Origin of the sequence: Aeribacillus sp. FSL k6-2211 (assembly GCF_037966125.1) — a bacterium.
Classification (GTDB): Bacteria; Bacillota; Bacilli; order Bacillales; family Aeribacillaceae; genus Aeribacillus; species Aeribacillus composti.
The window spans coordinates 3,475,686-3,533,356 of the sequence record NZ_CP150190.1; the positions used below are offsets into that span (position 1 = coordinate 3,475,686).

The window sequence follows — 57,671 nt, forward strand, 5'->3', positions numbered from 1 at the left end:
GGTCCTGCGAAAAATACGAAAATCATTAATAATATGGCTAAAGCTAAGTTCGCATTACTTAACCATTTGATTCCCTTGTTTAAACCAGATGTTGAGGACAAGAGAAAGAGAAGCGTCATTATAGCGATAATCGCCAATTGAACCCAAAAATGAATTGGTGTATTAAAAACAGCATTTAAACCACCGTTTGTTTGTAGTACACCCATACCAACTGATGTTGCTACACCCATAACAGTAGCAACAATAGCTAATATATTAATTGTATTTTTAATACTTCGACTACTGCGATTTTTTGGCATCAGTGGCTGTAACGACGTTGAAATAAGTCCATTTTTCTTTTTTCGAAATTGAAAATAAGCAATAGCTAAACCAACAACTGCAAAGATCGCCCACATACTTAATCCGTAATGGAAAAACGCTTGTCCCATGGCAATTCGAGCAGCTTCAGCCGATTGGGATGTTATATCTTCCGACGGCGGATTAAAGAAATGGGTCATTGGTTCACCTACACCATAAAAGACGAGCGCAATTCCAAGACCACAAGAAAACAACATAGCAATCCATGTAAATCGACTAAATTGCAGCTTTTCCTGATCTCCGCCTAAGCGGATCTTTCCAAATTTACTAAAGGCCATATATAGACTGAAAATAACCATAGCTAAAACGGATAATAAGTAAAACCAGCCAAAATTTTCAGTCGTAAATTGGAATGCCGCTTCCGCTCCATTTGCAAATCCTTTTGGGAACATAATACCAAGCAGAACGAAAAACAATACCGTCACTGCCGATACCCAAAACACAATATTTACTTGTTTACTTCGAGACTTCATCAACTCTTCCTTTCGATTCGATTGGTTTTCCGCAATTTTGAAAAAAATTTCTATTGCTCACAAGCCCTTTTGGAATTCTTGTAAAACAATAGCTAGGCAAGATGAAGGGGAAGTAGTAAAGGGATCATATCTATTACGAATTGAGGAACGTACGTAATGAGATATGAGTGGAATTTCACGAATTATTTTTCTTATCGTCGCAATGATTTCAGCCTCTCTACTTTGGAACGGACAAGTTTGCGAAGGACTTCTCACGCACCAATTGCTTCAAGTTGGAAACTAGTTATTCGTAAGCCAAAACGGTTGACTCGTAGAAAGTGTGCTTACGAACACCCCTTCTTTTAGCAAAGAGACATTGTGACAATAGGAAAAACAATTCGATAAACGTTTGAGATGATTTAACTATTCAAACGTTTTTATTAGAACAACACATTAGGTAGGTGAGCTTCAAAACACTCACTTTCTAATATTATATTGTAGCAGATTAACGGCAGTAGTTAAAATTGGATCATGGTGGATTTGTGGGGGAGATCGGTGTTCATATTACTTATGGGTATCTTTTTACCCAATTTCCCTTTAATTCTCCAAAAATGCTCGCAAATTCTAACTTATTGTATAAAGGACACTTTCTATAAAGTTAATGAACGCACACCTTTTGCAGAAGATAGGAGCGGAAACCTTACGAATGCAGTTTTTCTCGAATTTGATGAAAAAAACTGGTTTCATAGACTTGATGAACATACTTTTCTTTTGATTTGTCGGGAAAAACCGGTTATAGTTAGACCATGAACTCACTTTTTCTTTAAAAAACGAAACAAAACTGGTTTCAGTTGGCCCATGAACACATTTTTTTACAAAACACTCAACAAAACTGCTTTCAACTAACCTATGAACACACTTTTTCCTCAAAACACACAAAAAAACTGCTTTCAACTAACCTATGAACTCACTTTTTCCTCAAAACACACAAAAAAACTGCTTTCAACTAGTCCATGAACTCACTTTTAACTCAAAACACACAAAAAAACTGCTTTCAACTAACCTATGAATTCACTTTTTCTCAAAAAACACAATAAAACTCCTTTCAACTGCCTTTTGAACTCACTTTTTACTCAAAAAACACAAAAAAACTGCTTTCAACTAACCTATGAACTCACTTTTTACTCAAAAAACACAAAAAAACTGCTTTCAACTAACCTATGAATTCACTTTTTCTCAAAAAACACAATAAAACTGCTTTCAACTAACCTATGAACTCACTTTTTACTCAAAAAACACAAAAAAACTGCTTTCAACTAACCTATGAATTCACTTTTTCTCAAAAAACACAAAAAAACTGCTTTCAACTAACCTGTGAACACACTTTTTACTCAAAAAACACACAAAACTGCTTTCAACTAACCTATGAACTCACTTTTTACTCAAAAAACACAAAAAAACGTAAGCGTCAAATAAAACCCACATTCCGATCATAGGTCATCCGTGTGATAATCTTCTTAGAATGATTCGGGAGGTTTTGCCATGACCCTAAAAGAAAAAAGAATAGAATGGAAAGCACGATATGATGCCTGGAAAGAGAGTGGACAGAGTATAGCGGAGTGGTGCCGGGATCAAGGAATCAAAACTCACCAAATGTACTATTGGGTGAGGCAGTTCTCCCGCGGTGGCAGTTGCACTGAAACGCCTGTCCAGACGCAGTGGCTGGCTGTTCAGGTAGAAGAATCCTTGCCCTCTTCAGGTCAAGGTCCGATCTTTTTACACGTTGATGCGATCTCCGTTGAAGTACGGCCCGGTGCCAATCTGGATCTATTAACCGATGTGATTCGGGTGCTGCAACACCAATGTTGATGAATTCCTCGTTTGAACGTGTCTATTTGGCGCGTGGCAGTACGGATCTTCGCAAATCGATTGACGGACTGGCCGCTATTGTACAGGAATGCTTTGAACTCGATCCCTTCTCTCCGTGCTTATTCGTGTTTTGTAACCGGAAACGGGACAAGTTAAAGATTCTTCAATGGGAACATAACGGCTTCTGGCTTCATTATCGCCGTCTGGAAAAAGGGACGTTCCACTGGCCGTCGGAGAATGATACAGCGCCCATGTCTATCAGTTCACGCCAGCTGCGCTGGCTGCTGGACGGCTTGCCAATCGAACAAAAACAAGCGCATCAGGAAGTGAAGGCACGCATCCTTCTATAAAACAAATAAATAAAAAAAGAATTCGATACTAGGCAAGTTGGATTCTTTTCCGTATACTGGACATATGGAAAAATCAGCGCAGACTTCAAAAGGCACAATTGAATATTACAAAGCGCTCAACGAAAAGCTCCAAATGGAAAAGGAAGAGTTGGAAGCGAAATTAAAATGGTATGAGGAACAATTCCGCCTCAGCCAGCAACGCCTATTCGGAGCTTCCAGCGAGAAGACCCATCCGGACCAGCTCTCCCTTTTCAACGAAGCCGAGTCCACGGCTGATCCAGCTATGGAAGAGCCCACCGTTGAGACGATGACATATAGACGCAAGAAACAACACGGCCAACGCAAACGCATGCTTGAAAACCTGCCTACAGAGACGATCGAATACCGTTTGTCTGATGAGGAACAGGTCTGTTCGTGCTGTGGCGGTGCCATGCATGAAATGAGCACAGAAGTACGCAAGGAATTGAAAGTCATTCCTGCCCAAGTGAAAGTAGTCGAACATGTGCGTCATGTATATAGCTGCCGTCACTGTGAGCGTCATGAACTGAACACACCTATTGTGACAGCGAAGATGCCGGAACCTGTTTTCCCTGGAAGCCTAGCGTCTCCGTCGTCAATGGCTTATACCATGACACAAAAATACATAGAAGGTATGCCCCTGTATCGCCAGGAGAAACAACTGGAACGCTTTGGCGTGTCCATACCTCGGCAAACGCTGGCCAATTGGACAATTTATGGGGCTCAAACTTGGCTTAGCCTCATTTACGATGAGATGCATGAGCACCTCCTACAGAAGGATCGTCTGCATGCGGATGAGACAACCTTGCAGGTCCTGTCTGAACCGGACCGGCCAGCGACATCGACTTCCTACATATGGCTTTATCGTACCGGTCGCGGGGATACACCAATCGTCTTATACGATTACCAGCAAACCCGTGCAGGCAAGCACCCACGCCGTTTTTTGGACGGCTTCCGGGGATATTTGCATGTGGACGGGTATGCGGGTTATAACGTCCTCCCCGATGTGAAATTGGTCGGGTGCTGGGCCCATGCCCGCCGCAAATTCACAGAAGCCCTGCAGGCACTGCCTGAATCGGCGAGCACTTCCACCGTCAAAGCAAAGGAAGGTCTGGCCTATTGCAATAAACTTTTTGAAATTGAGCGCAAGCTTAAAGATGCAAGTCCAGAGGAGCGCTATCAAGCACGGCTGGAGCACAGCAAACCCGTGCTTGAGGCTTTTTTGTCATGGCTTAAAGAGCAAATGCCGCGCGTACTGCCAAAAAGCGCACTTGGCAAAGCGATCAAGTATTGTCGTAACCAATGGGAGCGGTTGGAGGCATTTTTAGAGGACGGCCGTTTGGAGATCGATAATAATCGCGGGGAACGGTCAATTAAACCTTTTGTGATCGGTCGCAAAAACTGGCTCTTCAGTAATACATCAAAAGGAGCAAGGTCTAGTGCGATCATCTATAGTGTTGTGGAGACAGCCAAGGAAAACGAGTTGGATCCATTCAACTACCTTAGCTATCTGTTTCAAGAGCTTCCCAATATAGATACGACAGATAAAACAAAATTAGCTGAATTCCTGCCATGGTCACCGACGCTTCCGCAGGAATGCCGTGTTCCTAAAAAATCTAAATAAAGCATACATGAAATCCCATCTGAATACAGGTGGGGATTACTTTACGCTTACTAAAAAAGAGCGAATTGAGAAACTCAAAGTTTCCCAGTTCGCTCTTTTGACATATGCATGTTACATTGTTATCACGCCAACTTCTTTCTTCAAATAAGGACAGTTTTTTATCCGTAAAAATAGCAAAAGGGCCAAACCGAAGGTCAAATTCAATTGACATTTCGGACAGCCCAACTTAATTTTAATAATCAATCAATTCTTTTATTTAATATTTACTAACTCAACTCCAACCATGTTAGCAAAATCCTCGATTTGTTCTGGTGTGACTTTAAGAGAGAAAACTGTGTGGTGACCTCCACCATATTCAATCCAGCGACGAACACCTTCATAAAAGCCAACTTTCGGTGTCCAAATTTGACGAGCTACTGGAAGATTTGGCGCTTCTTCAACCGGTGTCTTACCTTCGACTTCATACATGATCATTTTAAATTGATCACCAAAGTCAGATACCGTTACGTTAATGCCTTCACCTTCAGAACCATCAAATACAAGGCGTGCCGGTGCCTCTCGATCACCAATGCCCAAAGGATGAACTTCTACTTTAATCTTTGTGCTGGCTAATGTTGGATCGACTTCAAGCATATGTGCACCTAGAATTTCTTCATTTCCTTTCACTAAGTTGTACGTATAATCTTCCATAAATCCCGTTTTCTCATTATGAGCCATAATTTTTAATAAACGATCAAGAGCTGCTGTTTTCCAATCTCCTTCACCAGCGAAACCATACCCTTCCGCGTTTAATCTTTGTACGGCCATACCTGGTAGCTGTTTCATTCCCCATAAATCTTCAAAGTTCGTAGTAAAGGCTGTATATCCGCCTCTTTCAAGAAATTTCCGTAAAGCAATCTCGATACGGATTTGTTCTTTAACATGTTCTTCAAAATATTTAGGATCATTGTCTCCAATCACAAATTCATATTTTTCTTGGCATTCATCATAAATTTCATTAATCTCTTGTTCTGTCACATCTTTCATTTCAGCTACAAGATCGCCGATACCATAATAATCAACTGTCCACCCAAACTTAATCTGAGCTTCAATTTTATCACCTTCTGTAACGGCTACATTTCTCATGTTATCTCCGAATCTTGCAACTTTAATATTGAAACTCTCATTATACGCTACGGCAACATTCATCCAATCTGCAATTTGTTTTTGTACATTTTTATCTTTCCAATACCCTACGACAACCTTATTTCTTTTGTCTAATCTTACATTAATATAGCCATATTCACGATCTCCATGGGCACTTTGATGTAGATTCATGTAGTCCATATCAATTGTTTTCCAAGGGATATGGTCAAGAAACTGTGTAGCTAAATGAAGCAATGGTTTTTGCAGTAGTTTTGTACCTCTAATCCAGTTTTTAGCAGGAGAAAAAGTATGCATCCACGTAATGACACCTGCTACATGGTCGTTATAGTTAACATCTTTCATGACTTGAGTAATACTATCAGCTGTTGTTGCAACTGTTTTAAAAACAACTTTATATGGTAGCTTACCACTTTTATTCAATTCATCAATAATCTTAATAGTGTTTTTTTCAACTTCTTCTAATGCCTCGGGTCCATACAAATGTTGACTCCCAACAACAAACCAAAATTCATAATTTCTTGTTTTTAACATACGCAAAACCTCCAATGGAAAATAATCTATTTTGTTTGACCGTAATAGGCGTTTTTCCCATGTTTTCTTAAAAAGTGTTTGTCTAAAAGGTATTGATCCATGTCAATACGGTGTGGATTTAGTTGTATCGTATGATATGTCATCTTTGCGACTTCTTCTAAAACGACTGCATGATGTACGGCATCAAGAGGCGATTTGCCCCATGTAAATGGACCGTGGTCATTAACTAATACTGCTGGAATTTGATCTGGATCTAGACTTCTTTCTGTAAAAGTTTCAACGATGACATCACCGGTTTGTTTTTCATAATCCGTGACAACTTCCTCTTCCTTCATCGCTCTTGTTACTGGAACAGGACCATAAAATGTATCAGCATGTGTTGTACCTGCTGCAGGAATTTCAAGTCCAGCTTGAGCAAACACTACAGCCCAAGGAGAATGTGTATGAACAATCCCGTTAATGTTAGAAAAATGTTTATATAGCACACAATGGGTTGCTGTATCACTTGATGGTTTTAAATCACCTTCTACGACGTTTCCATCTAAATCAACGACGACCATTTTTTCTGGTGACAACTCTTCATACTCGACACCACTTGGCTTAATCACAACTAGGTTTTTTTCACGATCTATCCCGCTTACATTCCCCCAAGTAAAGGTGACCAAATTATATTTAGGTAACAACATGTTTGCTTCATAGACTTCTTTTTTTAACTCTTCTAACATCATGAATCACCCCTTTTGAAATTTTATAATCTACTTGTCTACGTGAATTTAATTTTTCTAGTGTACTAAAGTAATATAAAAAAATTCATCTCCTTTCTATTAGAATGGACTTTAATTCTTGAAACCTAACTCGATGTTGCTTATAACGACAGACAAGTACATTCGTTTTATTCAAAAACTATTTTTAAAACGCTTACAATAAAATCGTATATTAATTATACGTATAAGTCAAGATTTGTAATTTTAATACGTACAAAATTAACAAAAAACAACCAAAAAAGTGAAATTTGTATACAAAAAATAGGCTGAATCACAAAAACCTCTCGACCCCACAAAACAAAAATAACAAAATAAATAAAGGATTATAGGTCCGGTTGAAAAATTTGTACTGATAATATTTTTATTTATTGATTTATACTGATGACTATGCTAGCATATGATTAAGAAATTGAAAGCGCTTTTCTAAAATCTATTGATGTCGACATCATAATCAAACAAACGAAAGTTCAATACACACATGATCAGAAAGACAATTAAGGAGGGATTTTAATGGTAAATGAAAAGAAAATATCTAGTAGATTTATATATTTCTTTGGGGCCTTTGGTGGTATTCTTTTTGGCTATGATATTGGCGTTATGACTGGTGCATTACCATTTCTAAAAGAAGATTGGAATCTTCAAGATGCTAGTACTATCGGTTGGATCACTTCCTCCGTTATGTTTGGTGCCATTTTTGGTGGTGCAATGGCCGGACAACTGTCAGACCGATTAGGTCGGCGGAAGATGATTTTAATTTCAGCTATCATTTTTGTCGTTGGATCTATTTTATCCGGTATTGTACCTTTTAATGGAAGCGTTTCCCTCATCCTAGCTAGAATTTTATTAGGATTTGCTGTTGGGGCAGCCTCTGCACTAGTTCCAGCTTACATGTCAGAAATGGCTCCAGCACATCTGCGTGGACGTTTATCAGGAATTAATCAAACGATGATTGTTTCTGGTATGCTGCTTTCATATGTAGTTGATTTTTTACTAAGTGGTTTACCAACAACATGGGCTTGGCGTTCCATGCTTACGATCGCAGCTCTACCAGCCGTCATTTTATTTATTGGTGTGTTGAAATTACCTGAATCACCTCGTTTCTTAGTGAAAAACAATAAATTAGATGAAGCACGTAAAGTCTTAAGCTATATTCGTCCTAAACATGAAATTGATGCGGAAATGAAACAAATACAAGATACGATAAGAGAAGAACAAAATAAAAAGGCATCATGGGGAACACTACTTAATAGTAAATACCGTTATTTAGTTATTGCAGGTGTTGGTGTAGCCGCTTTCCAACAATTCCAAGGCGCTAACGCCATATTTTATTACATTCCATTAATTGTAGAAACAGCAACAGGAAAAGCAGCAAGTTCAGCTCTTTTATGGCCGATTATTCAAGGGATTATTCTTGTTTTAGGATCATTAGTATTCTTAGTAGTAGCTGATAAATTCAATCGTCGTACTTTATTAACTTTAGGTGGAACGATTATGGGACTTTCCTTTATCTTCCCGGCAATATTAAATGTAATCATTCCAAACGCACATCCCATGATCATCGTCGTATTTTTAAGTATTTATGTCGCATTTTATTCCTTCACATGGGCACCTTTAACATGGGTGATTGTAGGAGAAATATTCCCATTAATGATTCGTGGTCGTGCATCAGGATTAGCTTCATCCCTTAACTGGATCGGCTCTTTCTTAGTTGGGCTCCTTTTCCCAATCATGACTGCTACTATGGCTCAAGAAGCTGTATTTGCCATTTTCGGTGCGATTTGTTTACTTGGAGTGTTATTTGTACGGACATGCGTCCCTGAAACTCGTGGACGTACATTGGAGGAAATCGAAAAAATCGGAGAGATGAAAAACGTAGAAAACCATACACTAAAAATATAAATATAATCGATAAGGTTAGGTGTGTAGAGTATGAATCTAGTAGAAACTTCTAAGGCAATCCAACAGGGAAATATCTCTCTAGGAATCGAATTAGGATCAACACGAATAAAGGCGGTTTTAATCACTGACGACTTTAAAACAATAGCTTCTGGTAGCTATGTTTGGGAGAATAAATTTGAAAACGGAATTTGGACCTATTCACTCGATGAAGTTTGGAAGGGCATACAACATTGTTATACTCAAATTGCCGCCGATGTAAAAGCGAAATTTCACTGTACGATTTCAAAAATTAGTTCGATCGGTGTAAGTGCGATGATGCACGGATATTTAGCTTTTTCAGAGAATGGAAGTTTACTAACGCCTTTCCGAACTTGGCGAAATAATATAACAGAACAAGCTGCAAATAAGTTAACAAAACTTTTTAATTTTAATATTCCTGAACGTTGGAGTATTGCCCACTTGTATCAGGCTATTTTAAATAATGAGCCACATGTAAACGATATCCGTTATATCACTACATTAGCGGGCTATGTTCATTGGAAGTTATCTGGAGAAAAGGTATTAGGAATCGGAGATGCTTCTGGTGTATTTCCAATTGATGAAACTACAGGTGATTATCGAAATGATTTTTTAGAAAAATTTGAAACTCTTGAAAATGTAACCCAATACCAATGGAAAATAAAAGATATTTTACCAAAAGTTTTAAAAGCAGGTGAACATGCAGGTACTTTGACAGAGGATGGAGCTAGATTACTAGATAAAAATGGGCATCTACAAAGTGGTAGTTTAATGGCTCCTCCTGAAGGCGATGCAGGCACTGGTATGGTTTGTACCAATAGCATTCGGGAACGAAAAGGGAATGTTTCGGTCGGTACATCTGCATTTTCAATGATCGTTCTTGATAAACCACTGAATAAAGTTTATCGTGACATCGATATCGTCACAACACCTACGGGGAGTCCGGTCGCAATGGTACACATCAACAATTGCTCATCTGATATTAATGCTTGGGCTCAAATTTTTAAAGAATTTGCTGAACGTCTCGGTATTGATTTAAAAGCTGATCGCTTGTTTGAAACATTATTATTCGCTTCTACGAAAGCTGATCCTGATGCAGGAGGACTAGTTAATTATAGCTACTTATCAGGCGAAAATATTACCAAGATGCCTGCTGGTCGTCCACTTTTTGTTAGGGAGCCAAATAGCAGGTTTACATTAGCAAATTTTGTGCTAACCCAGTTATACGCTGCTTTTGCACCACTGAAAATCGGAATGGATATTTTAAAACATGAAGAAAAAATCAATATGGATGTCTTAATCGCACAAGGTGGATTATTTAAAACACCTGTTATCGGTCAACAAGTACTTGCTAATGCATTAAATATACCGATCACCGTCATGAGTACCGCAGGTGAAGGTGGAGCCTGGGGAATGGCTGTATTAGCGGTATATGCGAAATACGCCAAAAAATATCCATGTCTGGAAGACTTTTTGGATACAGAAGTATTCACTAATCTTGAAAGTATCACACTAAGTCCAGAACCTGAAGGTGTTGTTGGATACGAACAGTTTATAGAAAAGTATCAAGATGGTCTACCAATCGAAGAAACCGCTATTAAGTGCCTTTGATAAAAAATAAATCTGTTAAACATAATCATTGTTAAGAATCCGTTGCTGTCACTACACTCTTCTTATAGTGACAGCATTTTTTCCTTCTTCGTACCATTCCAAATAGATGTACTCTCTTATTTTTTTGTTTAATAGATTCCCGTATGATATAATCTATCCGTATAAATAGCACTTTTAATTGATCAAAATACAATACAAATATTTTTGCAAAAATTATAATACAGAAGGAATGAACTATGACAAAAAAATACGAACGAATAACACGCGATATTCGTGAAAAAATCTTATCAGAAGAGTATAAAATAAAAGAAAAATTACCGACAGAATCTGAACTGATGGAGATTTATCAAGTAAGTAGGTTCACCGTTAGACGAGCAATCGACGAACTTGAAAAAGATAATCTTGTTTACCGTATTCAAGGTGGGGGTATATTTGTAAATGACTGGAAAAGGCAACCAAAATCCTCTGACAAAAATAAAACAATTGGTGTAATTACAACTCATATATCTGATTACATTTTTCCTAATATTATCTCAGGTATTGATGAATATATATCAAAAAGTGGTCATTCTATACTTATCGCCAATACGAAAAACAACCCTGAAAAAGAACGGAAAAGCTTAACAAATCTATTATCTAACAACTTATCCGGTTTAATTATTGAGCCCACAAAAAGCGCATTGAACAATACAAACAAAAGTATATATGAGAATATTAAATCAATGGGCATACCCATGTTATTTATTAATGCAGTATACGATGACTTTGATACCCCTTATTTAATCATGGATGATGTCAAAGTTGGTGAGATGGTTACAAACTACTTATTCTCACAGGGGCATGAACATATTGTGGGAATATTTAAGGTCGATGATAAACAAGGTATTCAAAGGATGAATGGATTTATTAAGGCTTATCAAGAACACCCTAGTATTTCAAATATGGGTGATATTTTAATGTATCAAACAGAAGAAAATAAAACCGACCTGTTTAAAAAACTACAAACAATTCTTTCAAGAACGAAGTTAGCGCCAACAGCTATTGTTTGTTATAACGATCAATTAGCAATTCAGCTTATTAACTTTTTAAATGAGATTGGTTTAAAGGTTCCGGATGATATTTCGATTACCGGTGTTGATGATTATGCCTTTTCAAGATTTATCCAACCAAGTTTAACTACCGTTCGTCATCCCCAAGAGCAAATGGGGCTTGACGCCGGTAAAATGATTATTGATATGGTAAATAAGCAGAAGGTCCAATCAAAGATATATGAACCTGAATTCATTATTAGAAACTCCGTTAAGAAAATCAATTAATGTAAAAACCTTGGTTTACTATAACAAAAAAGGATTCATCACCACATTTTGTGATTTAACCCAAAAAATAAGGAAAACACTCACGAATTCCTGGCAATAATGTTAGCGTGACTTAACATAACAGGAGGTTCTAAAGTGTTTTCCGTATCACTAGATTTGCCAGAATTTGAAGTTGTTAAACAAGTGTTTCTTGAAGATTGCAATTTGTTACATGTCGAGAAAATACTACAGAAGAACGCTGTTCTTACTGCGGTTTTTTTTCTAGTCATGTCCATGACTGGCGGACAAGAAAGGTTCGTGACTTGTCCGTATTAGGTAAGCCCCTTTTCTTATTTGTCAGAGTGTATAGATACCGTTGTCACAACTGTAATGAGGGATTTTCACAAACATTTGAATGTATCCGTCCTAATAAGCATCAGACCAATCGGTACAGAGAATATCTGTACGAAATGTGCATTGGCTCTACTATCCAAGAAGTGAGTCGAAAGGAAAAAATACCTTATACAACCGTTGAAAGAATATTTTATTCCGTTGCTAAAGAAAAAGAGAAGGAGCATGTAGAAACTCTTGAAAGTGTTTTAGAAAACAATGAATTAATCCTTAGCCTTGATGAGATCGCTGTCCGAAAGGGTCACCGATATGAAACAGTTCTTATGGATACCCAATCCGGGAGTGTGCTTGGTATGGAACATCAACGGAGTTATCGTTCAACTCAGATCTTACTTGCCAAGAAGATTCTGTCTGATAAATGCGTTCATACCGTTGTTATGGATATGTGGGATCCCTTCCATAAAGCTGTTAAATCTATATTCCCAGAGGCCTGTATCGTCATTGATAAATATCATGTGGTGCAAAAGGTGACACATGCACTTGACCAAGTTAGAAAGAAAACTCCTGGACTAAAAAAGGGACGGTTTAAACTCTTGAAAGGTTCTGAAAAGTTAACGGCTAATGAAAAACAACAATTAGACGAGATGCTCAAAGAGCATTCAGAATTGTCATATGCCTATTTTCTAAAAGAACTCTTTAGAGAAATATACCAAGTGAATGACTATGATACAGCTGATTCACTCTTAGAAGAATGGATTCAACTCGCATGGAGCAGCCCATTTCCTTCATTTCATCAAGTTGCCAAGACGATAGAAAATTGGAAGGCACAAATTTTACAATATTTTCTTACCCCTTTTACGAATGGCCGGATTGAAGGTACAAACCATAAGAGTAAGAACATCAAAAGACGTGCTTTTGGCTTCAGAAACCTTGAAAGATTTCGGCTACGTGTATTTTTGGAATGTACAGGTAAAACTTATAAAAATCAGGTTGCTTAACCATGCCCTTCATCAGCTTTCCGCATTGTAGTGGCTAGAATGGAAGCCGTCAAGGAAAGCGCTTGACCTCTTCCATTCTACCCACTTAGTGGTCTGCAAGCTGACGAAGGAGCTACTCTAGATTGAGTATCAATCTCGCTAACTTATTGCCGGAATTGTGTGAACATCACAGAATATGGTGATGAGACTCAAATGTTAAAACAAAACGGATTAAAGTACGATGATGTAAAGGCTGTCGAGATGCCTCCAGCAGAAATGCCGGCAGCTTTATCTGAGGGCAGAATTGCTGGATATGTCGTTGCAGAACCTTTTGGTGCAGCTTCCGTATCGATCGGAAAGGGCAAGGTACTATTTCAAGATAATGAAATTGGGCAGAATTCCATTGACTGTGCACTAGTACTGCGCGGTGAATTTATCGAAAAGGAAAAAGAGATTGCTCAGGATTTTGTTAATTATTACTTAAAAGCTGGTGAGGTAGCAGAGCACAAGGATGAGCAAACAATTGAAATGTCCTCCAAATACATGAAAGCGGACAAAGAAGTAATGGATTTATCTTTTAAATGGATTGCCTATGACGATTTAATCATTCATGAAAAAGACTATAAAGAATTAACGAAAAACTTGATTGAGATGGGCTTACAAAAAAATCCGCCATCTTATGAAGAATTTGTAGATAATTCGCTAATAGACAATGCAAAGCTTCCATAAGGGGAATTCCTATTTCTCTCACTCATTTTGAGCAAACCGAAAGATGGACGCGAATTTAAAGATGTTCTATGGTTAAGCAGGTACTAGGCATGTTGAACAACAGAAGCCCTAATGATGGAAGTATACTAAAATGACAGTTCCGCATGGTTGATGATGCATAAATTCACCAATTAATTTGAGAAAAAAGAGAAGTGATAGGATGATTAAATATAAGAATTTCATAAATGTCATCATTGGTTTTGCTATCTTGATTACCTTGTGGCAATTAATTATTTTCATTGGAAAATATGATTCAGCACTTTTCCCTTCACCCATCCAAGTATGGGATGGAATACTTTCTTTGATTATAGATGGCACACTGTTCGAACATTTTCAAGTGAGTATCATGCGATTTTTGGCTGGATACCTTTCTGCCGTTGTATTAGCGATCATTTTAGGACTTATTTTTGGCAGAATACCACTATTATGGGGAGTGATTGACCCAATTATCCAGGTATTGCGGCCTGTTTCGCCAATCGCATGGTCGCCGTTTATTGTACTTTGGTTTGGGATTGGCAATATGCCGGCAATCGTAATTATTTTTATTGCTGCCTTCTTTCCTGTTTTGCTATCGACAGTATCTGCTGTAAAGAACGTTGATAAAACTTATTTGAAAGTGGCACAAAATTTCGAGATTAAAAAATTCGAGCTATTGCGCAAAATCATTTTTCCTGCCACATTCCCTTATATTGCGAACGGGCTTCATATAGCTGTAGGTACAGCTTGGATTTTTCTTGTAGCAGGAGAGATGGTTGGAACGCAGTCAGGACTTGGTTATTTAGTTGTCGACGCCAGAAATTCCATGAGGCTAGATTTAGTCATGGCTGCCATACTATTTATCGGCGTATCCGGGCTGCTTCTCGATAAAGCGGTCGGACTTATTGAAAACTGGATTAATCGTATTTGGGGAAGAGCATAATCGCTGTGCACGGCAAACTTTCCTGTTTCAAGGGATATCTCAGCCCTACAAGTTGAAAGTGCTTTTCCAACTAATCATCTAATTACCTATATTAATTTTTCAGAGGATAGTATGTTCATGATTAGAGCATACATCCTCTTTTTTTCTGTGAAAATCAATTAACCATGGCTGAAGCGGTATACCCCACAATCAAATTGGATACCCTATTAACGACCAAAAAAAGGCAATAGGAAAGCAGAGCTACCTTATTTTTAGGTATCTCGTATATTTCTGAACCTTTTTGGTTATACTAATTTATTTACTGCTCTCGAAACGGTTCTTTTCGAGAAATGATGCAGTAAATGATGGTAAGCATTCGGTGCGCGATCGCAACGAGTGCTTTTTTCTTTCCCCTGCGTGCCGCCAATGACCAATATTTCGCTGCCAAACGTTGATTCCTACATCGAGACAAAGCCCAAGCCGCCTCACATAACGCCGATTTGATATGCGGATTCCCCTTCGTCGTTCGGGTACTTTTTCGTTTTCCAGCACTTTCATGATTTCCCGGCGCGACTCCCGCCCATGAAGCGAGGTGTTGAGACGTTGGAAATTGTCCCATATCGACTCCGATTTCAGCGATAATCACGGCAGCGGTTTCCTTCTTGACCCCCGGTATGGTCACAAGAAGCTCCATCTCTTGTTTGTATACTTGTAAGAGTTGGTCGATTCGTTCTTCGATGTCTCGAAGTAAACTTTCCAACGATTCGATGTGCTTCCACGATTGGCGAATCATGAACAGTTGATGGTTGGTCAATGTACCAAAGAGAGAATCCTGAATTTGTTGTTTTTTCCTCTTCATACTCCTGTGAATGCAAGCATCGACTTCGGTTTCTTCGATGTATCCCTGTTTCATTAAACGTTCCAGTAGCTTTCGCCCAGATACACCAAATACATCCGAAATCACGGAACTTAACTTGATATTGGAACATTCCAACACTTTTTGAATGCGGTTTTTCTCCGCGGTTAACTGCCCGATCCATTTTTTGCGCAAGCGAGTTAAATCCCGTCATTCTCGAATGTTCTCAGGAGGTACGAAACTCTTCTCGATCAATCCGTAACGCAACAATTTGGCGATCCATTCTGCATCGGAAACATCGGTTTTTCTCCCCGGTACATTTTTGATTCGCTGAGCGTTGGCAAGTGTAATGTCAAAGTAATCTTCCAAAATATTGAACACAGGTTTCCAGTAAACGCCCGTACTCTCCATCGCAATATGAGTGACACCACGATCTTCTAACCATTTCAGAAGACGAAACAAGTCTTTCGTGAAAGTAGGAAATGTTTCAACTTCCTTTTGAACGTGTTCTTCCTCTCCAAGAAGAGCACAAACGACAATTGTTTCGGCATGGATATCTAATCCTGCACAACGATGATAAAGAACATCCATGATTCTTACTCCTTCCATCGATAAATTCGCAAACAGGGAGTCCATTTGCACGTTAGGCATTTTTCTGTTCGTAGTCACCTTTTCACACGAAAAGGGCTGACAATGGGTGGAACACCAAATGGACTCAAACAGTTTTTATTACAGGGTCGAACCACCATTAAAGAGAACGTCTTTCAAAACTGTTTGCGTTCATATCCATTATGGGAAGGAATGATGGATTTTCATGCATGAGTGGGGAGTAAAATTACTCATGGATGTTTTTATACACATCTTTCTTATTTGGAACTAGTCTCTCCAGCGATTTTAGAAAACGGCAAAAATAATTCGGCTATTAAAAATAATCTTTCGGGCAAAATCATGCTAGATGTAAATCTTTTGTAAAGCAAAATTTACAATGAATTAGCTTGGGCACAATATTTGCTTAATATTTGTTTTTTATATTTCTTTTAAAAGCTTTTGATCCTCTGCCCCCATCCAAAGAGCAAGCATATTCTGCCCAACAAGATGTTTCGCGCAATCCAAAGTATAACAAACGTTTGCCAATCGAATTGCTTTTATAACAAAATACTTTGTTAAATCTTGAGAGCAGATTCCGAATTTTAAAAGAAAGGAAATTTAGCTGTGGCAAAAAGCAATGCAGGAACAATTTTGTTGGAAAGATTAAAAAAACATAGAATGGTAGCAGCTATTAAAGAACCGAAATATATTGAGAAAGCGATCAAGAATAAAGAACATTTAAGTGCTGTCTTACTAATGACAGGGACCATTTTAACGGTAAAAAGATATGTTGATTTCATCCAGTCTGAAGGGCTCCCCGTCATATTGCATGTTGAAAAAATAGGCGGTCTAGAAATGGATGGCGATGGAATTGACTTTGTAAAAAAGAATGTCCAGCCAACGGCGATCGTTACAACGAGGAACGGCATTATAAAAAAGGCAAAATCAAGCGGTTTATTTGTTATTCAGCGAATCTTTTTAATTGACACGGAAGTTTATCATAATTTAGTGAAGGATGCGGACCAAATCCGCTCAGATATAATAGAAATTATGCCGTGCCGTGCGCCGGATTTTTTAAAGAAATTCACAAAGGTTTCGCAAGTTCCCGTTATAACAGGAGGGCTGTTGACTTTGCCTGAACATGCGAAGGAAGCGATAAATAATGGCGCACTCGCTGTAACGACGTCCAACTCAAAATTGTGGGAAATGGATATAAATAAATTTTAAAAGAGAATTTACATATGATTTATACTAGATTAACAATTATCATCTATATTAAAAGTAACAAGTGAATAATTACTGGTGCAAATAGAGAGACCTCAAATTTAATGTATATGAAATAGATATATACATTATATTTGGAGTCTCTTTTTTTGTTATGCAAGCAATTGGAGGTGATTTCGACATCATTTAATAGATTTGTCAGGTCGGGAGATGAAAAGCATTTACACCTAAAATATTAATGGCAAACGATCTGCCAACCTGTCATCGGCATAGCGATGAAAAATAGCTTTATCTGAAATTGAAGACAGCTTGTAAAAGCCGCTTGCTCGAACACGGACGGTGATAGCCAGTCAAAGGCAACACGATTTGTTAACTGATTCATGTAAAGAATTTTCTAAATAGCCGAAATGTCACGACATTTTGAAGATCCTTTCATTAATTACGGTCAAACAATTTGGTGAGGAGGAATATAATGAAATCATTTGTAAAATTGATTTGCGCATTTACATTAGTATTTATGTTAGCAGCTTGTAACAACACGAGCAAGCAGGCAGCCAATGACTCTCCTTCTAAATCAGAGGACGGCAACAAAAAAACGGTTATCGAATACTGGCACGTAAATGCTGAAACTCAAGGCGGAAAAACAGTAGAAGAGTTAGTGAAGGAATTTAATGCACAAAGTGATACTGTAGAAGTCGTAGCCAAATACAACCCGGACATGTATAAAGGGTTGATGCAAAATTTACAGGCTGAAGTAGCTGCGGGCAATTCACCAGCAGTTGTACAAGTAGGATGGGCATTTTTAGACTACTTCTCAAATAATTTTCATTATGTGCCGCCGCAAGAAATAATAGATAAATATTTTCCAGAAGATAAAACATTTTTAAAAGATCATTTCTTAAAAAATGTTTTGGATTTAGCGAAAAATTCGGATGGTGAACAAGTCGGGATTCCATATTCGTTAAGCAATCCAGTCCTCTATATTAATCGAGACCTTTTACGAAAAGCTGGTTTAGATGAAAATGGGCCAAAAACGTGGGAAGAGGTAAGAGAATTTTCCAAAATAATAAAAGAGAAAACAGGAAAATATGGGTTTTATTTGCAGGAGCCGGCAGATAACTGGGCTACACAAGCTTTATTAGAAAGCAACGGAGCCAAAATGATTACGGACGGAAAAGCAACATTTGCTTCAAAAGAAGGAATTGAAGCGTATCAACTATGGGCTGATATGGTGTTAAAAGATAAAACAGCCTTGCATTTGCCTTGGGATCAAGGTGTACAAAGCTTTATCGATGGCAATGTCGCCATGGTCTATACAACGATTGCCCAACGTTCGCATATCCAAGCGAATGCCAAATTTGACGTAGCGGCAATCAAATCGCCAGCATGGGAAGGAAAAGAAGTAAGACTGCCGGCAGGTGGCGCAATGCTGGCTATTACAGCAAAAGATGAAGATCAGCAAAAAGCAGCATGGGAATTCATGAAATTTCTTTATAGCGTTGAATCAATGGCCAAATGGACAGAAGGAACAGGTTATGTGCCTCCACGTAAAGATGTTGCAGAAGCAGAAAATGGACTTAAATCATTTTTAGAAGAAAATGAAATGATGAAGCCTGCCATAGAACAAATGGACAAGATTGTTCCTTGGGCATCATTCCCTGGAGACGCCGGTTTACAGGCAGAGCAATTATTAATAGATGTACGCGACGAAATTCTTACAGGAAAAGTGTCAGTAGAAGAAGGTTTAAAATCAACGGAAAAATCCATCAACGAATTGTTAAAGTAAAAGGAAATGTCTACAAAGGGTGACTAACATTTATAACAATTTTTCAAAAAAACTTCCTTTAGTCACCCTCCTTTTAACTTTTATTTTCGGTATCAGTGCGGAGGGTAATAAAAATATGAGTGATGGGACGGTTTTTAAAAATAAAGAGAGTTGGAAAGCGTATTGCTTATTGATTCCAACGTTAATTATATTTTCGATATTCATGTTCTGGCCATTTTTATACACGATTTATTTAAGCTTTTTTGACTGGAACATGATTACTCCGACAAAAGAATTTGTCGGATTGAAAAACTACATTGATGTTTTATCAGATCGAAATACATATAAAATATTGGGAAATACATTTATATATATTGCTTTCTTATTAGTTATAAACTGTATCATACCGTATCTTTTTGCTTTCGTTTTAGATTTAATTTTAAAACGATTTAATGGTTTTTATAAAAGCGCCTTGTTTCTGCCGGCATTCATCTCATTGGTCGTCGGTTCGATATTGTTTACGTGGATTTTAAATCCAGTTTCCGGACCTGTTGCCATTATTTTAGGATGGTTCGGCATTGAAATGCCGATTTGGAGTAAATTAGACGGCTGGGTCATATTGGTTTTAAGTTTGATTACATCTTGGAAAGTATTTGGCTATAACTTTATCGTCCTTTATGCTTCTATCAACGGTATTTCACGCGAAATAATAGAAGCAGCCCGTTTGGATAATGTTCCTTTATGGAAAATATTCTTTCATATCGTCTTGCCTATGAGCAGCGCTACTGGCATTTATGTGTTTATTATTACAATCGTCCAAGGACTGCAGTATGTATTCACGCCTATAAAAGTGATAACACAAGGCGGTCCAAATTACGCCAGCTCCAATGCGATCTATCACGCCTATCACGAAGCCTTCGTACTTTACAGAACAGGACATTCTGCAGCTTTATCAATTATGACGATGTTAATCTTTTTCATATTATTAGTTCTTGAATTTAAGTTTGTTGAAAGAGGTATCTATTATGAAAATTAAACGATCTGTTGCGATACCTTGGCACATTATTTTTATCATTACAATCATTATTCTTTTATATCCTATCGTTTTTGCATTAGGTTCATCGTTTAAAACGTTGGAAGATGCCTACAACAATGTTTTGAACATAGTTCCGTTAAATCCGACATTCGAAAACTATATCACATTCTTTAATAGTTTACCCGCTTTCAAAATTACGATGAATACGTTCATTATTGCCTCTGTTGCGACAATTTTCAAACTGATTACTTCATTTTTAGCAGCGTATGCTTTCGTATTTTTGCAGTTTAAAGGGAAAAACATTTTATATTTTATGTTAATTAGTACAATTTTTATCCCTTTTACCGTAACAATGATTCCAAACTATTTGATCATATCGGGTATCGGTTTAGTCAACAGCGTTTGGGGTGTTATTTTGCCGCAGCTCGCCAATGCGCTTGGTATCTTTTTAATGAGGCAGTCGATGAAAACAATCCCCATCTCGTTAATTGAAGCAGCCAAATTAGATCATATTGGACACGCCCGGATTATGAAAGATATCGTTCTCCCATTAGTGAGGCCGGCTGTCACATCAACAGGTATCTGGTTTTTCATTACTACCTGGAACGAATACGTATGGCCGGTGCTCATTTTAAAAAGCAAGGAAAATTATACATTGCCTCTTGCTTTACAGATGTACATCAGCTCAGAAGGCGGCACGAATTTTACTGTCGCCATGGCCGTATCAGTCATCACAATGATAATACCTTTAACTTTATATTTAATTTTCCAGAAGTATATTATAGGAACATTTACTTCTTCTGGAATTAAATAACGGAGGATGGCACAATGAAGGAAATAAGATTTGAAAACGTTTGGAAATCCTATGGAAAAACACATGTTGTAAAAGGGCTCAATCTTACCATTCATCCTGGAGAACGTTTAGTTCTTCTAGGTCCGTCCGGATGCGGCAAATCGACAACTTTACGCATGATTGCAGGCCTTGAAGAAATTACTTCGGGCGACTTATATTTGAATGGCGTAAAGGCGAATGACATTCCAAGCGGAAAAAGAAATGTAGCGATGGTATTTCAAAATTATGCATTATATCCTCATATGAATGTCGTTGAAAATATTACGTACGGTTTAAAAGTTCAGAAGGTTCATAAAGACGAAATTCAAAAAAGATTAAATGCTGTGTTAGAAATGCTCCAGTTGAAAGGATATGAAAACAGATTGCCGAAAGATTTATCCGGCGGGCAAAGGCAGCGTGTCGCTTTAGCAAGAGCCGTTGTAAAAAAATCTGATTTCTTTCTGCTTGATGAACCATTATCAAATTTAGATGCGCAGCTAAGAGTATCTGCGCGCAAGGAACTAGTGAAAATCCATGAAATGTATAAGCAAACAATCGTTTATGTTACACATGATCAAATTGAAGCAATGACTATAGGGGATCGTATTGCGTTAATGAATCAAGGGCAATTGCAAATGGTAGATACGCCGGAAAATGTATATAACCGCCCTGCAAACATCTTTACGGCAAAATTTATCGGCTCGCCTCCAACGAATATTGTCGATATGGATTATTATGATGGCAAGGTTATGATCGGGAAACAATCATTTTTATTGCATCCGATGTGGATCCGACAAATAAATGAATGCAATGCCAAAACGTTTGTTTTTGGAATTCGTCCTGAACATCTAGAAATTTATAAAACTCCCCAAGAAAACACATTAAAAGGCACAGTGAAATACGTGGAAAACCAAGGAAGCAGCTACAGTATTTATATAAATTTAGAAGGTCATGAAGTGATTGCGATGAGTGAAAAAAAGAATTGGCATCCGGGGGAAATGGTCTATTTAAAACCAAAAATGGATCGTATTCATATTTTTGATCAAGAATCCACACAATCAATAGGCTATCCGCAAGAGCTGGATCTGAATGAAAGCAGTCCGATGAATCACAAAATCAATGTGGAAACATATCTTTCATGAGGTGGTTGTTTATGAAAAGAAAAATCTGTTATTCTGATTTGCCGCTTGTATCAAAAGATCCTTTAAAAAATGTCCATGACTTAATTGAATATGGAGCTGATAAAGTTGAACTATTAATGGATGGCGAAAAATGGGATGACATGGAAAAATCATTCAAAAAATTGTCTTCCAAACTAAAAGAATTGCCCATCGGCTACACCATTCATCCGCCAGCATGGGATATTAACTTAACAAGTGAAAATAAAGCGATTCGGGAAGCTTCATTTTTTGAATACAAAAAAGCGATTGAGTTTGCCGGCATGATTCAGGCTTCGCATGTTGTGATCCATCCTGGGTTCTGTTTTTCTCCGGTTTTTGACAAACGTTTAGCAAAGCAGCGAGCTGAAGATTATATCCATCAATTATGTGAATTTGCTAAACCTTTGAACGTCAAGCTGGCAATCGAAAACGTCGGATACAACGGCAGTTCGATTTTTACGCAAGATGAGTTTATAAGCTTTTTAGAAAATATTCATGACACGGCAGGATATTTACTTGATATTGGCCACGCAAATTTAAACGGTTGGGATATTCCGCAAATAATGAAACAGACAAAGGATCGACTGATTGCCCTCCATGTTCATGATAATAACGGAACAGGAGACGATCACTTGCCAATCGGTGAAGGAACCGTCCCATGGCAAGAAATCTTTAAAACGATTCATGAACAATCAATCGATTGTCAGCTCATCCTAGAATATGCCCCCGGAACACCGTTAGAAAAGTTACGCGAAGGCAAAGAAATTCTTCTAAAAGAACTTTCAACAGAATAAAGGTGGAGTATTGTATTGTTACACATTGACGATTTTGATGCATATTGTTTTGATTTAGATGGAACTATATATATTGGCAATAAACTTTTGCCCGGTGTAAAAGAAACGATCGACCGATTAAGGCGCCATAACAAAAAAATTCTTTTTATCACAAATACATCGACACAAACAAGAGAAGAATGCAGAGAGCGGCTTCATCATTTAGGAATTCAAGCGAAACTGGACGAAATCATGACAGCTTCTTATTTGTCAGCTGTATATTTTTTAGAGAAATCTCCGGACTCTTTAGTCTATATTGTAGGTGAAAAAGCGATTTCGGAAGAATTCCACAAATTTTCACTAAAAATGACCGACAATCCTATGGAAGCTACCCACGTACTTGTCGGACTTGATCGCAGCTTTACTTATGAAAAACTCAATTTGGCAATGAACGCGGTTCGTAATGGAGCCAAATTAATTGCAGCCAATCCGGATTCTCTTTGTCCAGTTCCTGAAGGGTATATTTCAGATACACTGGCAATAGCGAAAGCAATAGAAGCTGCATCGGGACGGCCGATCGATCAGGTGATCGGGAAGCCTTCCTCTTTTTACGGCAAAAAAGTCCTTGAAAAATTAAACATAAACAGCAACAGGTGCTTAATCATTGGCGATCGTTTAGAAACCGATATTTTGCTTGGAAAAACAAATAATTGCCGCACATGCCTTGTATTAACCGGAGCCTCCAGAAAAGAGGATATTGAAAAAAACAAAATTTACCCGAATTATATTGCACAAAATTTACAGTATTTGTTTTTCATAAAATAAATCGATGCTTTCATACATACTGATTTTTAGGTAAAAAGTTCAAACCCAGGTGGACGTGATTCATCCTCGAAGCTGTCACGCTCCACCTGTTTTTTATACACACAATCAGCCATTAAATTTTTTGACGACAACATCATTGAAAATACTCATCCAAAGCGACAATCATCGCCCCCATCCGCTCCAGCTCTGGAGCCACGATGCGCTGCACCCCATATTCCTTCAATTCTCCAGCAGTTACTTTGCCGACGGCTGCTGCCAAAACATTTTGTTGAAATGCCTCTATAAGGTCGGATGTTGCTCCTTTTTTTTCAGCCAATTTAAAAAGCACTCTTACTTGCGGGGCAGCTGTAAACGCAACAGCATTCAGCTTATTCTCGATTATTTCATCCAGCAGCTGCTCAACGGTCTCAGGATTAGGTACAATGGAGCGGTATGGCAAAATTTCATGCAAAATCGCTCCGTGCTTTTCAAACCATTCTGAAAGCTTTGGCACCGGTTCTCCATGCAATTGTAAAAAAACATGCTTGTCTTTAAAAGAAAATCCTTCAATAGCCCGAAGCAGCCCGTCATTCGTTCCGTCATCATCACAAGCATCCGGCTGAATGCCGATTTGTTTAAGAGCCGCTTTCGTTTTATAGCCGCGGGCAGCTATTTTTGCTTCTTTTAAAACGTTTATTAATGAATCCAAAATGCCGATCTTTTCTGCCGCTTCCAACAGAGCGTTCGTCCCTATTCCTGTCGTAAACACAGCCCAGTCAGTCCCTTTTTCAACAATGCTTCGAAGATCAGCCTCCAAATCCGAAGGAGAGCATTTTATTGTTTCTTGAATAGCTCGAATAACAGGCTCCCCTCCTTTTTTACGAATTAACGTGGAAATTTCCTCGCTCTTTCGAGAGCCTGTGATAGCGATCCGTTTCCCATGTAAATTCCCCATGCCTTTCTTCCCCCTTTTTCTCTATCATACTATAAATACTCCGTTCATCCCTTATTTTCAAATGAAAAAGTTTGAGTCAAGTATTTGTGGGCAACTTTTTTATGGAAGTAGCGTTAGAGCCGTTATGGAATTTCAATGCTTTTGTATGTTAGCGGTAGACGGGATTATAGGAAAAGCACACCTGGCTTTCTGCATTAATAAGTGCCGTTGTTGTTTTTGGCTAACTTTATCTGCAAAAAGGATCTCCATTTTCTATGTTCATCTATTATTCTATTTACTAGAAATATTTTACTAAATTACCAAATTTAAGTTGAAAAAGGTTGAATTTAAAATATAATGAAAATGAAAAGGAATTTTTTTCTAATACTTTATTAACAGAGGAGGAGAATTCGTAATAAAGGGAAAATTGGAAAAGTATTGAGTACAGTCTTGTCTTTATGTATGTTATCGGTAATTTTACCCGCTGTATCTCATGCAAATTCTACTTCTTCTGAGGACATAGTCCAACAACAGTTAGAAACTTTTGAAAGGGTGGAGAAAGAGATCGAATCTGACCCAGAACTAGTTCAACCTGATAAAAATTCATCAGCTTATAATTTTAAAGCTAATAATTTTCAAGCGTTAGCAGCAGCATCATATCCAAAAAGAAAAGGAGTTATATTAGTAACTAAAGATGGAAAATTTGGTTCTCTAGTAGGGCATGCAGGAATCATATACTCAGAAACATCAACAGTTGAATCTTTCCCAAAAGAAGGAGTGAAAACATTCAAAAATAATTGGAATACAAAATATAAAACTGTTTATGCGGTAACGACAAAGGGAACAACTGTCGCTCAAGATGCAAAAGCTGCAGACAGAGCGTATTCACACAAAGGAAAACCTTATAATTGGGAATTTACGAATATAACACTACAAAAAAATTTTATTGTTCGCAATTAGTATATGAAGCATATAAGTATACTACAGGTTTAAACTTAAATCATGGCGGAGGAATCGTATTTCCAATTGATTTAGTTAACTCTTCTCACACGTATATCATTTATATTAAAGGAGTTTAACAAATGAACCTTTTTAAAACGATAACAAACAGATACAAAATGATCTTTATCTGTTTGTTATCCTCCATGATCTTTTTACAAGGATGCTTCTCAACGGAAACAAAAAACATCGAAGATTACAAATATGCAGTGATTTATACAAATATGTTTGAGAAAGCAGTTATACACCTGTACAATGAAAAAGGAAAGTTTCTTTCAAAACATAAAACGAAATACAGAGGAATGCCTCTTGGAGCTTTTATGAAAAAACCTATTCATATGAATAATAAAGTATATTACGCTAATCCACTATCTAAACACAACACCAATGAATTTATATTAGAGTTAAATAAAAGTAATTTGCAGATTAAAGAAATTCCTAACGAAGAAAAAATTGCTCCCACAGTTTGGACTGTTGATAAGGAGTTTGCTTATATGTCTGAAGGAGATCTTACTTCCTCTAAGCTTGCCAAAACAAATATAGCAACAGGAAAACAGGTCGCATCCACTAAGCTCAAGGGGGAGGCGAACTATATGATTGAACATTCAGACAAATTATATGTATTAACCTTTATACACTCCAATCCAGATGATATTTACGGTATTATCAATGTAATCAATAAAAAAGATTTATCTTTAATTGAAACAATAAAAATAGACGATATGATGTATTCATCAGATATGGAGCTCGTTGACAACGATCTTTTCCTAGTAAAAACATCAGATGGAAAAGACAATCAGTCAAATGAATTAATAAAAATAAACTTGATGAACAAGAAAATTGAAAAGATTATCCTTCCATTCAAAGGCTTGCGTTATATTTATGTACACAAAGATCATATGTTTATCACACAAGGAAATTCGTTTCTAGAACCCACGGAAAAGAAAATTGCGAAACTTCATTTAAATTCTTCTAAAATGGATGTATTTACTACAGAAATTGAAAACTATGTATCATATATTCATGAAGATCAATTTATTACATCAGACGGCACAAAGATACAAATTTATAATCTTGATAACTTCAAAAAAGAAAAAGAATTTAAATTAGAAGGAGATGAGAGTCTATTCACTTCATTTTTCATCAATGATTAAAAGCCAATACTATGTAGCAAGGTATTGGCTTTTTGCAATGCCTCCTCACGGTGTCTAACTAGCGAGTCTCATAATCAAATGTTGACCTTGTCTATGACTTTCGGCATCGGTAATTTTACCATCTGTATCTCATGCAAATTCTACTTCTTCTGAGGACCAGTCCAACAACAGTTAGAAGCTTTTGAAAGAAAGGAAGACATTATAACTGGACATTTACGAATATAACACTACAAAAAAATTTTATTGTTCGCAATTAGTATATGAAGCATATAAGTATACTACAAGTTTAAACTTAAATCATGGCGGAGGAATCGTATTTCCAATTGATTTAGTTAACTCTTCTCACACGTATATCATTTATACTAAAGGAGTTTAACAAATGAACCTTTTTAATACGATAACAAACAGATACAAAATGATCTTTATCTGTTTGTTATTCTCCATGATCTTTTTACAAGGATGCTTCTCAACGGAAACAAAAAACATCGAAGATTACAAATATGCAGTGATTTATACAAATATGTTTGAGAAAGCAGTTATACACCTGTACAATGAAAAAGGAAAGTTTCTTTCAAAACATAAAACGAAATACAGAGGAATGCCTCTTGGAGCTTTTATGGAAAGACCTATTCATATGAATAATAAAATATATTACGCTAATCCACAATCTAAATACAACACAAATGAATTTATATTAGAGTTAAATAAAAGTAATTTGCAGATTAAAGAAATTCCTAACGAAGAAAAAATTGCTCCCACAGTTTGGACTGTTGATAAGGAGTTTGCTTACATGTCTGGGGGAGATCTCACTTCCTCTGATCTTGCCAAAACAAATATAGCAACAGGAAAACAGGTCGCATCCACTGAGCTCAAGGGGCAAGCCATTCATATGATTGAACATTCAGACAAATTATATGTATTAACCTTTATACACTCCAATCCAGATGATATTTACGGTATTATCAATGTAATCAATAAAAAAGATCTATCTTTAATTGAAACAATAAAAATAGACGATATGATGTATTCATCAGATATGGAGCTCGTTGACAACGATCTTTTCCTAGTAAAAACATCAGATGGAAAAGACAATCAGTCAAATGAATTAATAAAAATAAACTTGATGAACAAGAAAATTGAAAAGATTACCCTTCCGTTCAAATCCTTGAGTGATATGCATGTACACAAAGATCATATCTTTATCACACAAGGAGATATACAACGAGAACCCACGGAAAAGAAAATTGCGAAACTTCATTTAAATTCTTCTAAAATTGATGTATTTACTACAGAAATTGAAAACTATGTATCATATATTCATGAAGATCAATTTATTACATCAGACGGTACAAAGATACAAATTTATAATCTTGATAACTTCAAAAAAGAAAAAGAATTTAAATTAGAAGGAGATGAGAGTCTGTTCACTTCATTTTTCATCAATGATTAAAAGCCAATACTATGGTAGCAAGGTATTGGCTTTTTGTAATGCCTTCTTACGGTGTCTAACTTGCGAGTTTCATAATCAAATGTTGACCTCGTCTATGACTTTCAGCATATGTATGTGTTTCTTGCGTCTGTTTCTTTTATGGAAAAGGTTGAGACGTTCAAGCACATACTAATCAATTCGACATGTCGGTCATACCTCCCTGGGTAAGGGTGCAGTCTTTCCTTCCACCTGTCTGCTTCATTTACTCTGTACCATCTTCGACAGAAAGGACTTTGTTTCATCCAATGGCAACTAGCCTCATATGAAGTTCGTGTTTCGAGAGACACCCTAAGTTTGCTGCCCGCTTCCTTCAGATTCCACATCACCACGGACACCCTTGCGTTAAGCTAACTGCTACTTTTGTCTTTACAGCTCGGGACTTTCACCCTAGAGATTACACCCATGCCCGGGCGCATATGAAAAAAGAGAGCTGTTTTCAGCTCCCTTTTGAAAAATTATTGGATCACATTATCCACTTCTTTCACCATTTCAGCAACCGAAATCAATCCGCCGCCGGATAAATACCAGTAGTTAGGATCTAAGTACACAATATTGCCGTTTTTGTAGGCATTTGTCTTTTTCACTAATTCATTTTCTACTGTTTGTTTTGCAGATGATTGGCCGCCTACTGCAGCACCGCGGTCTACCACAAATAAGTAATCAGGATTTTTTTCAACGATATATTCAAATGAAATGCTTTGTCCGTGTGTAGAAACTTCAATGTTTTCATCTACAGCTTTAATTCCAAATTCATCATGGATGAGCCCAAATCTAGATTTCGGCCCATATGCGCTGACTTTCCCTTCATTGGCTAAAATAACTAATGCATTTTTTCCAGACGCTTCTGCTTTTTCTTTTAGCTTTTTAATCGATTCATCGATTGCTGCCAGTTCTTTTTCAGCTTCCTCTTCTTTACCGAAAATTTTTCCAAGTGTTTTCACATTTTCATGGAATGACTCTAAATATTTCGTTGTATCAACACCCATAAAGATGGTTGGTGCAATTTTCTCAAACTCTTCATAAACCTCTGATTGTCTTCCGGAAATAATGATCAAATCAGGCTCAATCGAACTGATTTTTTCAAAGTCCGGTTCTTTTAAACCGCCGACATTTTCATATTTATCGCCACTGTATTTGTCTTTTAAATAGGATGGAAGGTTATCCTTCGGTACACCTGCCACTTCAACGCCAAGCTTATCCAATGTGTCAAGAGCACCAAAATCAAAAACGACGACTTTTTCTGGATTTTTCTTCACTTTTGTTTCGCCAAGCTGATGCTTAATCGTCAGTTCTTCTGACTCCTGTTTCGTGTCATTTTTTTCACCTTCGCCGCTAGTTGCTCCGTTCGAGCCGCAAGCTGCAACAACAAAAACCATCAAAGAAGCAATGAGAAAAACTAAAAACTTTTTCATAAAAATTACCCCCTGTATATTTTTTAAATGATGTCGGCAATTCTTTAAACATCTCGCAATTGAATAAGAAAATCATTATCATTTCGAATTCTTTGTAAGGAAGAGCTGACAGCTCTTCCTTCTGCTGAGATGTTTATCAAAATGCCTCCATCCATACTACCCTTTAAGAAAAGTACACACATATTTTGCAATTGTTTATTTGCTGGATGTTTATATCCATATCATATACGTCTTTTAAGACAGAAGGATCTATGACTTGATCAGTTGGCCCGACGTGTACGAGTTCTCCATCTTTCATTGCAACTACATAATCGGCATACACCGATGCAAAATTAATATCGTGCAGTACAATGACAATTGTTTTTCCAAGCTCATCGACAAGTTTTCTTAGCATTTTCATAATTTGCACAGAGTGCTTCATATCTAAATTGTTCAATGGCTCATCAAGCAAAATATATTCGGTATCCTGCGCGATCACCATAGCGATAAAAGCCCGCTGCTTTTGGCCTCCGCTCAACTGATCAAGAAATTTATGTTCAATCTCTTCAAGCCCCATGTAACGGATCGCTTCATCCACATGCCTTTGATCTTCTTTTGTTAATCTTCCGCTTGAATACGGAAATCTGCCGAAAGAGACAAGTTCCCTGACTGTTAAGCGAAGATTAATGTGGTTTGATTGCTTTAAGATCGAAATTTTTTTCGCCAAATCGTTGCTTTTGCATGCGCCAAGTTCTTTTCCGTCAATCAATATTTCTCCTTCATCTTTTTTTATTAATCGGCTGATCATTGATAGCAGTGTGCTTTTTCCAGCTCCGTTTGGGCCGATGAAGGCTGTGATTTTTTGTTTCGGAATTTTCAGCGAGACGCCTTTTACTACAAATTTGTTTCCGTACTGTTTTGAAACATTTTTTACTTCTACCATGATCGATTCTCCTTTAATAGAAGATAAATAAAATAAACCCCGCCAACAAAATTAATGACAACACTTAACGTAGTTGAAAATGTAAACACTCTTTCGACCAATAGCTGACCGCCAACCAACGCAATGATGGAAAAAAGAACGGTTCCGATCGTTAAAACACTATGTTTATATGTGTTTAAAAATTCCCTTGCCACGTTAATCACGAGAAGACCCAAAAACGTCATCGGACCGGTTAAAGCTGTCGAAATCGAAACGAAAACAGCCACAATGATCAAAAGCCTTTTGACAACATGATCGTAATCAATGCCGAGATTAATCGCATGCTCCCTTCCAAGTGCCAGCACATCTAAATATTTGGCATATTTCAGTGAATAAAGACCCACCAGCAGCATAACGGCAATCGACAAGTACAGCAAATCCGTATTCACGTTATTGATGCTGGCAAACATTCTGTCCTGTACAATTAGAAATTCGTTAGGATCTATCAGCACTTGCATAAAAGAAGTCAAGCTGTTAAATAATGTTCCGAATATCAGTCCAATTAGAAGAAGAAAATAAATGTCTTGACCTTCGCCTCGAAGAAGGAATTTGTAAAAGATCAGTGCAAACAGCATCATAAAGAACAAGGAAAGCGCAAAGTTAATATTTTTATCGATCATCGCAACATGTGTTGAACCAAATAAAAAGACAAGCATGGTTTGCAAAAGCATATATAAAGAATCTAAACCTAAAATGCTCGGAGTTAAAATTCTGTTGTTTGTAATCGTTTGAAATACTAACGTTGAAAAACCGATTGCTACACTTGTAATAATAACCGCCAGCATCTTCACCGAACGGCGCGGCAATGCATAATCCCAATTTTTGCCGAGGTCGATGAACAAAAAGGTGATCATTAAAAGGACTGCGACCACTAGAAGAGATGTTATTTTCGCTCTATAACCCATATGCTTTTCTCCTCATAAGTAAGTAAACAAAAATGGCACTGCCGATGACACCGACGGTTAAGCTGATCGAGATTTCGTACGGATATATAATGATTCGCCCTAAAATATCGCAAAACATAACGAAAACAGCACCGAGCAAAGCGGTATGAATCAAATTCTTTTTCAAATGGTCTCCATTGTATATGGCGACAATATTCGGAACGACAAGACCTAGAAACGGAATGGTTCCAACCGTCAATACAACAGATGAAGTGATCAAAGCTACGATAACAAGTCCGATATTGACAACTTGTTTATAATTCAAGCCTAAATTTTTCGAAAATTCCTCTCCCATTCCAGCGACAGTGAATTGATTCGCATACAAGTATGCAATTAATACAAAAGGAATGCTGACATACAATAATTCATATTGACCTTTTAAAATTAACGAAAAATCTCCTTCCAGCCATGAGGAAACATTTTGAATCAAATTATTTTTGTATGCAAAAAAAGTAGTGATAGATCCAATGATGTTGCCGAACATCAGCCCGACTAGAGGAACAAAAATAGTATCTTTATATTTGATTTTCTCCAATATTTTCATAAAGATAAATGTTCCTAAAAGTGCAAAAGCAAATGCAACAATCATTTTTTGAATCGGACTAGCGTCTGCAAAAACCATGATCGCAACTAAAATCCCCAATCTGGCGGAATCCATCGTTCCTGCCGTAGTTGGGGAAACGAACTTGTTTCTGCTCAGCTGCTGCATAATAAGACCGGCAATGCTTATGCTCGTTCCTGCAATAATAATGCTAATGACACGCGGAATTCTGCTGATGATCAAAATTTGTATTTGTTCATCTGTCAAATTGAATAAATCAGTTGGTTTAATATCTTTTACCCCGATAAAAATCGATGCAATTGAAAGAATAATGAGAGCAATGATCAAATATCGTTTTTTCATTTTTTAACTCTTTCCGTAATAAATTAATAATGATATTCGTTATCAATTATAATAAGAATAAGACTCATTTTCAACACATTTAGAAAAAATGTCTGAATTTGTCCACAATTTGATGGATGAAGAAGATTAAACCTCTCTTATAAACATCATTTTTTACCATAAATTTCATTGAATGCTAGCTTCCATGTAGTAAAATCCTCTTATCAAATATTTTCTCCTGCCAAAATTTTACTTACAGAAAATGTTTAAAGATTTGATGAACTTGCATAATTATAAATTGTTTGGTTTTTTTATTGACAAAATAATGTTCATACCGATATTATATATGAATAAATATTTTATTTTACTTATAATTATTCATTCGATTAAATGAGGGAGTATACATGCACATTCGAAGAGCGACTATGAGCGATACAGATGCCATCTATCAATTAATTAAACATTATGCATTGGAAGGAAAGCTGCTCAGCAGAACGTACGCATCTATTTATGAAAATTTACAAAATTTTTATGTTGCAGATGAAGGCGGAGCAGTGGCTGGCGTTGCCAGCTTGCATATTTTAGACAAAGATTTGGCTGAAATCCGCTCGCTGGCCGTTGACCCTGCCCATACCGGCAAAGGCATCGGAAAAGAGCTCGTAAAACAAATCATTTATGAAACAAACAGGTTGGAAATTGAAAATTTGATTGCCTTAACGTATCAAATCGGGTTTTTTACCAAATTAGGATTCGATATCGTTGACAAGCAATCTCTCCCGCAAAAAATGTGGAAGGATTGCATCAATTGTCCGAAACTTCCATCGTGTGACGAAACAGCTATGTTAAAAAAAGTATGGCAGACAGAACTAGCGAAACAATAACAATAATTCATCACACTTTTTTATTGCCCGCCTCAAAGAAGCCGCACCGTCGCAGTTTTCAATAGTAAATAAAATGAAAGGAGCTATCCAGAAAGTCAAATCCCTATCGTAAACAAAAAATTATAAACGTCGATATATCAACGTTTATAAAACATTAAAGTGGGCGTCAATAAGCCGTAAAAACGACTTATTAGACACCCCTTCACATCCATAAACCATTTACAGCACAAATTGTCGAATAGCATAGGCGACACCGTGTTCATCGTTTGTCCTCGTCACGATATCGCACATTTCTTTCACCTCAGGCTCGGCATTCCCCATTGCAACGGAAAGCCCTGCAGCTTCCAGCATTGGAACGTCATTGAAATTATCACCAATCGCAATCGTTTGTTCCAATGGGATATTGTAGTGCTTGGCAACAGCTTTTAATCCATATCCTTTATTTCCCTTTTCATCCATTATTTCAACGTTGTAGTCACCTGATGTCGTAACCGCAATCCCAGCAATGTTTTCTAATTGTTCCATAATTTCTTTTCTAGTATGTTGATTAAATTGCAAAATAAAAAACTTTTGGACCGATAAATCACCGCGGTTTATAACATCTTGTATATGACGAAAGTATCGATTATTGTCGGTCCTTTTTGGCTGCTCGATAAACTGTTTGTACTCAGATTCAAGCAAACATTTTGCCAGCTCCGGATTCGACTGCAGAGCAGAGCGAACTTTGGCGCTCCAGTCTTCCGGCATCCAAATACCATCATTTGTATAAAGTTTATACGGCACACCATAACTCTCCAAAATTTCGGCTGCTTCCAACATGTTTTGTTTGTTCATTGAAATGTATTTCGGCTTTTCTCCTTCGATTACGACAACTGTTCCATTGCTTGCTGCAAATGGACATGCAAAATCATATTCGTCCAGCAGTTCACGAATACTCTCAGGCGCCCTGCCGGAGCAAATCATGATGATGTTTCCCTCATTTTGTGCTTCCCGAATAGCTGTAAGATTTTCTTCTGATATGGATAAATTGGAAGATAGCAATGTCCCGTCTAAATCAATAGCTACTAATTTCATACTGTTTCCCCTTTTAACAAAGTAAAGTGATTATATTCATTATATATGATCCTTTATTTCTGACAACATGTCTTTCGTTTTTAATTGCGGTTTTAGCTGGTTTGTGACTAAATCAAAATAAAACCCCTCTTTTTCCAGCAATTCATCATGAGATCCTTTTTCCACAATGCGACCATCCTGGATAACAAATATTTGATCTGCTTTTTTAATCGTATTCAGTCGATGAGCGATCACAAAGCTTGTTCTCCCCTTCATCAGCCTCTCCAGCGCTTCTTGAATCTTTAATTCTGTTACAGTGTCAATGCTGCTTGTCGCTTCATCCAGCAATAAAATGGACGGATTTTTTAAAATCGCCCTCGCAATTGAAAGAAGTTGTTTTTGACCTTGACTGATGCTCGTTCCACCTTCGTTAATGATTGTATCATATTGATCAGGCAGGTTTTTAATAAATGAATGAGCATTTGCTAGCTTTGCCGCTTCCTCCACTTCCTCATCTGTTGCATCCAATCTTCCGTATCGGATATTTTCACGAATTGTCGTGTGAAACAAAAAAGGATCCTGCAATACAAACCCCATTGCTTGACGAAGTTCACTCCGTCTTAATTTGGAAATATCCTTTCCATCTATCAAAATTCTCCCTTCTTTTACTTCATAAAAGCGTGCCAGTAAATTGATGATCGTTGTTTTTCCGGCGCCGGTGGCACCGACAAGGGCAACTGTTTCTCCCGGAGAAACATGAAAGCTAATATTTTTTATCGTTTGGCTCTCTTCCCCGTATGAAAAAGATACTCGATCAAACACAATGTCCCCTTTTATATTTGCGGATTGTACATATTCTCCAAAATCAGCTTCCTCTGCCTGCTCATCGAGCAAATCAAATACCCGCTCTGCACCAGCAACCGCAGATAATAATGTATTAAATTGATTGGCAAGATCATTTAAAGGTCGTGTAAACTGCCTGGCGTACTCCGCAAAAACAACAATCGTTCCGATGGTTATCCACCCTTTTAGAGCAAAGATTCCACCGAACCCTGCAATCAATGTAAAACTTAAATTGTTTAATACGTGCATAAGCTTTGGGATAAAACCGGAAATCGTCTGAGCCCAAAATGAAGATCTCCGCAGCCTTTCATTTTTTTCTAAAAACTCATGCATAACCCGGTTCTCTTGTGAAAAGGTTTTGACAATTCGCTGACCAGTGATGGTTTCTTCAATGTATCCATTCAGTTCTCCTAAACTTCGCTGCTGCTCTTTAAACAATTGTCCAGTCCGCCGGGTAATCCATTTCATACCTACAACCAATAAAGGAACAACTATTAAGGTGATGATTGTCAAAAAAGGGCTCATCCATAACATAACAGAAACAACACCAATTAATGTAAGAACACTGGATGAGATTTGAATCACTGAGCTGTTTAATGTCGAGCTGACGTTTTCAACATCATTGGTCATTCGGCTCATCAGCTCTCCCGTTTTTTTCTGATCAAAAAAAGAAATGGGAAGAAGATGAAACTGGCGAAATAGATCGGATCTTATTTTATACACAGTATTTTGCGACACTTTGATCATCCATATGTTTTGCAGCCAAATGGAAAGGGAATGCAATGCATAGATCAAAACAAGAACGACGAAAAAAAAGAAAAAGTGATTTCCGCTTTTTTCTACAATATAAATGTCGATCCCTTTCCCTACTAAAAAAGGCCCAAGGATTGTTAAAACTGTGCTAATAAAAACCATGAGCAAAACGAAAAAAAACAAAACTTTTTGATCTGACATATATCCCCAAATTCTTTTTAATGTTCCTTTCCAGTCTTTAACTTTTGAAGAGCTTTTCTTCACTTTTGACTCATTTGTCAGCTTTAGTTTTTCATATCGGAAAGGTTCAATAAGACTTTTGAGCATGACGGATGCCATCCTTTCCATATTGTGATTCATAGATTTTTTGGTAAAGTGGAACGCTGCGTATTAATTCATCATGCCTTCCTTTCGCAAGCACCTTTCCGTTTTCTAGTAGCAAAATTTGATCAGCCGCCATCGCTGTTAAAATTTTTTGCGTAATGATCAAGGTCGTACATGGATATTTCATCAATGCTTGAAGCAGTTTTCTTTCCGTCTTTAAGTCTAAAGCACTCGTGCTGTCATCAAGCAACAATATTTTTGGCTTTCGGACAAGCGCTCTGGCAATCGAAATTCGCTGCTTTTGCCCTCCGGAAAGATTCACGCCTTTTTGGCTGATAAGGGTATCATATCCATGAGGGAGCTTTAAAATCGTATCATGTATTTGGGCATCCTTTGCAGCAGCAATGATTTCTTCCATAGTAGCATCTTCTTTTCCCCATAAAATATTATCTTTTACCGTTCCAGTGAATAACAGCGATTCTTGCGGAACCATCCCAATTGACCTTCTTAAATGCTCAAGCTTGATCGTACGTATATCGAAACCGTCAATATAAACGGCTCCTTTTTCTAAGTCATATAATCGCGGAATTAAATTGAAAAGAGTCGATTTGCCGGAGCCGGTAGCCCCCATCACCGCCATAGTTTCTCCAGCATTTACCGTAAACGATACATCATCAAGCACCTTAACGGCTGAATCCGGGTATGCAAAGGACACCGATCGAAATTCAATTTTTCCCTCTGTTATTTGATGACTTGATTCGGCAAGCTCATCAGTCAATTTTACTTCTGTTTGAAGCACCTCCGAAATCCTTAAGCTGGAGGCTTTTGCCCTGGAAAAACCAGAGACAATAAAAGACAGCATAGATAAAACAGAAATGATCCTCGTTGAATAATTGACGATCGCAACAACTTCACCTACTTTTGCCTCACTTGGTCCAGCATGAGCCGCCCATAAAATAATTAAAATGCTTACATTCATTACAAAAAGCAAGACAGGCTGCATAATTTCCATAAAGCGGAGCACGAAAATTGTTTGGTCTTTTAAATCTTTGTTCGCCTTCTGAAAGCGATTAACTTCATAGTCATTTCGCAAAAAAGCTTTGATTAAGCGCATATTCGTCAAGTTTTCCTGTATGACTTTATTCACCGTATCCAGCTTTTCTTGCACGATTCGAAACATCGATCCTGCTCTTTTCATCACCCATAAAAGAAAAAAGATCAGGCACGGAAGAATGACGATGAGAATGAAGGATAATGTAAAATTTACTGCTAGAGCCATAACCGCGCCGCCGATCACCAACAATGGAGCACGCAGCATAATCCGAAGTCCCATAAAAATTGTGTTTTGCACTTGGGAGACATCATTTGTCATCCTTGTAATGAAAGATGAATTGGAAAATTGATTATAGTTCGCAAATGAAAAGGATTGAATTTTCCCAAAAAGAACTTTTCTAATATCAAATCCAAAGCTCTGGCTGACATGCGCCGCAAAAAATGAATTAATGATGCCTGCTGCAAAGGCAAGAGCCGATACACCAACCATCACCAGCCCCCAATGGACGACAGCTGATAAATCCCTTTTCAAAATTCCATCATCTACAATTTTTGCCATAAACAAAGGCTGGACTAGCTCCACTGTCAGCTCGGTTAACATGAGAGCAAGAGCAATAACAACCGCCAAGCGGTACGGTTTTAAGAAAGACGCCACTTCTTTCATAAGCATAGCCTCCAAAAAGTATGAACGAAACTATTTATATTTTCCATCATACAACTTTATAAAAAATTTTTTAACTATTTTTACTTTTCCCTATTAAAGAAGGCAATTATATGTTTTTATGGGACGTGTGGTAATTCCAACTATTGTTTGAAAGCTGACGCATTCACAAGCAAGCAGGTTGTAATTCCAAATATTTTTTCGAAAGTGACAAAAATTAAGACGACCCCGAAAAGTTCGTTTGAACCTTCCGAGATCGTCCAGCTATGAAATATTTATTAACCTTTTTTTACTTCTTCAGGCACTTGCAAACCAAGACCTTCTGCAACGCGGGTGCCATATTCAGGATCTGCTTTGTAGAAGTGGCCGATTTGGCGGAGTTTTATTTCCTCCAGCTTAACTGGCTTCATTGAATTTACAATATTTTCAATAAGGCGTGCTCTTTCATCTTCACTCATGAGACGGTATAAGTCGCCCGCTTGAGTATAATGGTCATCATGGTCATAAGGAACGTTTTCCGCAACACCTGATACTGGGTATGATGCTTGTTTTGCTTCAGGTGTTTCTTTTGGACCGCCGAAGCTGTTTGGTTCATAATATACAGAGCCTCCGCCATTTGAGTCAAAGCGCATAAATCCATCACGTTGATAGTTGTTCACTTCAACTCGCGGACGGTTGATTGGAAGTGAGTTATAGTTTGCCCCGATGCGGTAGCGATGTGCATCATGATATGCAAAGAGACGACCTTGCAGCATTTTGTCCGGCGATACATCGACTCCTGGAACTAGGTTTCCCGGTGAGAATGCAGCTTGCTCAACTTCTGCAAAATAGTTTTCAGGGTTTTTATTTAATACTAATTTTCCTACTTCAATTAATGGATAATCTTTGTGAGACCATACTTTTGTCACGTCAAATGGATCCCATCTGTATGTGTTGGCATCTTCAAGCGGCATGATTTGCACATAAAGCGTCCAAGAAGGATAGTCTCCGTTTTCAATCGCATTGAATAAATCCTCTGTATGATAATCCGGATTTTCTCCGGCAATTTTTACAGCTGTTTTCGTATCAAGGTTTTTTATACCTTGGTCAGTTTTGAAATGATATTTGATCCAGACGCTTTCCCCGTCTTCGTTTGTCCATTTAAATGTATGGCTTCCATAACCATTCATATGACGGTATGTTGCCGGAATTCCGCGATCTCCCATCAAATAAGTTACTTGGTGCAATGATTCAGGCGATAGAGACCAAAAATCCCATACGGCAGTAGGATTTTTCAAATGTGTTTTTGGATCGCGCTTTTGTGTGTGGATAAAATCAGGGAATTTAATCGCATCGCGAATGAAGAAAATCGGCGTGTTGTTTCCTACGATGTCATAGTTTCCTTCTTCTGTGTAAAACTTAACGGCAAAACCGCGCGGATCGCGGACCGTATCAGCGGAGCCAAGCTCACCTGCAACAGTTGAGAATCTGACAAATACTGGTGTTCGCTTGCCTACTCCGTTGAAGACTTTCGCTTTCGTATATTTTGACATATCATTTGTCACTTCAAAGTATCCGTGAGCACCGGCACCTTTTGCGTGAACAACTCGTTCAGGAACTCTTTCTCTATTAAAATGGGCTAGTTTTTCCAGAAGATGTACGTCTTGAATTAATGTCGGACCTCGATGGCCTGCTGTCATCGAATTTTGATTGTCCCCTACAGGAGCACCCCAGCTCGTCGTAAGCTTTTTATTCTCTCCCATTTACCGATCACCTCATAATTTAAAATAATATTTCTCTAATTATTACAACTATATGATAACATATTTTAATTAAAAATCAATAGTAAATTATAATAATTTTAATAAAGGAGTTTGAAACCGTTGATCTATCAATCAATGAACCTCGTTTATTATCAATTAGCCACTATTTTTTTCATGTTGTTCTGTTTATTTTCTTTGACAAGTTGTTTAAAAAATTGGCAATCGAGTAGGAGGGAGCGATTAACTCCCGTCCTCTCACACCACCGTACGTACGGTTCCGTATACGGCGGTTCAATTAAGATAATTGACGCAAGTTTTCATAACTTCCGTGAATAGCTGTTCTCTTTATGCCAGTGGTCACTCCACCCTCCAAGAGGTCTCCCACGGGATTCACCGCTTCCTCCCTCAAGTGAGGTACTACGTTTTCTGTGTTCATCATGACTCACTGAATGCCAAGGGCTATTCTCTCTTAATTGTTCGGTCCTTCTTAGTTGTTCTAGACCAACTAATACTATGACCTCTGCTGACTTCTGACGGTTCAGCTACTTATCACTAAGTAGGTTATGAAGCGTACTTCACATATCCACCAGACCTCCCCGGGTAAGTACATGCACTTTCACACCATCTATCCGCCTCATTTACTCGATATGACCTTCGACAGAAAGAGCTTTGTTTTGTTTCGCAAACTCACTCAATCATACCTAGCCTTATATGAGGTTCGTGTTCCTCGGACCGGTGTTTTGCCTCCAGCTTCCTTCAGATTCCGCGTCACCACGGACACCCTTGCTCTTGGCTAACCTCTACTTCTGTCTTCGGGGTTCGGGACTTACACCCTATAGTTCATGTACATGCCGGGCGCACGAAAAAAAACGGCTGAGCAAATATAGCTCAGCCGCTACAAATTGAAAGGTTCTTATGGAAGCTATCGAATGGAAACTGAAAAAACAACATACATAGATGAAAAAGACCGTTGATCTCTCCGTGCAAAAACAGCAAGGCATTTTCATTTATGACAAGATGTCATTCATATTCCCAAGCAATATATGATTCAACGCTAATATGAAAAAATGTTCGTATTCCACTTTATCTCTTTACGAAGAGATTCGCTCCGCTTTCCTTTCCATGCGGGAGCTTGGAATGAATAAAGACAGAAAAGCAGCTGCAAAGGCAAGCAGGCCTGTTGCAAGAAACACTTCATAAAAACCGATGTGATCTGCAATAAAGCCCGCTAACATCGGACCAGTGAAAATGCCGATTGCATAAAATGATTGATAAAAGCCCATTGCGGTCGTCCGATATGCTTCTTGACAGCTTTGAATAACCATCGCAAGCAGCAGCGGAAAAATAAAACCAAGCCAAAACCCTATGAAAATATGCATGAAGCAAATCCATAGAATCGAATTTGACAACGGCAACAGAAGATGAAATAATCCGCTTAAAATAAATGAAAGCAAAAGCAGTTGTTTTTGCTTTCGAACAGGAAAATAGGCAAGCAGCAATGATGCAGCTGCATGCGGAATAAAAAAGGAAGTGACGACCCAAAAAAACACGGACTCACTAAATCCGATTTTCGAGACATAAACCGGTGTAAATCCAAAAATCGTCATAAACAAAATTCCGTGTCCGGCAAGCGATAAAGCTGAGATGCCCCAAAGCGGCTTGATGCCGAGAACATATTTTAATTGACTCATATATTTGAAATCAATAAGATTCACCTTATCGCCGATTTCTTTAATGCGAAATGAAAGAATAAGACCAATTAAAGCCATGACGGTCCCAATGAGAAACGGCATTTCCCAGCCGAACCACTCTACAATTTTCCCGCTGATAGCCATGCTAATAAATTGGGAAACGACCGTCATAAACTGGAGAATTCCCATCGCTTTGGAAGATTGACTTTCCGTAAAATATTGAGCGTATAATGTAGTAGCCATTACCCACATCGACGCGGTAATTCCTGAAAGAAGTCTTGCAATAAAAATCGGGATAAATGATTGAAAGAAAAGAAACAGGATTCCGCTGGCAAACGCCATAAAAAAACCAGCTATAAGCATTCCTTTTCTCATTTGCCCTAAATAGTCTGATAAAACTCCAAGAGGCAAACGAATCAAAATCTGGGTGATGCCGTAACTGCCAAAAATAATGCCAACAAGTGAATAGTCAAACTGCAAATGTTCTAAATAAACCCCAAAGATTGGAACATAAATATAAATGGAAAACCAAAAGCAAAAGATAACTGTTAAAAAAATGATATGATCTTTTTTCCCTGCTATATTTATTTTTTGAACGTTCATCGCCAAAACCTTTCTATATAATTAAATAGGAATTTTTTGCTCTTTCCATTTTACGATATTTTTGAAATTTTACAACATTCAAGTTTCACGAAAATCGTTTCTATAAATTTCCTATTCCAATAGTATAATTAAGATATATAGTGTTGTGGAGGGATATTATGACTGAGCTTTTAGTAGGATTGATCATTGGTATTTTCATCATGTTCATCGTTGTCAATATCAATAAAACGAAGAAAAAAAGATCATTAAAGCTTGTTCAAGAGGCTGTCCCGACAGAATTAGCCTGCCGCATTCCAGAAGGGCTGCCAATTATCTCTCGTTTGGAAGACTCTCTAAACTCAGAATATATGGAAAAAGTAAAGAAAAGAGTGTTAGCAAATCATCCTAATTGGACCGAAACGGACTTTAACTGGCGCCTATTTGAATTAAAAAGATATTTTTTATTGGCAGGAATTTTAAAATCAGTTCCAATGTTCAGCGATGAAGTGGATGAAATATGGCATGAAATGATTATGTTTACGAAAGAATACGAAAATTTTTCAAAAAAATTTTTTGGATCATTTCTGCATCACAGCCCTAATGTGGAACGGACACCGATTCCCCATGAAAGAGCCCTTTTTGATTGGATGTATTTGCACTTATTTGAAATCTATCCAAACAGCACGAAGCTGTGGGGAGGCTTTTTAAAAAATCCGCTAAGCAAAACATTTTTGGAAGAAGTTCGCTCAGCTAGTGACGAAAAACTGTTTGATAAATATTTTCGTTCGTTTGACCCGATCAAACCATTACAAACAAAGCTGCTTGAACAGCTGAAAAACGATATTGAAAAAGCAGAAGAAATGAAACGGCAAAACAAATCGCTTCGCAAGAAAATAAAAACAGACGATACGTACTCGATGCTGCTGCCGGCTATGGTATTTTTATCGCTGTACGAGCAGGACAGTTATACAGAAAAAATGTCGCAGCTTTTGAATAAGGATGCAGGGACAAGCGGAGGTTCTATTTATGCATGCGGGGCTGCGCTCAGCGATTCCAATGATCATTCAGGGGGTTCCGGATGCTCTTCTTCAGGATGCTCCAGTTCAAATTGCGGAAGCAGCTGCGGCGGAGGATGCGGCAGCAGCTAAGGAAATGTTCATAACCAAACTCTTTTAAAGGTGAGCGCGATGAGCAGAAACCGGCAAAGTGCCGATTCTTGTTTTCGATTTTAAAAGCCCATATGCGCATTTTTTCTATGCTGCAAACAGCTGCCCTTCAAAATACCATTAGATCTACTATGCATCCATTTTTACAGTACATAAGGGTAGCTTATGCCGTATATGTTCCAACAACAGCTCGTTCTTGCTTCAAAGATCAGATTTCGCAAAAATCATTAAAAAACCATCGCCTCCCAAATTGAGGATGGCGATGGTTTCCTTTTATTTCGAGTGCATTTTAAATTCTAAAAATAAATCATTATAATAGGAAAGCATTCGTTTCCCTAGGTTTTCATACACTTCCAATTTATCCGTTAATTCAGGGGACGGGTAAAACCGCTCATCTTCAGAAATCTCTTTCGGCAAGTATTCAAGCGCCTTTTCATTTGGAGTAGAGTAGCCGACATATTCAGCATTTTGCGCAGCCACTTTCGGGTCTAGCATAAAGTTGATAAATTTATGAGCGCCTTCTATGTTTTTGGCCGTTTTCGGAATAACCATATTATCAAACCAAAGATTAGAGCCTTCTTTCGGCACCACGTAATCTAGCTTCTCATTTTCCCACATGATATCTGCAGCATCTCCCGACCAGACGAGAGCGGCACCTGCTTCTTCGTTTGCCATCAGCATTTTGATTTCATCTCCAACGATCGCCTTCACGTTTGGAGTCAGTTTATCCAGTTTCTTTTTCGCTTCTAGCAAATGGTCTTTGTTCGTATCATTCAACGAGTAACCAAGACTGTTCAATCCCATTCCGATTACCTCTCGGGCACCGTCGACAAGAAGTATTTGATTTTTCATATCTTTATCCCATAAATCATTCCAGCTGTCGATCTTTTTTCCCCCGAGAGCTTCCGGATTATACAAAATGCCGACCGTTCCCCAAAAATATGGAATGGAATATTTATTCCCCGGATCAAACGATAAATTTAGAAAACGGGGGTTGATATATTTTAAATTAGGAATTTTCGAATGATCAATCGGAATAAGAAGACCTTCTTCCTTCATTTTGCTAATGGCATACTCAGAAGGGACGGCAATATCAAATGTTGTTCCTCCTTGGGAAATTTTTGTCATCATCGCTTCATTTGAATCAAATGTTTGGTAAATCACTTTTATACCTGTTTCTTTTTCAAAACGGTCGATCAATTCCGGATCAATATATTCTCCCCAGTTGTAAATCGTAAGGGTATTATCACCGGAGTAGCCTTCAGATGCATTCAGTCTCGCAATAAAAAACAGGATGGCAAACGAAGCGATAAATACTATCGCAAACATCTGCACAATTTTTTTCATTTCCGTCCCCCCAATCTTCCCGGACGATTATAGCGCAGCGTGATGAAATAATAGCCGATCACAAGCAAAATCGTTAAAAGGAAAATGAGTGTTGACAAAGCATTAATGGTAAGGGAAATGCCTTGTCGAGCCATTGAATATATTTCAACAGATAAAGTGGAAAAACCATTTCCAGTAACAAAGAATGTAACGGCGAAATCGTCCAAAGAATAGGTTAAAGCCATAAAAAATCCAGCAAAAATCCCAGGGGTAATGTAGGGAATTACTACTTTTGTTATGACATTCCACTGGCTCGCCCCTAAATCTCTTGCCGCATCGATTAATGTCGGGCTCATTTCCTGAAGCTTTGGCAATACCATCAATACGACAATCGGCACACTAAAGGCGATATGAGACAGCAAAACAGAAATAAAACCAAGCTGAATGCCGACAATGGTAAACAAAATTAAAAAGGAAGCTCCGATGATGACATCAGGACTGACTAATAGAACATTATTTAACGAAAGCAATGTATTTTTCACCCGTCTTGTTTTGACGGAGTAAATGGCGAGCGCACCGAAAACGCCGATGATCGTTGAAATCGCCGCAGAAAGCAAAGCAATTACAATCGTATTCAGTACAATAATCAATAGACGCACATCCTGCAGGACTTCTTTATACCAGTCCAACGTAAAATTTTCAAAATGATGCATTTTTCCGCCGCTGTTAAACGAGTAATAAATAAGGTAGAAAATCGGAGCGTATAAGATGAAAAATACGATGATTAAATATATATTTGAAACCTTCCATTTTCTGTTCATTTTTCATCCCTCACTTCCGATTTCCTGTTAAAAACATGATGATCACCATTGCAAGAATTAAAAAGACCGCAATGGTTGCTCCCATTCCCCAGTTTTGAGTAACTAGGAAATGCTGCTCTATTGCTGTGCCAAGCGTAATTACCCGGTTTCCTGCAATCAAGCGGGTAATCATAAATAACGATAATGCAGGAATAAACACTGCTTGGCATCCGGATTTAACACCGTCCAGCGTCAGCGGAAAAATGACCCGGCGGAACGTAATCCAAGGGGATGCTCCGAGATCCTTAGCTGCATCTACAAGCGTTGGATTTAATTTTTCTAAAGCATTAAAAATCGGCAAAATCATAAATGGAACGAAAATATAGACAGAAACAAACACAAAGCTGAAATCTGTAAATAATATTTGTTTAGCACCGACACCAATTAATTCCAAAAAATGATTGGCTATTCCATAGGTTCCAAAAATGCCGAGAAAGGCGTATGCTTTTAACAGCAAATTGATCCACATCGGCAAAATGATTAACAAAAGCCAAAGCTGCTTATGTTTTGTTTTCGTTAATAAAAGAGCTGTCGGATAAGCGATCAATAGCGAAAAGGCTGTAATTAAAAACGCATACCAAAATGAGCTTAACGCCATTTTCAAATAGACCGGCGTGAAAAATTTCTCGTAGTTTTCAAAAGAAAATGTTCCTTCAATGTTAAAAAACGAATAATAAATGATAAGCAGAATCGGAACGACAACAAATAGTAAGATCCATAACACATATGGTAAGAAGTATAAAGCGCGAATATTACTTTTCATCGGCAACACCAATACGAGAATTTTCTTCTAAACGCATAACGTGTATTGCTTCCGGTTCAAAATAAAGACCAATTTCATCGCCGACTTCTGCCTTTTTTGTAGAATGAACAAGCCACTCGTTGCCATCCTTATCATAACAGCAAATTTCATAATGAACTCCTCTAAACAGCTGGGAATCCACATAAACCTTCAGCTTTCCTTTTTCAGGTGTTGTTATTTCCAAGTCCTCCGGTCGAATTACCACTTCTACGTCCTCGTTCGGAGCAAAGCCTTTATCAACACATTCAAACTGCTTTCCGACAAATTCAACAAGATAATCTTGAATCATTTTTCCTGCGACAATATTCGATTCTCCGATAAAGTCTGCCACAAAGCGGTTAACAGGTTCATCATAAATATCTTTCGGCGTTCCACTTTGCTGAATTTTCCCCTTATTTAAAACAAAGATTTCATCAGACATTGCAAGAGCTTCCTCTTGGTCGTGTGTGACAAAAATAAATGTAATGCCGAGCCGGCGCTGAAGCTCCCGCAGCTCGTACTGCATTTCCGTGCGCAGCTTTAAATCAAGAGCTGACAACGGTTCGTCTAACAGAAGCACTTCCGGTTCATTGACTATCGCTCTCGCAATGGCGACCCGCTGCCGCTGTCCTCCTGACATCTCCTGAATGTTCCGTTGTTCATAGCCAGATAAGTTTACAAAACGAAGGGCATCTTTTACTTTTTGTTCAATGATATCCTTTTTCATTTTTTTAATTCTAAGGCCAAAGGCAACATTTTCAAACACATTCAGATGCGGAAAAAGGGCATAATCTTGAAACACTGTATTGACTTGACGTTTGTTCGGCGTTACATGGTTAATATTTTTTCCGTTAAAATAAATCGTGCCGCTGGTCGGTTCCGTAAATCCCGCAATTAGACGGAGAATGGTTGTTTTTCCGCATCCTGAAGGTCCAAGCAACGTGTAAAATTTTCCGCGTTCGATTTCAAAACTTACATTATCCAATACTGGCAAATCATCATCATATTTTTTTGTCACTTGTTCAAAACGAATAATTGTTTTATTGTTCATGACGTTTCCTCCAACCGCATCAAGAATTATAAATAAGATTCAGTTGCCACTAAAATTACTTGCGACATGCTTTCTGCCTCATTGACAATTTGATGCTCATCGGATGCATGATAATAAATGGATTCTCCTTCCTTTGCCACATACTTTTTTGTTCCGATCCGAACTTTTATCGTTCCTTTCAAAACATAGGCAAACGTTTCAGATAAGGATGGTTCAAAAACTTTAAACTCTCCTTTTTCAAACAACGTTAAAAGAATCGGCTCCATTTCTTTTTCATTTGATTCAGGAACAATCCATTCAACTTTATATCCTTTCTCTTGGTCAATAAATACTTTTCGTTCTTCTTTGCCGTAAACTACTTTTTGCTCGGCATCCTCATCATCGAAAAAATCTTTTGGATTGCATCCCAGCACATCCAATATATTCAGAAACGTTTCCAATGAGGGAGAGCTTAAATCTCTTTCCAATTGGGAAATGTATCCTTTAGACAAATCGGTTCGTTCGCTTAGCTCTTCTTGCGTCAGACCTTTTTTTATCCGCAAATTTCGAATTTTCCTCCCAATTTTCATCATAACAACCTCATTTGTTTAATACTAGTAAACTTTTTGTCAAAAAAAATTAATATATTTATCGAAAATTGTTTATTTCACGACGATTTATTATACACAATTACACAAAAAACACAATAAAAAATTTTCAAAAAATCGAGTAGGAGGGAGCGATTAACTCCCGTCCTCTCACACCACCGTACGTACGGTTCCGTATACGGCGGTTCAATTAAGATAATTGACGCAAGTCTTTATAACTTCCGTGAATAGCTGTTCTCTTTATGCCAGTGGTCACTCCACCCTCCAAGAGATCTCCCACGGGATTCACCGCTTCCTCCCTCAAGTGAGGTACTACGTTTTCTGTGTTCATCATGACTCACTGAATGCCAAGGGCTATTCTCTCTTAATTGTTCGGTCCTTCTTAGTTGTTCTAGACCAACTAATACTATGACCTCTGCTGACTTCTGACTGTTCAGCTATCTATCACTAGATAGGTTACCAAGGTTACTTGGCGTGCCAGCCAGACCTCCCCGGGTAAGAGTGTAATCTTTCCTTCCATCCATCTGCTTCATTTACTCTGTATCACCTTCGGCAGAAAGGGCTTTGTTTTGTCTTGCAAACTCACCCAGTGATACCTAGCCTCATATGAAGTTCGTGTTCCGAGAGACCCAAAGTTTGCCGCTCGCTTCCTTCAGATTCCGCGTCACCACGGACACCCTTGCGTTAAGCTAACTGCTACTTCTGCCTTCGCAGCTCGGGACTTTCACCCTATAGATTACACCCATGCCGGGCGCACAAGAAGGAAATTTTAGTTGATCTTCAACTAAAATTTCCTTCTGTTTAAAAATCCTTAATTGTCAGAAATGAGGCCACTACATCTGGATCAAAATGCGTATTTTGATGCTCCACTAAAAAATTCAACGCTTTTTCAATCGGCCATGCAACTTTATATGGACGGCTGCTCGTTAAAGCCTCAAACACATCGACAACCGCAACAATTCTAGCTTCTAAAGGAATTTCTGCTCCTTTCAAGTTTTTCGGATATCCCGTTCCATTCCATTTTTCATGGTGAAAGAGAATAATATTTTCGGCCACTTTATAGCTTTGCCTTAAAAAGTTATCTTTCAGTTTGCTTGTTATTTTTTTCAAAATGTCAAAGCCTATTAACGGATGCGTCTCCATAATTAAGCGTTCATATTTTGTTAGTGGTCCTGGTTTATATAAAATTCCTTCAGGTATGCCAGCTTTTCCTATATCATGCAAAATGCTGGAATAAGCAACATTTCTCATATATTCTTCTGATAAATTAAGATTATGATAGCTGTTGTGAGCATAAATGAGCTTTTCAGTTAGTTTTCGAACGTTGATCAAATGATCCTCAATGCTTGGATCTTGAATTTCACAAGAAATCGCCAGCACTTCCAATATTGATTTTTTTGTTTCTTCTATTTGCTCCTGCGGAACGTATGCTCCGCTGTCCAGCTGCTCCAATTCCCGAAAAATTCCTACAAAAAACAGTTCATCTTCTATTAGAATAGGAGTTATCGTTATAGATGAGTGCCATAATTCTCCTGATTTCTTACGATTCACAAAAACACCGGACCAAGGCTTTTTTTCCGATAATGCTTTTTTCATCGAAGCATAAGTTTGCTCCGGGGTCAAATGAGATTTAATGACACCTGCTCTTCTGCCGACAATGAAATCCTTTTTATATCCCGTTATTTGTTCATACGCATCGTTAACAGCGACGACAACATGATCTTTATCTGTCACAATGACAGCATCAGCCAGTTGAAGATAAGGAGACAATAAGTTTTCTACATTCATGTTTTTAAATCCCTTTCCCAAATCTCATCTTGCAAACTATTCATTTAAAGGGATAATCTCATATTATTGGTTCGGTTCATAGATGCTCCACGTTAATTTCACCGAATTTACAATTTCATCTGCTACTGTTTCAGGATCAAGATTATTGGTCGATACTTTTGAGTTATGGAGAGAGTATGCATTTTGTCGTTTTATAAACAATTCTTCAATTTCCTCCATTGATTTTTCCTTTAAAAGAGGGCGGTTCTCGACTAAAAGCGGCATTCGATCCTTCCAGCTGTCCCAAGATAAATCCAGCAAAAAGACGATGCAGTTTGATAAACAAGCATTGCGGACCTCTTCTTGTAAATAGGCTCCCCCTCCTAAAGATACAACCTTCAAGCGTGTGTTCGTGCAAATATCAACAATATACTCCTTTTCGATTTTTCGGAAATAATCTTCGCCAAATTTTTGAAATATTAACGAGATGGGCATATTTTGCTTTTTTTCAATCTCCTGATCCACATCAATGAAATCTCGGTACAGCTTTTTCGCGACCAACTGGCCAATAGTCGTTTTGCCGACTCCCATAAATCCAATTAAAACAATATTTTTTTCCCGAAGAGGGATTTCTACATGTTCCTTCATAACGCATCCACTTCCCTAGATTTCTTCATCATGGTGTGTCAGCTTGACTCCCGCACTACAAGCTCAGGCTGTAAAATCAGTTTTTTTGCCTCTTCTTCATCACCTTTCATTCTCCGATGCAAGAGATCAGCAGCTTTTGCACCGAGCCGATCAGGAAAAGCTGCAATGGTTGTTAAAGAAGGGCTGAATACCGCTGACTCCGGAATATTATCAAAACCAACCACAGCCACATCTTTGCCTGGAACTATTCCTTGTTCTTTTAATCCGAGCATAACACCAGATGCAACAACATCATTATAGCAAAAAACCCCGGTTGGAGGCTGAGGATGCTGCATAACTCGCTTAATCGCCTCTATTCCCCCTTGCCTAGTTGCGGGAGATTGGACAAACAGCGATTCATCCATTTCCAGCCCGGCTTGTTCAATCGCTTCACAAAATCCTTTTTTCCTGTCTGTCCATACTGATGAATTAGAAAAACCGCCCAAAAAAGCGATGCGGCGGTGGCCTTGTTCGATTAAATGTTCAGCCGCTATCCGTCCGCCTGCAACATTATCGATTCCGACATAATCAAACGGCTCTTCTGACAGCATTTTTCTCGCTACTAAAATAACAGGAATCCCCCATTGCTTTAACCGTTCTACCATATCTGGAGAACTGCCTGGGACAGGACTCATAATTACCCCGCCGACACGATATTCAAGCATTGTCGCAAGCAGCGCATCTTGTTTATCAGGGGAATCAAACGTCGTTCCTAATATTACGGTATATCCTTCTTTATCTAAAGCTTCGTGAACACCCACCAATAATTCCGAGAAAAAGGGGTTGCCGATCTCTGTTATAATCAAACCAACTGTTGAAGATTGGTGGGATCGTAAATTCGCTGCAACACGATCATATATATATCCCAACTCTTTTATCGATTTTAACACTTTTTCTCTTGTTTCTTTTGAAATATTTGGGCTGCCCCGAACAACAAGGGAAGCTGTAGCCCTCGACACACCCGCGTGTTTTGCAACCTCCTGCAGCGTCACGCGGGACTGTTTTTTTCGTCCCATCTGTCTAATCACCTGCTAACGCAATTAATCAACGAATTCAGTTGAGAAAAGTATACCTTTACATTTAAAACGTTGTCAATTTGTTTATTTCCATGCTTTACGGCTTTGAAAATGTTATATTATCGGCTTTCAAAATAATCACCTCCCCTCTGGCTGCGGGAGCACCACAAATCTCCTGAAAAAATGGGCTGAAGTCGGTTTATATAGACAAGATCATAGAGCAAATATGTACTTCTGGCGGGAGGAAGCCGCCATATAACCGTTTCATAAATGGCTCCAAGTGATTCACCTTTGCCTGTTGTATGGATACCAAATCCAACATCCGTTAATAAATGGCTGAGCTTTTCTCATCTAATCACCTGCTTATCACATCGATTTGGCTCTGTTTACTCTTCTATTAGATCGCCAATATCCGAGCTTTTTAGATCGATCTAAAATTCCATTAGATCGATCTAAAAAATATTTATTGTTGGGAATTTTGAAAATAATCTCTTTTTAAGAAGATTATAAGTTTTATTGTAAACGGTGTCAATACATAAAAAACATTTCAACAAAACATGCTACCACAATGCCGAACCCAATGTACCCTAATGCAAAAATCATATTCCATGAACCGATCCGATAAGATTGTGCGTTTAATTCATCAGACAAAATTGATACTGATATATTAAAAGGGCTGAACATCACAGTCGACAAGCTGCTGCATATTAACACAATGGATAGCGGAATTGATGGTATGTCGACTAAAAACGGCTGCAAGAGCTCTGCCAATAAAGCAAAACCTACTAAAGGGTGAAAACCAATTAAGGATGTAATGAAAAAATAAAGTCCTATTGTACTATATAAAATCAACGTCTTTTCAGTTCCTAATTCAAAAACAGGTTTTAAAAATGATAGTAATTGCGAGTCTGCCAGCATTTCTACAAATAAACCTGCTCCCAAAAACATGAAAAAGTAATTGGCTAATCCCCTTGTCCGCTCTTTCCAATGCTGGATTGCAACTGTAAAATATCTTTTTCCTTTTTTAATAAACAAAGACCAAATAGCAGAAAATGGGATAATCAATAATACAACAGAAAACAGAAAACCTTTTTGTAAAAAATGTTGAACAGTCGACACCATGAAAATAAACAAAAGCAGCATTCCGATTAATTCAAAAGCTTTTTTATAACCCTTTTTCTTATTAAAAAAATGAGGCGTATGAAAGGCGATTTGGATACCTTTATATTTATACGAAGACATGAGCCAATCAAACCCAAGCATTATGATTGCCATCGAAAGCAAAATTGGAAAAATGATAAAATACTGCACTTTTGTAATGTCTATCGTTGAACTCACCATCACCTCCATCGGGCTCCAAGTAAGACATAAAGCATAGGCGCGCAGCAAGTTTTGCGAATAAAATTTCGTTAGCACTTTTTTGGGCAAATCATGCAGTATAACATTTAATGATTTAATAAGAAGGGGGGCTGTAGCAATATTTAAAAATAGACCGAGTATATGACAGACTCCTGAGCTTCGCCGATATAAATGGTTCAGATCAGCAGCTTGATCCTGAAGTAACAAGCTTAAATGTTTATCATACCTTCCGACACGAATGATGGAATTCATAAATGGCAATACGAAAAACAATGAAAGCAAACCAAGCACTTGCTCAAAATGCAAAATAAACGTATGCCATGGCTGCTTACTTTGAATAAATAAAACAAATCCAATCAATAAAAATATGGCACCTGAAATGAGATATAGTCCTCTGGCATAAACCGCTGAAATTGCGAGTGCTACCAAAGCGACAGCTCCAGTGCTATAGCTTATGACTGGAGCATGAAAAAAACGAGATAAAATATAAATAGCTATCAAAACTGTATACACAAAAATGCGCAAAACCTTTCTCTCATCCTTTCTTTCTCAAAATATACTAATACATAATCTACGGGATCTTCCCTTAACATAACACAGTCTATCAAACACATAAACATTTTTACAAAACAAAAAGACCGGACTCGATATGCCGGCATCTTTTATATGAAAAAACGCACTCTGATAACACGCCGATCCAAAAAATATAAATGCCTCCTCTCCCAAAACGGTTTGAGAAATGGAGGCAGAAGTGAATCATTATTTACATTCTTCTTAAATAATCCCCTGCTTTATCCGCTGGCAAAGGTTTGCTGAAATAGTATCCTTGCATAATATGACAGCCCTTCCCTAGCAAATATTCGAGCTGAACATTTGTCTCGACCCCTTCTGCAATGACATCCAAATTTAGAGAATGAGCCATTGCGATGATGGCGTTGACGATTGGATTTTCCTTTTGCCCCTGCCCGATTTGTTGTATAAACGAACGGTCGATCTTAATTGCATTGACAGGAAGTCTATTCAAATAATAAAGAGAGGAAAAACCTTTGCCGAAATCGTCCAGATGAATGTGCACACCTAATGATTGGAGCTTTTGAATAATTTTTACCGCATGTTCAAAATCTTTTATGGCCGTTGTTTCCGTTATTTCGATGACAAGCGAAGAATACGGCAGCTTGTATTTTGAAATCGATTCCTGGACTTGATGAACTAAATCACTATGAAAAAATTTACGTGCCGACATATTAACCGCAATCGTTAATTGTTTATTACTAAATTCCTCCTGCCAGCATTTAAGCTGTTTACACGCTTCATCCAATCCTAAGTTTCCTATCAATTCAATCGTATTATCTTCTTCAGCCAACTCAATAAATTCTGATGGGGAAAGAAACCCTTTCTCCGGGTGATTCCATCGAACTAAAGCCTCAAACCCGATGGTTCTCCTTTGAATTATGTCAACTTTCGGCTGATAATATAAGACAAACTCGTTATTGGCAATACCGCGCCGCAGCTCCTGCTTCAAGAGAAAACGTTCGTAATGATGCTCCATAAAAGATTGATAGAAGCGATATGTGCTTTTCCCATCCTTTTTTGCCTCATACATGGCTAAGTCAGCATGATGGATCAGTGTGTCTGCATTGTGGCCATGCTCGGGAAAAAAAGAAACTCCTATGCTTACTGTGATAAACACAGCATTTTCTCCTAAAATTAGTGGATATTGAAGCTCATTGACAAGGTTTGCAGCTAAATTATAAACTTGATCCTTTTCTACATCTCTCAGCATGATGACAAATTCATCGCCGCTATTGCGGCAAAGAAGCGCGTTTTCGTTTTTCATTATGTCTTTTAATCGTTTTGCAAATTTGACTAACAGCTCGTCTCCCTTCTTATGCCCGAAAGAATCATTGATCATTTTAAAATTGTCAATGTCAATAAAGAAAAAGCCTCTTTTTATTTCAGGATGTTTTCCTATTTCTTCATCAACCATTTTTCGAAAAGTAGCCCGTTCTAATAAATTAGTCAACGAATCGTAGTGTGCCAGCTTTAATAATCTTTTTTCCTTTTTATTCCTAGCTATTTCCTTCGCAGTCCGATCCCTAAACAAGCGAAAAATCGTTTCGGCTTTCTCCTTTGTCTCCGTCGTCTCTATGTTTATAATAAAAATGAGCCCAATGATCTCCCCTTTGTAGCTTTTAAGAGGCATTTCCAAATAACCGGCGCCTTCTATATCTCCCTTTAATCTAGAGAATAACTGGTGAATAAATTTTTCGTAAAAGCTCGCTTCCTTTAAAGAACTTTCCAAAGCTAGTATTGGCTGAACATCTCCATCAGACAAATTTCCGTTTCGATACATTGCTAGTACATTTATTTTTGAAGATGTTTCGTCCACTTCTCCGACAAGGACTATTGGCGCATGTAATGTTTCTGCAATATACTTAACAAGGGAGCGAAAGTATTCTTCTCCAACATGAGTCAGCACTTCAACAGCCCGTATACCCAGCACTCTCTCAATCTCTTCCAGAGCTTCGTGTCTTTTCATCCCCACTACGATACCCTCCACATAATACGATTCCATTTTCAAGCACCTTATACAGAAAATAGAAGTTACATTTATAGTAATAAAATACAGGAAATTTGTCATCTGATAGATGCCAAAAAATAGCTAAAAAGAAGGATAAAAAGCATGCGTTTGGTTAAACTTCAAATAAATTTTGTCAGCAGCAAAAGTGACAAACTTGACTTTTCTTTAAATTGAGACTCGCAATGATAACGCTTTAAAATTTAAAATGTAGAAACATTATTCTAAAAAAATAAAAGGGGTGAACACAATGGCAGAATCAAATGTTAAAGTAAAAATACAGAGATTCGGCAGTTATTTAAGCGGAATGATTATGCCAAATATCGGCGCATTTATTGCGTGGGGACTCATCACTGCGTTATTTATACCGACTGGTTGGACACCAAATGAAGCTTTAGCAAAACTAGTGAATCCGATGATACAATATTTGTTGCCGCTTCTAATTGGTTTTACCGGCGGACGCATGGTGTATGATCTTCGCGGAGGAGTTGTTGGTGCAACCGCAACGATGGGAGTAATCGTTGGAGCGGACATTCCAATGTTTTTAGGTGCCATGATAATGGGGCCTCTTGGTGGGTATATTATAAAGCAAGTGGACAGACTGTTCCAAGGAAAAGTTAAATCCGGATTTGAGATGCTTGTCAACAATTTTTCAGCTGGTATTGTCGCCGCTATTTTAACGATTATTGCTTTTTTAGGAATCGGCCCGATTGTCTTAGCTTTGAGCAGCGTTTTGGCAGGTGGAGTTAAATTCATTGTCGATGCCAACCTGCTTCCGCTCGCAAGTATATTTATCGAACCCGGAAAAGTGCTGTTTTTAAATAATGCGATTAATCATGGAATTTTAAGCCCGCTCGGAATTGAACAAGCAGCAGAAACAGGCAAATCCGTTTTATTTTTGCTTGAAACGAATCCAGGGCCAGGTCTAGGAATTTTGCTTGCCTATATGCTGTTTGGAAAAGGAAATTCTAAACAAACTGCTCCTGGTGCAGCCATTATTCACTTTTTGGGCGGAATTCACGAAATTTACTTCCCTTATATTTTAATGAGACCATTATTAATTTTAGCTGCTATTGCCGGCGGAGCGAGCGGAGTGTTAACATTCTTACTTTTTGATGCCGGACTTGTGGCAGTGCCTTCGCCGGGAAGTATTATTGCATTAATGATTATGACTCCAAAAGGACATTATATAAGTGTGTTGGCTGGTGTTATTGTTGCAACTGCTGTTTCATTCCTCATCTCAAGCATCATCTTAAAAGCAGCGAAAGCAGACAGCGAGGAAGACTTATCAGCAGCAGCAGAGAAAATGCAGCAATTAAAAGGTAAAGAAAGCAAAGCAGCAGAAATGCTCACAAATCAAGCGCAAAAAGACAGCGGAGATGCCGAGCTGCAAGAAAATGAATTAGCCAATGTCCAAAAGATTGTTTTTGCTTGTGACGCAGGCATGGGATCCAGTGCAATGGGCGCTTCCATTTTGCGAAACAAAGTCCAAAAAGCTGGGTTAAATATCGAAGTAACAAACACTGCCATCAACAATTTGCCTGATGACGCAGACATTGTATTTACACATAAAGATTTAACAGATAGAGCAAAAGCAAAGCTTCCTAATGCAACACACATTTCTGTTGAGAATTTCTTAAACAGTCCTAAGTACGATGAACTGCTAGAAAAATTAAAAGAACAGTCATAAGCAGATTGCACAGCTGTGCACTTTAAAAGGGGTGAATTCCATGTACTTGCGGGCGAGAGAACGGGAAATCATCGAATTAATGCTGCAGGAGGACCGACACATTTCCACAAAAGAGATCGCTGAACGATTAAACGTCAGCTCAAGAACAGTTCACCGGGAGCTTAAAAATATAAAAAAAGTGATAAAAAAATATGGTCTTTATATTGACAGCCTGCAAGGAAAAGGAATTCGCTTATTCGGTCCATCGCTGCGGAAACAAAATTTATTAAAAGATATCCGATCTGGAGAGCACACAGACTTTAGCCAGGAAGAAAGAAAAGTGCTTATCCTATGTTCACTTTTAGAGGCCAGCGAGCCTCTAAAACTGTTTACACTAGCTGAAAAATTAAACGTCACTTCTGCAACCGTAAGCAATGATTTAGATCAAATCGAAGAATGGATTGCTCAATTTGATTTGAAGCTCATCCGAAAAAGAGGA

At 38.0% G+C, this 57,671-nt stretch carries 46 protein-coding genes and 1 pseudogene (2 of these 47 cut by a window edge); 23 read left to right on the forward strand and 24 right to left on the reverse strand.

Features of this window, described 5'->3' with window-relative positions:
- A protein-coding gene (locus tag NSU19_RS16840; RefSeq protein ID WP_339197516.1) for a BCCT family transporter crosses the window boundary here: on the reverse strand, positions 1–830 show its 5' portion. Its footprint begins 766 nt before the window's first position; 830 of the gene's 1,596 nt are visible here — the first part of the coding sequence; its start codon is at positions 828–830; its stop codon lies off the left edge, out of view.
- Positions 831–2,351: 1,521 nt separating this feature from the next.
- On the opposite strand from NSU19_RS16840, the gene NSU19_RS16845 reads away from it, so the two are divergent.
- From NSU19_RS16845 to NSU19_RS16855, 3 genes are all read left to right on the forward strand, one after another.
- Complete coding sequence (locus NSU19_RS16845; RefSeq protein ID WP_327848417.1) at positions 2,352–2,678, forward strand: transposase; 327 nt, start codon at positions 2,352–2,354, stop codon at positions 2,676–2,678.
- A complete protein-coding gene (gene tnpB, locus NSU19_RS16850) occupies positions 2,672–3,028 on the forward strand; it encodes an IS66 family insertion sequence element accessory protein TnpB (RefSeq protein WP_339197519.1) in 357 nt (118 codons plus the stop codon). Before NSU19_RS16845 ends, tnpB begins: the two co-directional genes overlap by 7 nt.
- A gap of 133 nt (positions 3,029–3,161) precedes the next feature.
- Complete coding sequence (locus NSU19_RS16855) at positions 3,162–4,670, forward strand: IS66 family transposase (protein WP_339200010.1); 1,509 nt, start codon at positions 3,162–3,164, stop codon at positions 4,668–4,670.
- Between the two features lie 252 nt (positions 4,671–4,922).
- Here NSU19_RS16855 and araA read toward each other — a convergent pair whose 3' ends face one another.
- Both araA and NSU19_RS16865 read right to left on the reverse strand, forming a co-directional pair.
- On the reverse strand, positions 4,923–6,347 hold the full coding sequence (gene araA / locus NSU19_RS16860; RefSeq protein WP_339197521.1) for an L-arabinose isomerase: 1,425 nt from the start codon (positions 6,345–6,347) through the stop codon (positions 4,923–4,925).
- A 26-nt stretch (positions 6,348–6,373) separates the two neighbouring features.
- Positions 6,374–7,072: an L-ribulose-5-phosphate 4-epimerase gene (locus tag NSU19_RS16865; RefSeq protein WP_263060851.1), complete on the reverse strand. Its 699-nt coding sequence runs from the start codon at positions 7,070–7,072 to the stop codon at positions 6,374–6,376.
- Positions 7,073–7,621: 549 nt separating this feature from the next.
- On the opposite strand from NSU19_RS16865, the gene NSU19_RS16870 reads away from it, so the two are divergent.
- The 6 genes from NSU19_RS16870 (at position 7,622) to NSU19_RS16895 (ending at position 14,949) form a co-directional block, all read left to right on the forward strand.
- Positions 7,622–9,010 (forward strand): sugar porter family MFS transporter, encoded by a 1,389-nt coding sequence (locus NSU19_RS16870; RefSeq protein ID WP_263060852.1) that lies wholly within the window; start codon positions 7,622–7,624, stop codon positions 9,008–9,010.
- A gap of 30 nt (positions 9,011–9,040) precedes the next feature.
- The gene (locus NSU19_RS16875) at positions 9,041–10,639 is read left to right on the forward strand and encodes an FGGY-family carbohydrate kinase (protein ID WP_263114278.1); all 1,599 of its coding nucleotides are present in this window, start codon (positions 9,041–9,043) and stop codon (positions 10,637–10,639) included.
- A gap of 236 nt (positions 10,640–10,875) precedes the next feature.
- On the forward strand, positions 10,876–11,955 hold the full coding sequence (locus NSU19_RS16880) for a GntR family transcriptional regulator (protein ID WP_339197529.1): 1,080 nt from the start codon (positions 10,876–10,878) through the stop codon (positions 11,953–11,955).
- A 197-nt stretch (positions 11,956–12,152) separates the two neighbouring features.
- Entirely contained in the window at positions 12,153–13,283 is a 1,131-nt protein-coding gene (locus NSU19_RS16885) for an ISL3 family transposase (protein ID WP_339197532.1), read from the forward strand.
- Between the two features lie 192 nt (positions 13,284–13,475).
- On the forward strand, positions 13,476–13,991 hold the full coding sequence (locus NSU19_RS16890) for an ABC transporter substrate-binding protein (protein WP_339197534.1): 516 nt from the start codon (positions 13,476–13,478) through the stop codon (positions 13,989–13,991).
- A gap of 199 nt (positions 13,992–14,190) precedes the next feature.
- The gene (locus NSU19_RS16895; RefSeq protein WP_339197537.1) at positions 14,191–14,949 is read left to right on the forward strand and encodes an ABC transporter permease; all 759 of its coding nucleotides are present in this window, start codon (positions 14,191–14,193) and stop codon (positions 14,947–14,949) included.
- Positions 14,950–15,247: 298 nt separating this feature from the next.
- On the opposite strand, the pseudogene NSU19_RS16900 reads toward NSU19_RS16895, so the two are convergent.
- Positions 15,248–16,375: pseudogene (locus NSU19_RS16900) on the reverse strand (IS110 family transposase).
- Positions 16,376–16,996: 621 nt separating this feature from the next.
- Here NSU19_RS16900 and NSU19_RS16905 point away from each other — a divergent pair.
- From NSU19_RS16905 to NSU19_RS16935, 7 genes are all read left to right on the forward strand, one after another.
- Positions 16,997–17,599 carry a glycerol-3-phosphate responsive antiterminator gene (locus tag NSU19_RS16905; RefSeq protein WP_339197540.1) on the forward strand — a complete coding sequence of 201 codons (603 nt, stop codon included), beginning with the start codon at positions 16,997–16,999 and terminating at the stop codon, positions 17,597–17,599.
- Positions 17,600–18,068: 469 nt separating this feature from the next.
- Complete coding sequence (locus NSU19_RS16910) at positions 18,069–19,382, forward strand: ABC transporter substrate-binding protein (RefSeq protein ID WP_066247712.1); 1,314 nt, start codon at positions 18,069–18,071, stop codon at positions 19,380–19,382.
- Positions 19,383–19,497: 115 nt separating this feature from the next.
- Positions 19,498–20,397, forward strand: coding sequence for a sugar ABC transporter permease (locus NSU19_RS16915; protein WP_327848576.1), 900 nt, complete (start codon positions 19,498–19,500; stop codon positions 20,395–20,397).
- A complete protein-coding gene (locus NSU19_RS16920; protein ID WP_003252244.1) occupies positions 20,387–21,211 on the forward strand; it encodes a carbohydrate ABC transporter permease in 825 nt (274 codons plus the stop codon). Before NSU19_RS16915 ends, NSU19_RS16920 begins: the two co-directional genes overlap by 11 nt.
- Before the next feature lie 14 nt (positions 21,212–21,225).
- The gene (locus NSU19_RS16925; RefSeq protein ID WP_063386792.1) at positions 21,226–22,371 is read left to right on the forward strand and encodes an ABC transporter ATP-binding protein; all 1,146 of its coding nucleotides are present in this window, start codon (positions 21,226–21,228) and stop codon (positions 22,369–22,371) included.
- 11 nt (positions 22,372–22,382) lie between these two features.
- Positions 22,383–23,183 (forward strand): sugar phosphate isomerase/epimerase family protein, encoded by an 801-nt coding sequence (locus NSU19_RS16930; protein ID WP_063386793.1) that lies wholly within the window; start codon positions 22,383–22,385, stop codon positions 23,181–23,183.
- Between the two features lie 15 nt (positions 23,184–23,198).
- Positions 23,199–23,987: an HAD-IIA family hydrolase gene (locus tag NSU19_RS16935; protein ID WP_339197545.1), complete on the forward strand. Its 789-nt coding sequence runs from the start codon at positions 23,199–23,201 to the stop codon at positions 23,985–23,987.
- Positions 23,988–24,120: 133 nt separating this feature from the next.
- Here NSU19_RS16935 and NSU19_RS16940 read toward each other — a convergent pair whose 3' ends face one another.
- Entirely contained in the window at positions 24,121–24,921 is an 801-nt protein-coding gene (locus tag NSU19_RS16940; protein WP_339197548.1) for a uroporphyrinogen-III synthase, read from the reverse strand.
- Between the two features lie 417 nt (positions 24,922–25,338).
- On the opposite strand from NSU19_RS16940, the gene NSU19_RS16945 reads away from it, so the two are divergent.
- From NSU19_RS16945 to NSU19_RS16955, 3 genes are all read left to right on the forward strand, one after another.
- Positions 25,339–25,860: a hypothetical protein gene (locus tag NSU19_RS16945; RefSeq protein WP_339197552.1), complete on the forward strand. Its 522-nt coding sequence runs from the start codon at positions 25,339–25,341 to the stop codon at positions 25,858–25,860.
- 122 nt (positions 25,861–25,982) lie between these two features.
- Entirely contained in the window at positions 25,983–27,053 is a 1,071-nt protein-coding gene (locus tag NSU19_RS16950) for a hypothetical protein (RefSeq protein WP_339197555.1), read from the forward strand.
- A gap of 379 nt (positions 27,054–27,432) precedes the next feature.
- Positions 27,433–28,503 (forward strand): hypothetical protein, encoded by a 1,071-nt coding sequence (locus tag NSU19_RS16955; protein ID WP_339197558.1) that lies wholly within the window; start codon positions 27,433–27,435, stop codon positions 28,501–28,503.
- 494 nt (positions 28,504–28,997) lie between these two features.
- Here the strand turns inward: NSU19_RS16955 and NSU19_RS16960 are convergent, their stop codons facing one another.
- From NSU19_RS16960 to NSU19_RS16975, 4 genes are all read right to left on the reverse strand, one after another.
- Entirely contained in the window at positions 28,998–29,954 is a 957-nt protein-coding gene (locus NSU19_RS16960) for a siderophore ABC transporter substrate-binding protein (protein ID WP_327873282.1), read from the reverse strand.
- Positions 29,955–30,117: 163 nt separating this feature from the next.
- Positions 30,118–30,876: an ABC transporter ATP-binding protein gene (locus NSU19_RS16965; RefSeq protein ID WP_339197562.1), complete on the reverse strand. Its 759-nt coding sequence runs from the start codon at positions 30,874–30,876 to the stop codon at positions 30,118–30,120.
- A complete protein-coding gene (locus NSU19_RS16970) occupies positions 30,870–31,820 on the reverse strand; it encodes an iron chelate uptake ABC transporter family permease subunit (RefSeq protein WP_339197564.1) in 951 nt (316 codons plus the stop codon). Before NSU19_RS16970 ends, NSU19_RS16965 begins: the two co-directional genes overlap by 7 nt.
- A complete protein-coding gene (locus NSU19_RS16975) occupies positions 31,810–32,763 on the reverse strand; it encodes an ABC transporter permease (RefSeq protein ID WP_339197568.1) in 954 nt (317 codons plus the stop codon). The genes NSU19_RS16970 and NSU19_RS16975 overlap by 11 nt, the downstream gene beginning before the upstream one ends.
- A 383-nt stretch (positions 32,764–33,146) precedes the next feature.
- On the opposite strand from NSU19_RS16975, the gene NSU19_RS16980 reads away from it, so the two are divergent.
- Entirely contained in the window at positions 33,147–33,623 is a 477-nt protein-coding gene (locus NSU19_RS16980) for an N-acetyltransferase (RefSeq protein ID WP_339197571.1), read from the forward strand.
- A 219-nt stretch (positions 33,624–33,842) separates the two neighbouring features.
- On the opposite strand, the gene NSU19_RS16985 is transcribed toward NSU19_RS16980, so the two are convergent.
- The 5 genes from NSU19_RS16985 to NSU19_RS17005 all read right to left on the reverse strand — a co-directional run bounded on the left by NSU19_RS16985 (position 33,843) and on the right by NSU19_RS17005 (position 42,346).
- Positions 33,843–34,697 carry a Cof-type HAD-IIB family hydrolase gene (locus NSU19_RS16985; RefSeq protein WP_327873283.1) on the reverse strand — a complete coding sequence of 285 codons (855 nt, stop codon included), beginning with the start codon at positions 34,695–34,697 and terminating at the stop codon, positions 33,843–33,845.
- Between the two features lie 39 nt (positions 34,698–34,736).
- On the reverse strand, positions 34,737–36,599 hold the full coding sequence (locus NSU19_RS16990; RefSeq protein WP_339197573.1) for an ABC transporter ATP-binding protein: 1,863 nt from the start codon (positions 36,597–36,599) through the stop codon (positions 34,737–34,739).
- Positions 36,580–38,313, reverse strand: coding sequence for an ABC transporter ATP-binding protein (locus NSU19_RS16995; protein WP_339193373.1), 1,734 nt, complete (start codon positions 38,311–38,313; stop codon positions 36,580–36,582). Before NSU19_RS16995 ends, NSU19_RS16990 begins: the two co-directional genes overlap by 20 nt.
- 275 nt (positions 38,314–38,588) lie before the next feature.
- Positions 38,589–40,052, reverse strand: coding sequence for a catalase KatA (katA, locus tag NSU19_RS17000; RefSeq protein WP_117017086.1), 1,464 nt, complete (start codon positions 40,050–40,052; stop codon positions 38,589–38,591).
- A 1,091-nt stretch (positions 40,053–41,143) separates the two neighbouring features.
- The gene (locus NSU19_RS17005; protein WP_063386806.1) at positions 41,144–42,346 is read right to left on the reverse strand and encodes an MFS transporter; all 1,203 of its coding nucleotides are present in this window, start codon (positions 42,344–42,346) and stop codon (positions 41,144–41,146) included.
- A gap of 158 nt (positions 42,347–42,504) precedes the next feature.
- Between NSU19_RS17005 and NSU19_RS17010 the strand changes: the two genes are divergently transcribed.
- Positions 42,505–43,473 (forward strand): hypothetical protein, encoded by a 969-nt coding sequence (locus NSU19_RS17010; protein WP_339197576.1) that lies wholly within the window; start codon positions 42,505–42,507, stop codon positions 43,471–43,473.
- 291 nt (positions 43,474–43,764) lie between these two features.
- Here the strand turns inward: NSU19_RS17010 and NSU19_RS17015 are convergent, their stop codons facing one another.
- The 10 genes from NSU19_RS17015 to NSU19_RS17060 all read right to left on the reverse strand — a co-directional run bounded on the left by NSU19_RS17015 (position 43,765) and on the right by NSU19_RS17060 (position 55,464).
- Entirely contained in the window at positions 43,765–44,838 is a 1,074-nt protein-coding gene (locus tag NSU19_RS17015; protein ID WP_063386808.1) for an ABC transporter substrate-binding protein, read from the reverse strand.
- A complete protein-coding gene (locus NSU19_RS17020; protein ID WP_130157449.1) occupies positions 44,835–45,638 on the reverse strand; it encodes an ABC transporter permease in 804 nt (267 codons plus the stop codon). Before NSU19_RS17020 ends, NSU19_RS17015 begins: the two co-directional genes overlap by 4 nt.
- A gap of 10 nt (positions 45,639–45,648) precedes the next feature.
- Complete coding sequence (locus tag NSU19_RS17025) at positions 45,649–46,440, reverse strand: ABC transporter permease (RefSeq protein WP_063386810.1); 792 nt, start codon at positions 46,438–46,440, stop codon at positions 45,649–45,651.
- Positions 46,430–47,509, reverse strand: coding sequence for an ABC transporter ATP-binding protein (locus NSU19_RS17030; protein WP_063386811.1), 1,080 nt, complete (start codon positions 47,507–47,509; stop codon positions 46,430–46,432). The genes NSU19_RS17025 and NSU19_RS17030 overlap by 11 nt, the downstream gene beginning before the upstream one ends.
- 26 nt (positions 47,510–47,535) lie before the next feature.
- Positions 47,536–48,078 carry an XRE family transcriptional regulator gene (locus NSU19_RS17035; RefSeq protein WP_339200038.1) on the reverse strand — a complete coding sequence of 181 codons (543 nt, stop codon included), beginning with the start codon at positions 48,076–48,078 and terminating at the stop codon, positions 47,536–47,538.
- A gap of 819 nt (positions 48,079–48,897) precedes the next feature.
- Positions 48,898–49,884, reverse strand: a complete 987-nt coding sequence (locus tag NSU19_RS17040) for an HD domain-containing phosphohydrolase (RefSeq protein WP_063386813.1) — start codon at positions 49,882–49,884, stop codon at positions 48,898–48,900.
- Between the two features lie 63 nt (positions 49,885–49,947).
- Positions 49,948–50,511, reverse strand: coding sequence for a shikimate kinase (locus NSU19_RS17045; RefSeq protein WP_130157446.1), 564 nt, complete (start codon positions 50,509–50,511; stop codon positions 49,948–49,950).
- 38 nt (positions 50,512–50,549) lie between these two features.
- Positions 50,550–51,566 (reverse strand): LacI family DNA-binding transcriptional regulator, encoded by a 1,017-nt coding sequence (locus tag NSU19_RS17050; RefSeq protein ID WP_066250028.1) that lies wholly within the window; start codon positions 51,564–51,566, stop codon positions 50,550–50,552.
- Positions 51,567–52,094: 528 nt separating this feature from the next.
- Complete coding sequence (locus tag NSU19_RS17055) at positions 52,095–53,354, reverse strand: hypothetical protein (RefSeq protein WP_339197581.1); 1,260 nt, start codon at positions 53,352–53,354, stop codon at positions 52,095–52,097.
- Between the two features lie 334 nt (positions 53,355–53,688).
- The gene (locus NSU19_RS17060) at positions 53,689–55,464 is read right to left on the reverse strand and encodes an EAL domain-containing protein (RefSeq protein ID WP_339200039.1); all 1,776 of its coding nucleotides are present in this window, start codon (positions 55,462–55,464) and stop codon (positions 53,689–53,691) included.
- A gap of 289 nt (positions 55,465–55,753) precedes the next feature.
- On the opposite strand from NSU19_RS17060, the gene NSU19_RS17065 reads away from it, so the two are divergent.
- Together NSU19_RS17065 and NSU19_RS17070 are read left to right on the forward strand one after the other, a co-directional pair.
- The gene (locus NSU19_RS17065) at positions 55,754–57,193 is read left to right on the forward strand and encodes a PTS mannitol transporter subunit IICBA (RefSeq protein ID WP_339197584.1); all 1,440 of its coding nucleotides are present in this window, start codon (positions 55,754–55,756) and stop codon (positions 57,191–57,193) included.
- A 40-nt stretch (positions 57,194–57,233) separates the two neighbouring features.
- Positions 57,234–57,671, forward strand: partial view of a transcription antiterminator gene (locus NSU19_RS17070; protein WP_339197587.1) — the start only. It continues 1,665 nt past the right edge of the window; the window shows 438 of its 2,103 coding nt (coding positions 1–438); its start codon is at positions 57,234–57,236; its stop codon lies off the right edge, out of view.

What these genes read in the sequence shown, in the direction of transcription:
- NSU19_RS17050 (WP_066250028.1), bottom strand. Translation starts at nt 51,566, where the DNA reads ATGGGACGAAAAAAACAGTCCCGCGTGACGCTGCAGGAGGTTGCAAAA.
- NSU19_RS17020 (WP_130157449.1), bottom strand. Translation starts at nt 45,638, where the DNA reads ATGAACAGAAAATGGAAGGTTTCAAATATATATTTAATCATCGTATTT.
- NSU19_RS16965 (WP_339197562.1), bottom strand. Translation starts at nt 30,876, where the DNA reads ATGGTAGAAGTAAAAAATGTTTCAAAACAGTACGGAAACAAATTTGTA.
- NSU19_RS16915 (WP_327848576.1), top strand. Translation starts at nt 19,498, where the DNA reads ATGAGTGATGGGACGGTTTTTAAAAATAAAGAGAGTTGGAAAGCGTAT.
- NSU19_RS16920 (WP_003252244.1), top strand. Translation starts at nt 20,387, where the DNA reads ATGAAAATTAAACGATCTGTTGCGATACCTTGGCACATTATTTTTATC.
- NSU19_RS16975 (WP_339197568.1), bottom strand. Translation starts at nt 32,763, where the DNA reads ATGAAAAAACGATATTTGATCATTGCTCTCATTATTCTTTCAATTGCA.
- NSU19_RS16985 (WP_327873283.1), bottom strand. Translation starts at nt 34,697, where the DNA reads ATGAAATTAGTAGCTATTGATTTAGACGGGACATTGCTATCTTCCAAT.
- NSU19_RS16980 (WP_339197571.1), top strand. Translation starts at nt 33,147, where the DNA reads ATGCACATTCGAAGAGCGACTATGAGCGATACAGATGCCATCTATCAA.
- NSU19_RS16970 (WP_339197564.1), bottom strand. Translation starts at nt 31,820, where the DNA reads ATGGGTTATAGAGCGAAAATAACATCTCTTCTAGTGGTCGCAGTCCTT.
- NSU19_RS16955 (WP_339197558.1), top strand. Translation starts at nt 27,433, where the DNA reads ATGAACCTTTTTAATACGATAACAAACAGATACAAAATGATCTTTATC.
- NSU19_RS17035 (WP_339200038.1), bottom strand. Translation starts at nt 48,078, where the DNA reads ATGAAAATTGGGAGGAAAATTCGAAATTTGCGGATAAAAAAAGGTCTG.
- NSU19_RS16990 (WP_339197573.1), bottom strand. Translation starts at nt 36,599, where the DNA reads ATGCTCAAAAGTCTTATTGAACCTTTCCGATATGAAAAACTAAAGCTG.
- NSU19_RS17010 (WP_339197576.1), top strand. Translation starts at nt 42,505, where the DNA reads ATGACTGAGCTTTTAGTAGGATTGATCATTGGTATTTTCATCATGTTC.
- NSU19_RS17030 (WP_063386811.1), bottom strand. Translation starts at nt 47,509, where the DNA reads ATGAACAATAAAACAATTATTCGTTTTGAACAAGTGACAAAAAAATAT.
- NSU19_RS16895 (WP_339197537.1), top strand. Translation starts at nt 14,191, where the DNA reads ATGATTAAATATAAGAATTTCATAAATGTCATCATTGGTTTTGCTATC.
- NSU19_RS16925 (WP_063386792.1), top strand. Translation starts at nt 21,226, where the DNA reads ATGAAGGAAATAAGATTTGAAAACGTTTGGAAATCCTATGGAAAAACA.
- NSU19_RS16870 (WP_263060852.1), top strand. Translation starts at nt 7,622, where the DNA reads ATGGTAAATGAAAAGAAAATATCTAGTAGATTTATATATTTCTTTGGG.
- NSU19_RS17065 (WP_339197584.1), top strand. Translation starts at nt 55,754, where the DNA reads ATGGCAGAATCAAATGTTAAAGTAAAAATACAGAGATTCGGCAGTTAT.
- NSU19_RS17045 (WP_130157446.1), bottom strand. Translation starts at nt 50,511, where the DNA reads ATGAAGGAACATGTAGAAATCCCTCTTCGGGAAAAAAATATTGTTTTA.
- NSU19_RS16865 (WP_263060851.1), bottom strand. Translation starts at nt 7,072, where the DNA reads ATGTTAGAAGAGTTAAAAAAAGAAGTCTATGAAGCAAACATGTTGTTA.
- katA (WP_117017086.1), bottom strand. Translation starts at nt 40,052, where the DNA reads ATGGGAGAGAATAAAAAGCTTACGACGAGCTGGGGTGCTCCTGTAGGG.
- NSU19_RS17040 (WP_063386813.1), bottom strand. Translation starts at nt 49,884, where the DNA reads ATGAATGTAGAAAACTTATTGTCTCCTTATCTTCAACTGGCTGATGCT.
- NSU19_RS17025 (WP_063386810.1), bottom strand. Translation starts at nt 46,440, where the DNA reads ATGAAAAGTAATATTCGCGCTTTATACTTCTTACCATATGTGTTATGG.
- NSU19_RS16890 (WP_339197534.1), top strand. Translation starts at nt 13,476, where the DNA reads ATGTTAAAACAAAACGGATTAAAGTACGATGATGTAAAGGCTGTCGAG.
- NSU19_RS16845 (WP_327848417.1), top strand. Translation starts at nt 2,352, where the DNA reads ATGACCCTAAAAGAAAAAAGAATAGAATGGAAAGCACGATATGATGCC.
- NSU19_RS16875 (WP_263114278.1), top strand. Translation starts at nt 9,041, where the DNA reads ATGAATCTAGTAGAAACTTCTAAGGCAATCCAACAGGGAAATATCTCT.
- NSU19_RS16910 (WP_066247712.1), top strand. Translation starts at nt 18,069, where the DNA reads ATGAAATCATTTGTAAAATTGATTTGCGCATTTACATTAGTATTTATG.
- NSU19_RS16995 (WP_339193373.1), bottom strand. Translation starts at nt 38,313, where the DNA reads ATGAAAGAAGTGGCGTCTTTCTTAAAACCGTACCGCTTGGCGGTTGTT.
- NSU19_RS16940 (WP_339197548.1), bottom strand. Translation starts at nt 24,921, where the DNA reads ATGGGGAATTTACATGGGAAACGGATCGCTATCACAGGCTCTCGAAAG.
- tnpB (WP_339197519.1), top strand. Translation starts at nt 2,672, where the DNA reads ATGTTGATGAATTCCTCGTTTGAACGTGTCTATTTGGCGCGTGGCAGT.
- NSU19_RS16930 (WP_063386793.1), top strand. Translation starts at nt 22,383, where the DNA reads ATGAAAAGAAAAATCTGTTATTCTGATTTGCCGCTTGTATCAAAAGAT.
- NSU19_RS16880 (WP_339197529.1), top strand. Translation starts at nt 10,876, where the DNA reads ATGACAAAAAAATACGAACGAATAACACGCGATATTCGTGAAAAAATC.
- NSU19_RS17015 (WP_063386808.1), bottom strand. Translation starts at nt 44,838, where the DNA reads ATGAAAAAAATTGTGCAGATGTTTGCGATAGTATTTATCGCTTCGTTT.
- NSU19_RS17060 (WP_339200039.1), bottom strand. Translation starts at nt 55,464, where the DNA reads ATGAAAAGACACGAAGCTCTGGAAGAGATTGAGAGAGTGCTGGGTATA.
- NSU19_RS16960 (WP_327873282.1), bottom strand. Translation starts at nt 29,954, where the DNA reads ATGAAAAAGTTTTTAGTTTTTCTCATTGCTTCTTTGATGGTTTTTGTT.
- araA (WP_339197521.1), bottom strand. Translation starts at nt 6,347, where the DNA reads ATGTTAAAAACAAGAAATTATGAATTTTGGTTTGTTGTTGGGAGTCAA.
- NSU19_RS16855 (WP_339200010.1), top strand. Translation starts at nt 3,162, where the DNA reads ATGGAAAAGGAAGAGTTGGAAGCGAAATTAAAATGGTATGAGGAACAA.
- NSU19_RS16950 (WP_339197555.1), top strand. Translation starts at nt 25,983, where the DNA reads ATGAACCTTTTTAAAACGATAACAAACAGATACAAAATGATCTTTATC.
- NSU19_RS17005 (WP_063386806.1), bottom strand. Translation starts at nt 42,346, where the DNA reads ATGAACGTTCAAAAAATAAATATAGCAGGGAAAAAAGATCATATCATT.